The organism is Arsenicibacter rosenii (genome assembly GCF_001870735.1).
In the GTDB taxonomy this organism is placed as follows: Bacteria; Bacteroidota; Bacteroidia; order Cytophagales; family Spirosomataceae; genus Arsenicibacter; species Arsenicibacter rosenii.
Genome location: NZ_MORL01000014.1, coordinates 57,672 through 115,342, shown reverse-complemented (window position 1 = coordinate 115,342; position 57,671 = coordinate 57,672). Strand labels below are relative to the sequence as shown.

Annotated in this window: 43 protein-coding genes (2 of these 43 cut by a window edge); 16 read left to right on the top strand and 27 right to left on the bottom strand. The window is 52.2% G+C overall.

Annotated elements, in window-relative coordinates:
• Both BLX24_RS21040 and BLX24_RS21035 read left to right on the top strand, forming a co-directional pair.
• Positions 1 to 200: the 3' portion of a sugar transferase gene (locus BLX24_RS21040; RefSeq protein ID WP_071505167.1), read on the top strand. It extends 1,180 nt beyond the left edge of the window; the window shows 200 of its 1,380 coding nt (coding positions 1,181-1,380); the start codon falls outside the window, past its left edge; it ends in the stop codon at positions 198 to 200.
• A 152-nt stretch (positions 201 to 352) separates the two neighbouring features.
• Positions 353 to 1,555, top strand: coding sequence for a serine hydrolase domain-containing protein (locus BLX24_RS21035; protein ID WP_510185431.1), 1,203 nt, complete (start codon positions 353 to 355; stop codon positions 1,553 to 1,555).
• Between the two features lie 33 nt (positions 1,556 to 1,588).
• Here BLX24_RS21035 and odhB read toward each other — a convergent pair whose 3' ends face one another.
• Entirely contained in the window at positions 1,589 to 3,166 is a 1,578-nt protein-coding gene (odhB, locus tag BLX24_RS21030; protein WP_071505198.1) for a 2-oxoglutarate dehydrogenase complex dihydrolipoyllysine-residue succinyltransferase, read from the bottom strand.
• A gap of 76 nt (positions 3,167 to 3,242) precedes the next feature.
• Positions 3,243 to 6,032 carry a 2-oxoglutarate dehydrogenase E1 component gene (locus tag BLX24_RS21025; RefSeq protein WP_071505165.1) on the bottom strand — a complete coding sequence of 930 codons (2,790 nt, stop codon included), beginning with the start codon at positions 6,030 to 6,032 and terminating at the stop codon, positions 3,243 to 3,245.
• A 292-nt stretch (positions 6,033 to 6,324) separates the two neighbouring features.
• Here BLX24_RS21025 and BLX24_RS21020 point away from each other — a divergent pair, with 292 nt between their 5' ends.
• Positions 6,325 to 7,716: a cystathionine beta-synthase gene (locus BLX24_RS21020; RefSeq protein ID WP_071505164.1), complete on the top strand. Its 1,392-nt coding sequence runs from the start codon at positions 6,325 to 6,327 to the stop codon at positions 7,714 to 7,716.
• A 59-nt stretch (positions 7,717 to 7,775) separates the two neighbouring features.
• Here BLX24_RS21020 and BLX24_RS21015 read toward each other — a convergent pair whose 3' ends face one another.
• The 3 genes from BLX24_RS21015 to BLX24_RS21005 all read right to left on the bottom strand — a co-directional run bounded on the left by BLX24_RS21015 (position 7,776) and on the right by BLX24_RS21005 (position 12,982).
• Positions 7,776 to 9,269, bottom strand: a complete 1,494-nt coding sequence (locus BLX24_RS21015) for an APC family permease (RefSeq protein WP_177225885.1) — start codon at positions 9,267 to 9,269, stop codon at positions 7,776 to 7,778.
• 187 nt (positions 9,270 to 9,456) lie between these two features.
• A complete protein-coding gene (gene secDF, locus BLX24_RS21010; RefSeq protein WP_083422095.1) occupies positions 9,457 to 12,477 on the bottom strand; it encodes a protein translocase subunit SecDF in 3,021 nt (1,006 codons plus the stop codon).
• 127 nt (positions 12,478 to 12,604) lie between these two features.
• Positions 12,605 to 12,982 carry a hypothetical protein gene (locus BLX24_RS21005; RefSeq protein ID WP_071505163.1) on the bottom strand — a complete coding sequence of 126 codons (378 nt, stop codon included), beginning with the start codon at positions 12,980 to 12,982 and terminating at the stop codon, positions 12,605 to 12,607.
• Between the two features lie 122 nt (positions 12,983 to 13,104).
• Here BLX24_RS21005 and BLX24_RS21000 point away from each other — a divergent pair, with 122 nt between their 5' ends.
• Positions 13,105 to 14,172, top strand: coding sequence for an NHL repeat-containing protein (locus tag BLX24_RS21000; RefSeq protein WP_071505196.1), 1,068 nt, complete (start codon positions 13,105 to 13,107; stop codon positions 14,170 to 14,172).
• 42 nt (positions 14,173 to 14,214) lie between these two features.
• Complete coding sequence (locus BLX24_RS20995) at positions 14,215 to 15,729, top strand: c-type cytochrome domain-containing protein (RefSeq protein ID WP_071505162.1); 1,515 nt, start codon at positions 14,215 to 14,217, stop codon at positions 15,727 to 15,729.
• Between the two features lie 56 nt (positions 15,730 to 15,785).
• On the opposite strand, the gene BLX24_RS20990 is transcribed toward BLX24_RS20995, so the two are convergent.
• Complete coding sequence (locus tag BLX24_RS20990; RefSeq protein ID WP_071505161.1) at positions 15,786 to 16,436, bottom strand: AlbA family DNA-binding domain-containing protein; 651 nt, start codon at positions 16,434 to 16,436, stop codon at positions 15,786 to 15,788.
• A 239-nt stretch (positions 16,437 to 16,675) separates the two neighbouring features.
• Between BLX24_RS20990 and BLX24_RS20985 the strand changes: the two genes are divergently transcribed.
• Both BLX24_RS20985 and BLX24_RS20980 read left to right on the top strand, forming a co-directional pair.
• Positions 16,676 to 17,152, top strand: coding sequence for a sterol desaturase family protein (locus BLX24_RS20985; protein ID WP_071505195.1), 477 nt, complete (start codon positions 16,676 to 16,678; stop codon positions 17,150 to 17,152).
• Entirely contained in the window at positions 17,152 to 18,822 is a 1,671-nt protein-coding gene (locus tag BLX24_RS20980; protein WP_071505160.1) for a glycerol-3-phosphate dehydrogenase/oxidase, read from the top strand. Before BLX24_RS20985 ends, BLX24_RS20980 begins: the two co-directional genes overlap by 1 nt.
• A gap of 38 nt (positions 18,823 to 18,860) precedes the next feature.
• Here the strand turns inward: BLX24_RS20980 and BLX24_RS20975 are convergent, their stop codons facing one another.
• The 3 genes from BLX24_RS20975 to BLX24_RS20965 all read right to left on the bottom strand — a co-directional run bounded on the left by BLX24_RS20975 (position 18,861) and on the right by BLX24_RS20965 (position 20,988).
• Complete coding sequence (locus BLX24_RS20975) at positions 18,861 to 19,082, bottom strand: DUF2795 domain-containing protein (protein WP_009284883.1); 222 nt, start codon at positions 19,080 to 19,082, stop codon at positions 18,861 to 18,863.
• 221 nt (positions 19,083 to 19,303) lie between these two features.
• Positions 19,304 to 19,630, bottom strand: coding sequence for a nucleotide pyrophosphohydrolase (locus BLX24_RS20970; RefSeq protein ID WP_071505159.1), 327 nt, complete (start codon positions 19,628 to 19,630; stop codon positions 19,304 to 19,306).
• An 80-nt stretch (positions 19,631 to 19,710) separates the two neighbouring features.
• Positions 19,711 to 20,988: a DUF349 domain-containing protein gene (locus BLX24_RS20965; protein ID WP_071505158.1), complete on the bottom strand. Its 1,278-nt coding sequence runs from the start codon at positions 20,986 to 20,988 to the stop codon at positions 19,711 to 19,713.
• 73 nt (positions 20,989 to 21,061) lie between these two features.
• Here BLX24_RS20965 and ettA point away from each other — a divergent pair, with 73 nt between their 5' ends.
• The 7 genes from ettA to hisF all read left to right on the top strand — a co-directional run bounded on the left by ettA (position 21,062) and on the right by hisF (position 27,589).
• Positions 21,062 to 22,729, top strand: a complete 1,668-nt coding sequence (gene ettA / locus BLX24_RS20960; RefSeq protein WP_071505157.1) for an energy-dependent translational throttle protein EttA — start codon at positions 21,062 to 21,064, stop codon at positions 22,727 to 22,729.
• 12 nt (positions 22,730 to 22,741) lie between these two features.
• Positions 22,742 to 23,878, top strand: coding sequence for a PAS domain-containing sensor histidine kinase (locus BLX24_RS20955; protein WP_083422094.1), 1,137 nt, complete (start codon positions 22,742 to 22,744; stop codon positions 23,876 to 23,878).
• Between the two features lie 72 nt (positions 23,879 to 23,950).
• Positions 23,951 to 24,775, top strand: a complete 825-nt coding sequence (locus tag BLX24_RS20950) for an aminotransferase class IV (protein WP_071505156.1) — start codon at positions 23,951 to 23,953, stop codon at positions 24,773 to 24,775.
• A gap of 192 nt (positions 24,776 to 24,967) precedes the next feature.
• Positions 24,968 to 25,555 (top strand): imidazole glycerol phosphate synthase subunit HisH, encoded by a 588-nt coding sequence (hisH, locus tag BLX24_RS20945; RefSeq protein ID WP_071505155.1) that lies wholly within the window; start codon positions 24,968 to 24,970, stop codon positions 25,553 to 25,555.
• A 33-nt stretch (positions 25,556 to 25,588) separates the two neighbouring features.
• Positions 25,589 to 26,311 (top strand): 1-(5-phosphoribosyl)-5-[(5-phosphoribosylamino)methylideneamino]imidazole-4-carboxamide isomerase, encoded by a 723-nt coding sequence (gene hisA, locus BLX24_RS20940; RefSeq protein ID WP_071505154.1) that lies wholly within the window; start codon positions 25,589 to 25,591, stop codon positions 26,309 to 26,311.
• A gap of 11 nt (positions 26,312 to 26,322) precedes the next feature.
• The gene (locus BLX24_RS20935) at positions 26,323 to 26,745 is read left to right on the top strand and encodes a GNAT family N-acetyltransferase (protein ID WP_071505153.1); all 423 of its coding nucleotides are present in this window, start codon (positions 26,323 to 26,325) and stop codon (positions 26,743 to 26,745) included.
• A gap of 4 nt (positions 26,746 to 26,749) precedes the next feature.
• Complete coding sequence (gene hisF, locus BLX24_RS20930; RefSeq protein WP_071505152.1) at positions 26,750 to 27,589, top strand: imidazole glycerol phosphate synthase subunit HisF; 840 nt, start codon at positions 26,750 to 26,752, stop codon at positions 27,587 to 27,589.
• Here hisF and BLX24_RS20925 read toward each other — a convergent pair.
• Together BLX24_RS20925 and BLX24_RS32775 are read right to left on the bottom strand one after the other, a co-directional pair.
• Positions 27,584 to 27,871, bottom strand: a complete 288-nt coding sequence (locus BLX24_RS20925; RefSeq protein WP_083422093.1) for a hypothetical protein — start codon at positions 27,869 to 27,871, stop codon at positions 27,584 to 27,586. The two genes, hisF and BLX24_RS20925, sit on opposite strands and share 6 nt — an antisense overlap.
• A gap of 26 nt (positions 27,872 to 27,897) precedes the next feature.
• Complete coding sequence (locus BLX24_RS32775; protein ID WP_177225884.1) at positions 27,898 to 28,071, bottom strand: hypothetical protein; 174 nt, start codon at positions 28,069 to 28,071, stop codon at positions 27,898 to 27,900.
• Positions 28,072 to 28,277: 206 nt separating this feature from the next.
• Between BLX24_RS32775 and glpK the strand changes: the two genes are divergently transcribed.
• The gene (glpK, locus tag BLX24_RS20915; protein WP_071505150.1) at positions 28,278 to 29,780 is read left to right on the top strand and encodes a glycerol kinase GlpK; all 1,503 of its coding nucleotides are present in this window, start codon (positions 28,278 to 28,280) and stop codon (positions 29,778 to 29,780) included.
• A 56-nt stretch (positions 29,781 to 29,836) separates the two neighbouring features.
• Here glpK and BLX24_RS20910 read toward each other — a convergent pair whose 3' ends face one another.
• The 14 genes from BLX24_RS20910 to BLX24_RS20845 all read right to left on the bottom strand — a co-directional run bounded on the left by BLX24_RS20910 (position 29,837) and on the right by BLX24_RS20845 (position 55,253).
• On the bottom strand, positions 29,837 to 31,456 hold the full coding sequence (locus tag BLX24_RS20910) for a hypothetical protein (protein ID WP_071505149.1): 1,620 nt from the start codon (positions 31,454 to 31,456) through the stop codon (positions 29,837 to 29,839).
• A gap of 58 nt (positions 31,457 to 31,514) precedes the next feature.
• On the bottom strand, positions 31,515 to 33,731 hold the full coding sequence (locus BLX24_RS20905; RefSeq protein ID WP_071505148.1) for a DUF4175 family protein: 2,217 nt from the start codon (positions 33,729 to 33,731) through the stop codon (positions 31,515 to 31,517).
• On the bottom strand, positions 33,728 to 34,918 hold the full coding sequence (locus BLX24_RS20900) for a BatA domain-containing protein (RefSeq protein WP_071505147.1): 1,191 nt from the start codon (positions 34,916 to 34,918) through the stop codon (positions 33,728 to 33,730). The genes BLX24_RS20905 and BLX24_RS20900 overlap by 4 nt, the downstream gene beginning before the upstream one ends.
• A 99-nt stretch (positions 34,919 to 35,017) precedes the next feature.
• Positions 35,018 to 35,872, bottom strand: a complete 855-nt coding sequence (locus tag BLX24_RS20895) for a DUF58 domain-containing protein (protein ID WP_071505146.1) — start codon at positions 35,870 to 35,872, stop codon at positions 35,018 to 35,020.
• 57 nt (positions 35,873 to 35,929) lie between these two features.
• Positions 35,930 to 36,910, bottom strand: coding sequence for an AAA family ATPase (locus BLX24_RS20890; protein ID WP_071505145.1), 981 nt, complete (start codon positions 36,908 to 36,910; stop codon positions 35,930 to 35,932).
• Positions 36,911 to 36,951: 41 nt separating this feature from the next.
• Entirely contained in the window at positions 36,952 to 37,569 is a 618-nt protein-coding gene (locus BLX24_RS20885) for a DUF4159 domain-containing protein (RefSeq protein WP_071505192.1), read from the bottom strand.
• A gap of 148 nt (positions 37,570 to 37,717) precedes the next feature.
• Complete coding sequence (locus BLX24_RS20880; RefSeq protein ID WP_071505144.1) at positions 37,718 to 39,085, bottom strand: TldD/PmbA family protein; 1,368 nt, start codon at positions 39,083 to 39,085, stop codon at positions 37,718 to 37,720.
• Positions 39,086 to 39,118: 33 nt separating this feature from the next.
• Positions 39,119 to 40,774, bottom strand: coding sequence for a TldD/PmbA family protein (locus tag BLX24_RS20875; RefSeq protein ID WP_071505143.1), 1,656 nt, complete (start codon positions 40,772 to 40,774; stop codon positions 39,119 to 39,121).
• 313 nt (positions 40,775 to 41,087) lie between these two features.
• Positions 41,088 to 42,434: a TldD/PmbA family protein gene (locus BLX24_RS20870; protein ID WP_071505142.1), complete on the bottom strand. Its 1,347-nt coding sequence runs from the start codon at positions 42,432 to 42,434 to the stop codon at positions 41,088 to 41,090.
• A gap of 13 nt (positions 42,435 to 42,447) precedes the next feature.
• Positions 42,448 to 44,088: a TldD/PmbA family protein gene (locus BLX24_RS20865; protein ID WP_071505141.1), complete on the bottom strand. Its 1,641-nt coding sequence runs from the start codon at positions 44,086 to 44,088 to the stop codon at positions 42,448 to 42,450.
• Between the two features lie 375 nt (positions 44,089 to 44,463).
• Positions 44,464 to 45,780 carry a TldD/PmbA family protein gene (locus BLX24_RS20860; protein ID WP_071505140.1) on the bottom strand — a complete coding sequence of 439 codons (1,317 nt, stop codon included), beginning with the start codon at positions 45,778 to 45,780 and terminating at the stop codon, positions 44,464 to 44,466.
• 119 nt (positions 45,781 to 45,899) lie between these two features.
• Positions 45,900 to 47,543 (bottom strand): TldD/PmbA family protein, encoded by a 1,644-nt coding sequence (locus BLX24_RS20855; protein ID WP_071505139.1) that lies wholly within the window; start codon positions 47,541 to 47,543, stop codon positions 45,900 to 45,902.
• Positions 47,544 to 47,716: 173 nt separating this feature from the next.
• Positions 47,717 to 48,403 carry a hypothetical protein gene (locus BLX24_RS20850; protein WP_071505138.1) on the bottom strand — a complete coding sequence of 229 codons (687 nt, stop codon included), beginning with the start codon at positions 48,401 to 48,403 and terminating at the stop codon, positions 47,717 to 47,719.
• Positions 48,404 to 48,830: 427 nt separating this feature from the next.
• A complete protein-coding gene (locus tag BLX24_RS20845; RefSeq protein ID WP_071505137.1) occupies positions 48,831 to 55,253 on the bottom strand; it encodes an alpha-2-macroglobulin family protein in 6,423 nt (2,140 codons plus the stop codon).
• A 170-nt stretch (positions 55,254 to 55,423) separates the two neighbouring features.
• Here BLX24_RS20845 and BLX24_RS20840 point away from each other — a divergent pair, with 170 nt between their 5' ends.
• Positions 55,424 to 56,920 carry a hypothetical protein gene (locus tag BLX24_RS20840; RefSeq protein WP_071505191.1) on the top strand — a complete coding sequence of 499 codons (1,497 nt, stop codon included), beginning with the start codon at positions 55,424 to 55,426 and terminating at the stop codon, positions 56,918 to 56,920.
• A gap of 115 nt (positions 56,921 to 57,035) precedes the next feature.
• Here the strand turns inward: BLX24_RS20840 and BLX24_RS20835 are convergent, their stop codons facing one another.
• Together BLX24_RS20835 and BLX24_RS20830 are read right to left on the bottom strand one after the other, a co-directional pair.
• On the bottom strand, positions 57,036 to 57,446 hold the full coding sequence (locus BLX24_RS20835; RefSeq protein ID WP_071505136.1) for a DUF3244 domain-containing protein: 411 nt from the start codon (positions 57,444 to 57,446) through the stop codon (positions 57,036 to 57,038).
• Positions 57,447 to 57,663: 217 nt separating this feature from the next.
• Positions 57,664 to 57,671, bottom strand: partial view of a molybdopterin-binding domain-containing protein gene (locus BLX24_RS20830; protein ID WP_071505135.1) — the end only. 490 nt of this gene lie beyond the right edge of the window; the window shows 8 of its 498 coding nt (coding positions 491-498); the start codon falls outside the window, past its right edge; its stop codon occupies positions 57,664 to 57,666.

Here is a 57,671-nt window from a genome sequence, read left to right as displayed (position 1 = left end):
CTGAGTACAAAAACCTGCTTAAGGTAAAACCTGGCATTACCTCCATCGGGCAAATCAAATTCGGCTATGCCGGCAATGTGCAGGAAATGGTGAAGCGCCTGCGTTACGATGTCCTTTATCCGGAGCGCCGCTCGTTCTGGTTCGATGCCTGGATTATTCTGCAAACCGTCCGCGTCATGATGCAGGGCAGGGGCCGTTAAGCTTCTTTTCTGTTTACAGGCCTCATTTTTCGCTTGCGTTCGTGTCCTAAATCAATATTTTTGTAAATAGTTAGTTTTAGTCTATTTAATTAATAGTGAAGGGACGGATTGTGTTGAGAACACTCATTCATCATTGGGTTACGTTTACCGGTATTATTCTTACCAGCATTGCCTGTAACCAAAGCGGGCAGAATCAGTTGAATCGGTCAGCTCAGGCCATGAACAATTGTGCTGATGGCCAGAAACTGAGTTCAACCGAAGAAGCCTCCATCCGCCAGTCCATCCAGGCAGATGATAAAATCCGGAAAATTGATGAAATCATTCAGCAGAAGGTAAGAGGGGGGTTTAACGGCAACGTACTGATTGCCCAGAAAGGCGTTGTTCTCTACCAGAAATGCTTTGGTTTCGGCCACTTCGAGAAGAGCTGCCGCGATTCGTTGATTCCCGATTCTAAATTCCAGCTGGCTTCATTATCAAAAACCTTCACGGCTGTTGGTGTCTTAAAACTGATCGAAGCCAAAAAGCTCTCGCTGGAGGATACTATCCAGAAATTCTACCCGGATTTTCCTTACCATGGCATTACCATCCGCGATTTGCTGAGCCACCGGAGCGGCCTGCCCAATTATGCCTACGCGTTTGACGACAGCATGAAGGTTAACTTTTATAAGAAAGAAAAGCCTTATCCAACCAATGCGACCATTATGCATTGGTTTGCAACGGTCCAACCAACGCCAAAGCCTTACAACGTTCCCGGCCGTAATTTCAGCTATTCCAACACAAACTACATGGTGTTGGCTTCTATCGTTGAAAAAGCCACCGGACAACCGTTCGAGACCTTCATCCGGAAAAACATATTTGAACCGCTCGGCATGCGCAATACCTTTGTTGCCACTACCCAAAACGATTCGATTAATCGCTACCGGACCGCAGGGTATCAATGGAACCGGCGCATACCCAAAGACTATTACGACGACGTTGTAGGCGACAAAGGCGTTTATTCGACCATTAGCGACCTTTTCCGCTGGTATCGGGCGTTAAACGGAGATTGTGTGCTTACACGCAAAACACTCGCTGAAGCCTTTATTCCGCGCAGTTTTGAGAAGAAGGGAGCCAAAAACTACGGCTACGGCTTCCGGATGCAGCTAAATGACCTGAATGAGCCGGAATTTATCTACCATACAGGCTGGTGGAAAGGCTACAATACGATGTTCTGGTTTAGCCCTAAAGACGAATACGTCATTATTATGCTGGGCAACAAATACAACAAAAGCGTATACCGCGTGAAAGAACTGGTTGATGTGCTTCACGGAAGTCCTCACGGTGTCAATGAGGAAGACGGTGAAGTAGAGTTATAAAAAAGGCCCCTTGCGGGGCCTTTTCCGTATTTATTACATGTCGAATAACAACCGGGAAGGATCTTCAAGGATTTGTTTTACACGCACCAGGAAGCCTACCGATTCTTTACCGTCGATAATGCGGTGGTCGTAAGACAGGGCCACGTACATGATCGGACGAACAACGATTTCACCGTTTACGACAACCGGACGTTCTACAATATTGTGCATACCCAGAATCGCCGACTGCGGAGCGTTGATGATTGGTGTCGACAGCATTGAGCCGAAGATACCACCGTTCGTGATCGTGAACGTACCACCCTGCATCTGATCGATTGTCAGTTTGTTGTCACGTGCCAGACCGGCCAGACGGATGATTTCTTTTTCGATCTGAGCAAAGCTCATTTGGTCGGCATTCCGCACAACCGGCACCACCAGACCACGTTCTGTAGATACCGCAATCGAAATATCGCAGTAGTCGTTGAATACAATCTGATCGCCATCGATCATCGCATTTACGGCCGGGAAGTCCCGCAGGGCAATACAAACCGCTTTCGTAAAGAACGACATAAAGCCTAAGCCTACGCCATGTTTCTCCTTGAACTTGTCTTTAAACTTGTTGCGGAGATCCATTACCGGCTTCATATCTACCTCATTGAAGGTAGTCAGCATTGCCGTTTCGTTTTTCACCGCTACCAGACGACGGGCGATTGTTTTCCGCAGTGACGTCATTTTCTCCCGACGCTGTCCACGTGCACCGGCAACCGGCGCAGCAGCAGGTGCTGGCGCAGGAGTCGCTGCAGGTTTGGCAGGAGCGGGGGCAGCGGCAGGCTGTAGCGCAGGGGCAGCTTTAGCGTTGGCCGCGTCTTCTTTCGTGATACGTCCGCCAACACCTGAACCCTGAACCTGCTGCGGATCAATGCCTTTTTCAGACAGAATCTTGGCAGCGGCCGGAGACGGATGGTTAGCCGCATAACCTGCCTGACCGTTTGTTGGAGCTACTGCCGCCGGTGCAGCAGCTGGTGCAGGAGCCGCAGCTGGCTGTGAGGCAGCCGCACCGACTTCAATCCGTGCGATAACCGCGCCAATCGGCAGGGTGGCACCGGCTTCCGCAACGATACGCAGGGTACCGGCCGCTTCGGCAGGCAGTTCAAACGTAGCCTTATCAGACTCCAGTTCACACAGCACTTCGTCAAGTGCTACCTGATCGCCATCTTTCTTATTCCATGAAGCGATGGTAACTTCTGTGATTGACTCACCAACCGCAGGTACCTTCATATCGACTACCTGAGCGGTCGCCGCAGCGGCAGCCGGGGCAGGGGCCGCAGCTGCCGCCGGAGCGGCGGCGGGTTCAGCCGCAGGAGCCGGGGCTGCCGGAGCTGCAGATGGCGTTGAACCACTTGGTTCGATGGTACAAACAACAGCTCCGATTGGCAATACATCGCCTTCCTGAGCCAGAATGTGTAAAGTCCCTTCTGCTTCGGCAGGTAGTTCAAAGGTGGCCTTATCGGATTCAAGGTCGCAAACGACCTCGTCCACTTTTACATAATCGCCTTCTTTTTTACGCCAGGCGCCGACAGTAACTTCCGTAATTGATTCCCCTACCGAGGGGACTTTTATTTCAACGGCCATATTGTTTAGTGGTTCGTGGTCCAGAAAACGGGCCGTCGACATTTGTTAACAGCCCGCTTTCATTACTCACTTACATTTATTCAAACGCTTTATTAACTAATTCAGCTTGTTCTTTGGCATGCATTTTTGAGTAGCCCGTTGCTGGCGACGCTGCGGCATGGCGTGAGACTACCCGCAGTTTCAGATCGGATGCAACACGCATCAGGTATGTCCAGTAGCCCATGTTTTCCGGCTCTTCCTGAACCCACACCAGATCGGCTTTTTTGTACTGACCCAACACGGCTTCCAGTTGCTTTTTCGGCAGGGGAGCCAATTGTTCCAGACGAACGATAGCCACGTCGTCGCGCTTGTCGGCCGTACGTTTTTCGTTCAGTTCGTAGTACACTTTACCGGTACACAGCAATACCCGTTTTACCTTTTTCGGGTCTACTGTTGTATCACCGATTACTTCCTGGAAGCTGCCTTTAGTCAGGTCTTCCAGCGGCGATACAACCTGCGGATGGCGCAGCAATGACTTCGGCGACATAACAACCAGCGGCTTCCGGAACGTCCATGTGAGCTGACGACGCATCATATGGAACAGGTTTGCCGGTGTGGTTACGTTGGCGACAATCATATTGTTCTCGGCACACAGCTGCAGATACCGCTCAGGGCGGGCATTTGAGTGCTCAGGCCCCTGTCCTTCGTAACCATGCGGCAATAACAGTACCAGACCATTCATGCGGTTCCACTTGGTTTCACAACACGAAATAAACTGGTCGATCATAACCTGAGCGCCGTTTGAGAAATCCCCGAACTGCGCTTCCCAGATGACCAGGGCATTCGGGTTTGCCAGGGCATAACCGAATTCAAACCCTAATACACCATATTCAGAAAGCAGCGAGTTATAGACATTGAAGCTCTCCTGATCCTGCTGGATGTAGTTCAGGCTGTTGTATGATTCGTTGGTTTCAACATCGTGCAGAACGGCATGACGGTGCGAGAAAGTCCCCCGCTGAACGTCCTGGCCGCTTAGCCGCACAACCTTACCTTCGGTCAGAATCGAGCCATACGCAAGCAGTTCAGCAGTTCCCCAGTTAACTTGTTTCGTTTCGAACAACATAGTCTGGCGGTCTTTCAGCAGCTTTTCAATCTGCTTCAGCGGTTTGAAGCCTTCCGGTACTTTCACCAGTGCCTGACCGATTTTTTCCAGCTGCTCAAGCGCAACGCCCGTTTCCGGCGACTGGTCAAAGTCGGCCGGCGTTGCCCGTTGCAGGCTCCGCCATTCCTGTTCCATTTTCGGATACTTGTATGGCAGGGCTTTCTGCTTCACCAGATCCAGCCGATCCTGCAGCATAGCCTTAAACTCCGCATCCATTTTACCGGCCAGTTCCGCATCCACTTCACCGCGCTCAATCAACTGCTTGTTGTAAAGCTCGCGTGGGTTCTGATGTTTACCGATCAGGTTATACAACGTCGGCTGCGTAAATTTAGGCTCGTCTGACTCGTTGTGTCCGTGACGGCGGTAGCACACCATATCGACGAAAATATCGCGGTTGAACTGCTCACGGAACTCCACGGCCAGTTTCATACAGAAAACAACCGCCTCAGGATCGTCACCGTTTACGTGTAGTACCGGCGCGTCGATGATTTTGGCAACGTCCGAACAATAAATCGACGAACGGGCGTCTTCCCAGTCTGTTGTAAAACCGACCTGGTTGTTGATCACAAAATGGAAGGTACCACCCGTGTGATAACCGTTCAGTTTCGACATCTGGGTTACTTCGTATACGATACCCTGACCGGCAAAGGCGGCATCACCATGGATCAGTACCGGCATTACCTTATCGTAATCGCTGCCGAAATGTCCGTCGGCACGGGCCCGCACAAAGCCTTCGACTACCGGATTAACGGCTTCGAGATGCGACGGGTTTGGTGCCAGTTTCAGGTTAATGGTTTTACCGTTCGGCGTTGTTTGCTGGCTTGAGTACCCGATGTGGTATTTAACGTCACCATCACCGTATACTTCTTCCGGCAGGTTTCCTTCGAATTCGTTGAAGATCGCGTCGTAGGTTTTACCAAGGGTATTTGCCAGCACGTTCAGACGACCGCGGTGGGCCATACCGATCATGATTTCTTCCACACCCATATCCGCCGCCTGCGTAATCATCGCGTCAAGGGCGGCAATGGTTGTTTCGCCGCCTTCCAGCGAGAAACGCTTCTGGCCAAGATATTTGGTATGCAGGAAGTTTTCGAAAACGACTGCTTCGTTCAGTTTTGTCAGAATACGCGTTTTCTCATTGATAGATGGCTTGTAGGTAGGCCATTCTTTCTCAATCTTATTTTTAAACCACTCCAATACGGCCGGTTCCCGAATGTACATGTATTCGAAGCCGATCGGACCGGTATAAACAGTCTTTAAGGTATCAAGGATTACCCGCAGCGTCGACGGGCCGATGCCGGTCCGTAATTGAGTTGCTGCTTCAAATGTAGTATCCAGATCGGCTTCTGTCAGGCCAAAATCGCTTAAATCAAGCAGCGGCTGACGATCTTTCCGTTCGCGGATCGGGTTTGTTTTCGAAAGGAGGTGACCACGGGAGCGGTAACCAAGAATCAGGTTACGAACTTTCAGTTCTTTCTCTACGTGTGCTTTATCAACTGTACCAGAGGCTGTTGCAGTGCCATTAGCAGCAACCGCAGCCTTACCATTGCCATTTCCGTTTGTGAGCCCTGACGGGGCGTTTTCCCCGTAGGTAAGCGAAAATTCAAATCCTTCAAAAAATTTCTGCCAGCTTTCATCGACCGAGGTCGGGTTCTGCTTATACGCCTGATACAACTGATCGACGTAAGCAGCTTCTGAGTTAGCTATATACGAAAATTTATCCATAAAAAACAACGCGTCAGTATTCAACTCGCAAAGTTACGGTATACGTCCGAAGTAGTTCGCAAAAATTTTGCCTTTTTATGCAAATAAACTATAGACGAATCCATTGCTTCTCAGGCACAACAAAAGTTTTGGCGGATAAGTTGTTTTACATAAAGTAAGCTCCTGAGGGCGACCATCAGGAGTTAAGGTAAAAATCCGTACACTTGCACCATACAGACTCCGTTACCCGTATGCTGAAGCTGAAGCGCGTTGGTAACGGAATACACTTCATTCAACAAAACCAGCAGGAACCATGAATTACCATGCGTCAATCGTTGACACCATCGGCAATACGCCGTTAGTCAAGCTAAATAAAGTTACCCGCGGCATTCAGGGTACGATTCTGGCTAAAGTCGAGTACTTTAACCCTGGCAACTCAGTCAAAGACCGCATCGCCATCCGGATGATCGAAGACGCCGAAGCCCGTGGCATCATTAAACCCGGCGGCACCATCATCGAAGGTACGAGCGGCAATACCGGCATGGGCCTCGCTCTGGCAGCCATCGGCAAAGGCTATAAGTGCATCTTTACCATGGCCGACAAACAGTCGAAGGAAAAAATCGACATCCTGCGGGCAGTCGGAGCGGAGGTCATCGTGTGCCCGACCAACGTTTCTCCCGATGATCCGCGTTCGTACTATTCTGTGGCCAAACGCCTTAACCGCGAAATTCCCAACTCGCTGTACCCGAATCAATACGATAACCTATCGAATGCTGCCGCGCACTACGATACGACAGGCCCCGAGATCTGGCGCGATACCGACGGGCGCATTACCCATCTGGCCGCGGGTGTCGGCACCGGCGGTACACTCTGCGGCACAGCTAAGTTTCTGAAAGAAAAAAATCCGGATGTCGTTTCTGTCGGGATTGATACGTACGGCTCCGTCTTCAAGAAATATAAGGAAACCGGCGTTTTCGACGAAGGGGAGATTTATCCGTATCTGACCGAAGGCATCGGCGAAGACATTCTGCCGCAAAACGTTGATTTCAGCCTGATCGACCAGTTCGTGAAGGTGACCGATAAAGACGCGGCGATTATGGCCCGCCGGTTATCGCGCGAAGAAGGGTTGTTTGTCGGTTGGTCGTGCGGCTCGGCCGTGCACGGCGCGCTCGAATGGGCCCGCGATCACCTGACCGCCGACGATGTGATGGTCATTATCCTGCCCGACCACGGGACCCGCTACCTGGCCAAAATTTACAATGATGTCTGGATGAAGGACCACGGCTTTCTGGAAGACCGGACCTTTAAGACGGCCCGTGATATCATCCACAGTAAATCGCATCGCGGCGGTGAGCAGCCCTCCATGCTGACGACCCTTGGCAAAAGCGTTACCATCGCCCAGGCCATTCAGGTTCTCAACCGCCACAGCATTTCGCAATTGCCGGTTGTCGACGAAAACGATCACATTGTGGGTAGCCTGACCGACTCTACCATTCTCAACAAGCTGATTGAAGACCCGAGTATTAAAGACCGGACCGTCGAAGAAGTTATGGACAAACCCTTTAAGTTTGTGGGGCTTGATAACACCGTCGATGTGCTGTCGTCACTGATCGACCGTGAGAACAAGGCTCTGCTTGTCCGCGACGAAAAAGAGCAGGTGCATATCATCACACAGGCCGATTTGCTCGCTGCCATGACCGTCTAAAACGCAAACGGACGACAGTTTTAAGGCTGCCGTCCGTTTGCTTTATTATGCTCTTTTTTTTAGTCCTTATTCAAATTGCTGTGTCTACGGCCGTAGAGGAAGTAAACGATCAGCCCTAGTGAACCCCAAACCACAAACGCGATTTTTGTATCTACGCGCAGGTTCCACATCAGGTACAGGTTTGCCAGGATACCCAGTGTAGCGACAACCGGCAGGGCTGGTGTTCTGTACGGACGCTCCAGATTCGGCTCCCGCACGCGCAGCAACCATACCGCACCGCAAATCATGGCAAAGGCAAGCAGCGTTCCTGATGAACAAAGCTCAGATACCTTGTCAATCGGTGTCAACGCAGCGACAACCGACACGATACCACCTACCAGGATAGTGCTTTTCCACGGCGTTTTGAACGTTGGGTGCACGGCGCTGAAGAATTTAGGCAGCAGACCATCTTTGGCCATACCTAAGAAGATACGCGTCTGGCCCAGCATCATCACGAGCATTACCGATGTCAGACCGGCAATAGCGGCAATCGTAATCAGGTAAACGGCCCACGTCAGACCGGCATCGGCAAAGGCCTGCGCTACCGGTGCTTTCAGGTCAAGGTTTGTGTATTTCACCATGCCCGTCAGAACCAGTGAAACCAGGATGTACAACAGCGTACAGATAATCAGGGAAGCAATGATCGCAAACGGAACGTCTTTCTTCGGGTTAATGGCTTCACCGGCCTGCGTTGATACCGCATCGAAACCGATGTAAGCAAAAAACACGATACTGGCTGCCGTTACAATCCCATTAAAGCCATAGTGAATCTGGCCGGTCTCGTCGGTTACCGGCGCAGGGATGAATGGTGTCCAGTTGGCGGTGTCTATGTAGAAAGCACCAACAACAATAACAAAGATAACGGTGGCCACTTTGACAATAACAATCAGGTTGTTTGTGCTGGCCGCTTCTTTAATTCCTTTTACCAGAATATAGGTTACCACCCAAACGATCAGGAGCGCAGGCAGGTTAATTGCGAAAGCAAAATCGGGAACAGCCTCACCGGCAGCCCGCAGCTTTTCGGCTTTTTCCCGCGCGGTAATCGGGTCATTCATCAACCAGATCGGCAGGTCGGCATGGAACAGGTGCAGCAGTTTTTCAAAATACCCCGACCAGCTTACCGCTACCGTGGTGGCTCCCATCATGTATTCCAGAATAAGGTTCCAGCCAATAAACCAGGCAAAAATCTCACCAACTGTACCGTAGGAGTAAGCATAGGCAGACCCTTCTACCGGCAGAATTGAAGCAAATTCGGCGTAGCAAAGGGCAGCAAACGTACACGCAATCCCGGCAAGGACAAACGCCAGCGCAAGGGCCGGGCCAGCCCAATCGTGAGCCGCAATCCCCGTCAATACGAAGATACCACCACCGATTACGGCACCGATCCCCAGCGAGGTTAATCCCCAACGGGTTAATACGCGCTTCAGCTCACTCTTTTTCATGTCAGCCTCGTAGGCCTCAAGCGGTTTTTTCCGCCAAACACTCATGTCTTTGGGTTTCAATCGGGTTTCCATATAAGGGAAAGATAGTTAGGCTTTTTGCTTAGTCAATGAAATTATTAATTGATTTTACCAGACAAGGTACGTAATTATTTCGGACAAACATAAATAGGGCAATCAGGGGATTGAGAAGAAAGTAAAATCGTACAGTACTTTCTTCTCATTAACCTAATTACCCTATTTATTTACTCTCACGCACAAATTATGCTTGTGACGGACGAATTTTTGGTTTCGGAACCTTCACCGCCGGCTCGCCCTCAGCAACCGCCAGTGGGTCTGGTGTCACTTTAGGACCTGTACCGGCTGCCGGTGTCGATGGCTTGTCCTGATCCTGCGTCAGTGAGTCAACCACGATTGGCGTCGCCACGAACAGAGATGAGTATGTACCAACGATAACCCCGATCAACATCGCGAACGAGAACCCACGGATGGTGGCGCCACCGAAGATGAACAGGATGATCAGTACCAGCATAGTCGAAAGACCCGTTACGGCCGTACGGCTCAGGGTGCTGTTCAAGGCATTGTTGATCACGGCAGCCATGCTTTCCTTCTTCCCTTTGTTCTCGGCCAGGTATTCACGGACACGGTCAAAGACAACGACGGTATCGTTCATTGAGTAACCCATGATCGTCAGCAAGGCACCGACAAACGCCTGGTCAACATCAAGCGAGAACGGCAGCCAGCCATTGAAGATCGAGAATACCGCCAGAATTACCAATACGTCGTGGAAGAGAGCAACCACCGCACCGTAACCGAAGGCCAGTTTCTTAAACCGGATCAGGATGAAGACGAATACGACCGCAACCGCCAGCAGGATTGACCACAGGGCCGAGTAAATCAGGTCTTTCGCAATGGTAGGACCTACTTTCTGCGAGCTCTCGATTTTCGCCTTGTTTCCGCTGATCTTCGTTAAGCCTTTGTTCATCGCTGCCTCTACCTGCTTATCGGCATTGGCATCGTCGTTATCAATCATGTAGTCAGTCGTAACCTTCATCTGGTTCGAGTTAACGCCTGTACCACCATATGTTTTTACTTCCGGAGCATCGCCACCCAGCGCATCTGTCAGGGCACTGCGGACATCTTCCGTACCGATCGGCTGCTCAAAACGAACCACGTATGAACGACCACCTTTGAAGTCTACACCCAGACCGAAGCCTTTGAAAATAACCGAAATAATACCCAGACCGATGATCACCGATGAAATGGTGTAATACAGTTTCCGGCGCGATACGAAGTCGAAGTCAGAATCCTTGAACAGGTTCTTCGTCCACGGTGCTGAGAAGCTAACCGTCTTGCCGTCTTTTGTATAGGCTTCCAGAATCAGACGGGTAATCAGAATAGCGGCGAAAAGCGATGTGAAGATACCAATCACCAGCGTTACGGCGAAACCACGGATCAGACCAGTACCGAACAACAACAGGATGAAACCAGTCAGTAAGGTAGTGATGTTCGAGTCGAAGATCGACGAGTACGCGTTTTTGAAACCATCGGCGACCGCTACTTTAAAGCCTTTTCCGAGCGCAAGTTCTTCTTTAATCCGTTCGAAGATCAGTACGTTGGCATCGACCGCCATACCGATTGACAGTACCATACCGGCAATACCCGGCATTGTCAGTACCGTACCCGGTACCGCTGCCATTACGCCTAACAGGAAGAACGTGTTCACTAACAGAGCGGCATCAGCAATCACACCGGCACGGTTGTAATAGAAAATCACAAACGCCAGGATGACAAACAAACCGGCCACTGACGAAAGCAGACCATCCTGAATCGCTTCAGAACCCAAGGTTGACCCAACGATGCTTTCTTCAACAATCGTTGTAGGCGCAGGCAGTTTACCGGCTTTCAGTACGTTGGCTAAGTCTTTTGTCTCTTCAACCGTAAAGCTACCTGAGATGCTTGAACGGCCGTTAGGGATTTCATTCTGTACGTTTGGTGCTGTATACACCAGGTTATCCAGCAAGATCGCTACCTGACGGTTTACGTTAGCAGCCGTCAGTGAACGCCATTTGCGGGCACCTTCGGCATTCATGCTCATGGTAACTTCCGGCTGACCGCGGTCATCGTAGTCGTTAGCGGCATCTGTGATAACATCACCTTCCAGCGGAGCCACGTTACCAGCCTTTTTCAGGAAGTAAATCGGCAGAATTTCCTTGTTGTCGGTAGTCGGGAACGACTTACGGTCCCACGCATATACCATGTCACCAGGAAACATCGCCTTCACCTGCGGATCGTTCAGAGTCGCGTTTGCACGGGCCGTATCCTTCAGGTAAACACCCAGCTGGTTTTGTGAGATCGGTACAAACAGCTGTGTCAGCGCCTGGCCAGCAGCTGCTGTATCTTTTTTCGCAGAATCTGCTTTGCTCGACAGCTGAGACGCCAGGTTACCGGCAGTTCCGGAAGCCGGCGCAGTCGGCGATGCTTTGGCCGCAGCTTTACGGGCCGCTTCCTGCTCCAGTAAGAAGGCACCCAGGCCTTCCAGACCCGTTGAGATTTCACCCAACTGATATACTTCGCAGAATTCCAGTTTCGCAGCTCCCGTTAACAGGCGGCGAACACGCTCAGGGTTATCCACACCTGGTAATTCGATCAATACGCGGCCAGAGTTCGGCAGACGCTGGATGTTGGCGTTCGACACACCGAATTTATCCACACGAGCCTGAATGATCTTAAACGCACGGCCAATCGCGCCTTCAACTTCTTCGTTCAGCAAACGGCGAACTTCCGTATCTGTCGACTGGTAGTTAATTTTACCACGGTTGGCGCTTGTTGCAAACAGGCTGGCCAGACGGGCGTTAGGAACCAGATCCTTGTAGGCATCGATGAACAGGTCAACGAAGCTTGACCGGCTCGTTTTCTGTGCCTCAGCAGCGGCTTTCAGCGCCTGGTTGAATTTCGGATCACGGGTGTTACCGGCCATTCCTTTCAGGATGTCGGCAGGAGCCACCTCCAGTACAACGTGCATACCGCCCTGTAAGTCAAGACCTAAGCCTAACTCACGCTCCGTTACTTCCTGCAAGGTGTTACCCAGATACACCGGTTCTTTCCAGAGCGAATCCAGATACCGTTGTTTTTTTGTCAGGTTAACAACACCCTGCTTATTCGTTGCATACGCCGTTGCATCGTCCTTAATGCTGCGTGAAACGAACGTAAACGACAGATAATAAATGCTCAGGAGCGCAATTATCCCTGTCAGAATCAAAATACCGTTACGATTTTGCATAACAATGGTTTTCGGCCGAACCCGTACTCAACGGTTCAGACGGATTGAAAAAGTAAACGATTGGTAATAAAGACTGGTAGTAAGAAAAATGGAGAGATTGGAAAACCTGCGTTTCCGGAGAAAGGCGTTAGGGCGCGTTGGGGGCAATGAAATGACCGAAAACGTGCCTGAAATAACTAAAATAGAAATAAGGTATTGTAAAAATGCGAAGGAGGGAAGCCGCAACCAGCAATAAAAAGACAAATACCGGCGCGGGTAACAGATAAATGGCCTGTGTAAAGTCAAACGATGAGGCCGGCGTTACCACGGCTTCGAACGAAGCTGCCTGGATCTTTGCTTCGGCTGGTGCGCCTGCTTTCTTCCCGGTTTGCGGCTGCGTTGTTGCTTTTCTGGCATTTCCCGACGCGGGCAACGGCAGTTCGTGGCTCCATCCAGCCAGGAACAACATCAGGCTTGCCAGAAGCAGGCTTGACCAACGAACCAGTATGTTGCGCGAACTTTTCATGGAAATACAAAAGGGATGACAAATTTCGTACCATTTTTGCAGTAATGCAAGTGCTTTTTTTAGCCTGTGGTCAGGCAGTAAGCGAGGTGGTTCTGATTCTTTTAGAACAAATACGCTACGTCATGAAACTGCCGAATGTTAATCGCCGGGAATTTGCCCGCCAGACTACCTTAGCCGTTGGAGCCGCACTCGCAGCACCCGGTACCCTTTTCAGTAAAAACCGCACTGCCGAACCAACGGTCGTTGGTCATAATTCGCACAAATACCGTGTTGTGCCGAACTGGGGGGTGTTGGATGCCGGTAAAAACCCCGTTAATGACTGCCACGAAATGGTGCAGGATGCGAAAGGGCGTATTTTTCTGTTGACGAACGAAACACGCAACAACATCCTGATCTATGACAAATCAGGTAAACTGCTGGATGCCTGGGGAACGACCTATCCGGGCGCACACGGCCTGACACTGTCTAACGAAGGCGGTGAGCAGTTCCTGTTTATCTGCGACCCGAACCGGCATCAGGTCATTAAAACCGACCTCAAAGGCAAGGAACTGTTTAAAATCGACTACCCCAAAGAAACCGGTGTCTATGACCATCCGGCCCAGTTTTTACCCACCGAAACCGCCGTTAACCCGGTCAACGGCGATATTTATGTAGCCGACGGATATGGGGCCAACTACATTACCCAATACGACGCCAAAGGCCGCTACATCCGTCACTGGGGTGGAAAAGGGGCCGAGAACGGTCAGTTTGACTGCTGCCACGGCATTGTCGTAGATACGCGCAACAAAACGAACCCGACCTTGCTGATTACCGACCGCCGGCATAACTGCCTGAAGCGATTTACGCTCGACGGTAAGTACCTGTCTACCATTGCGGTACCGGGGACCTATATCTGCCGGCCGGTTCTGCACGGCGACTATATATTTGCAGCGGCCTTCCGGAGTACGTCTGACGCCTATCCGGACTCAGGGTATGTACAGATTTTCGATAAAAACGATAAGGTAATTTCGACGCCCGGCGGCACAGAACCGGTCTACCAGAACGGACAGTTACAGGAACAGCGCAAAGACCGGACCTTCTCTGCCTTTCTGCATCCGCATGATGTGCTGGTGGACGGCGACGAGAGCCTGTATGTAGCTCAGTGGGCTTCCCGAAAAACGTATCCGATCAAGTTAGAGCGCGTCGGATAATTGCGGATCCAGGCGGGATAACTCTTATTTTACTCAATTGCTATGCTTTTATTACAGGCATCAACTACCCCTCAGGTTTCTGACTGGGTACTTTTCTTTGGTCACTTTCACCCGCTGATTGTTCACCTGCCGATTGGCTTTTTACTGATTGCCGGTATTCTGGAAATCGGTCGCCGGCTGGGCAACGTCAATATTTCTGATAGCGGCATTGCCGGTATTCTGTTCTGGTCGGCCATCAGTGCTACCTTTGCCTGCGTCTTCGGCTACATGCTGTCGCTGGGTGGCGGATATGAGGCCGACACGCTGTCAGCACATCAGTGGCAGGGCATCGGCGTCGCCGTTTTCGCGTGGCTGGCGTGGCTGGCCAAATCCAGTCGTTTCGGCGAAAAAATACCATTTGGCTCACTCGTTTATAGTCTTTCTCTGCTGGCGGGGATTGGGCTGCTTATGTCGGCAGGTCACCTTGGCGGGTCCTTAACCCATGGTTCCGACTATCTGACGCAATATACGCCGGAGCCAATCCGTACGCTGGCGGGGATTCCGCCACGCGAGCAGGAGGTAGCGATTAAACCGATTGCCGATGTCAACCAGGCACTCGTTTACGATCAGATTGTGAATCCGATTCTGAAAAGCCGCTGTGTTCAGTGCCATAACCCCGAAAAGTCAAAAGGTGATCTCCGGCTGGATACCCCTGATATGGTGCGGAAAGGCGGAGAAGATGGTCCTGTTTTCGTTGCTGGTAAAGGGGGAGAAAGCGAGCTGGTAAAACGGTGTCTGCTGCCTTTGGAAGATGATCACCACATGCCGCCCAAAGGCAAAACCCAGCTCACCGACAGCCAGGTAGCCATTCTGACCTGGTGGATCGACCAGGGCGCCCCGTTTGACAAAAAGGTTGCGGACCTGACCGTAACAGATGCCGTTAAGCCCGCTTTAGCGTCACTGGGTTCGGGAGGCAGCCCGTCAGCCAATCCGGCCGCTAAGCCATCGCTTCCGGAATCGCCGGTGCTGAGCATGAAACTGGCACCGGCCGATGCCTCAGCCCTGAACGAGCTGAAGACGCAGGGTTTACTGGTGATGCCCTTGTCGAAAGAGCAGAATCAGCTGGAAGTCAGCGCCGTCAATAACCGGAATTTCAGTGACCAGCAGGCAGCCAGACTGACGAAAGCGGCCGGGCAGATTGTCTGGCTGAAACTGGGAGACACCAAAATCACCGATGCCGCCCTTGCGCAGGTAGCCCAACTGAAAAACCTGCAAAAATTACATTTGGAGCAAACGGCCGTAACGGATGCTGGTCTGAAACAATTGACGGCATTACCTTATCTGGAGTACCTGAACCTTTACGGCACCAAAATCACCGATGCCGGCCTGAAACAGCTGGCAGGCATTAAAAGCCTGCGTACCGTTTACATCTGGCAAACCGGCATAACCGAAAAAGGGCTGGCCGAAGCCAGACAGGCAATGCCGGGTGTTGAGTTTATCGGCGGCCTCACCGAAGCCCGCATCGCTGAGTTTACGCAGACTACGGCCGTGGCAGAAGGCAAAACAGAAAAGAAATAAATGTTCCGGGTTACGGTGTCCAGTACCTCTGATCGCCGTAACCCGGAACGAAATGGTTACGCCGCCCGGCTCGTGAAGTAGTCCATTACTTCATTGGGGTGCACCTCAAGCACGTTGGCCAACACCAGCAGGACCAGAGTCCGGGAAGCAATCTTTCGTGAAATACCGGCAACGGAAGCAAACAGGTCCACCGTTATCCGGTCGTGCTCCCCCAGATGTTTCATCAACATGCGCTCCTTATCGCCGTAGCTGAACCGGATGTTGCGCGCATCCCGCTCCCCTTTCAGGATTTCGCGTACCTCTTTGCTGGCCTGCACTGATTTGTCAGCGACACGCACATACGCTTTTTTTTCTTCCGGTTTCTGAGGGTCAGGCACGATGTAGTGAGGGCGTGACGGGCTTCGCGGCACCCGAAACATCAGGACCTCCCGTTCGCCCGGAATACTGATCCGCTCCAGAGTATATGAGATGGCAGGAAAGCAAAACTTTTCGAGCGCCCGCACAAGCAGGTATTCGTCTTCATCGGCGTATTTAAGGCCCTGCACCGACTTATCATCTCCTACGCCAATCAGCAAAATACCACCTTCGGTATTGGCAAAGGCGACCATTTCGCGAATAATTTTTTCGGGGTGGTTGGATTTGAGTTTAAACTCCAACTGGCTGCCTTCCCCGTGTCTAACCAAATCCTTGAGTGCCCGGTAGTCCATAGATGGCTTACAAAATAGTGTGAGCACTGATTAATGATCAATAAGCTACAGCCTATTAACGCTATAGCCAAATAAAGGTTGTACGACGTAATTGTCAAGGCATAAAACCAGAAAAAAGAGCATTCGCTAACTTTTCCGTAACACAATTAGTTATCAGGATGTCGGTGTCTGCTATTTCTCGGCTGCCCGAATCAGTATCAACCCAAATCGTTGTACTTTTATACAATAATAACACAAAAATGCTGCTAAACGTTGCCCTCGTTATTGGTACATTTCTGTTCATGGAAGGTGTCGCCTGGTTTACACATAAGTACATCATGCATGGCTGGCTCTGGAGCTGGCACCAGGATCATCATAACCACCACAAAGGTTTTTTTGAGTGGAATGACTTATTTGCGGTCGTTTTCAGTGCCGTTGCCATTACCTTAATTGTGGTTGGTATTGAAGTAGCTTCGCTGAATTACCTGACCTGGATAGGGGCCGGTGTGACACTCTATGGGGCCTTCTATTTTGTTTTTCATGACGTTATTGTTCATCAACGCGTTAAATTCAAGCACAAATTCCAAAGCCGGTATATGAAGCGGATTATCCGGGCACATTACATTCATCATAAAGTGCATACCAAAGAAGGCGCTCAGGCGTTCGGTTTTTTATATGCACCCAAGCAATATGATGTGCCGGTGAAAACGGCAAAGACCGACCAATCCTTATCCTGATGAACCGCGTAAAGCACCTTAACCGTCTTCGTTCTGAATCTTTCGACATTTGTATAATCGGTGCCGGGGCAACGGGTGCAGGCTGTGCACTCGATGCTGCCTCCCGCGGCCTGAAAACGGCCCTGATTGATCAGGGTGATTTTTGTTCGGTAACCTCGGGCACCTCGACAAAGCTTGTCCATGGCGGAGTCCGCTATCTGGAACAGGCTTTTAAAAAATTAGACCCCAAACAGTTATCCCTGGTGCGGAAGGCCCTTCACGAGCGCATGACGCTGCTGAAAATTGCCCCGCATCTGGCTCATCCGCTGGCACTGCTGACTCCCTGCAAAAGCTGGTTCGATGGTATGTATTACTCCGTCGGCCTCAAACTATATGATCTGCTGGCCGGTAACCGTCAGTTAAAGCCCAGCCAGTGGCTGTCGAAAAAAGAAGCCCTTGCTCATTTCCCGGCGTTTAATCCGGATAAGCTTCATAGTGCTGTATTATACTACGATGGTCAGTTCGACGATACACGCCTGAACCTTGCCCTTGTGCAGACAGCCGCACAGAAAGGCGCTGCCGTTGCCAATTACCTGAAAGCCGTTCATTTCCGGAAAAATGAAACCGGCAAACTGACCGCTATCGAGGTAGAGGATACCTTGACCGGGGAAACGTTTACCATCCGGGCAACGGTGTTTGTGAATGCTACCGGCACCCTTGCCGATCAGATGCGGCAGGATGCCAGCCCCGGAAAAAGCCAGCGCATGCGAGCCAGTAAAGGCTCGCACGTGGTAATGCCTATGGCAGCCGTTGGCAAAGCACAGGCTGCTTTACTGGTACCTTCTACATCTGACGGACGTGTGCTGTTTGCCATTCCCTGGCGTGGTCATTATCTGATTGGTACAACGGATACCGAAGCCCACCCCAACGATGTACCACATCTGGTGCCGGAAGAAGCCGCCTATCTGACTGAACACGTTAACCAATATCTGGCCAATCCGCTGTCGACAAGCCAGATTACCGGAGGTTTTGCCGGTCTGCGCCCATTACTCCAGCCCGATCATGACAATGCCGCCACGGAAAGCCGGAGCGTGGTCCGGGATCACGAAGTAGAAGTAGATCAGACATCAGGGCTGGTGAGTATTATGGGTGGCAAATGGACAACCTACCGCCTTATGGCAGAAGAGACCATTGACCGGTGTTGCCAGTTGTCAGGGCATACGGTAAAAAGTAACACCGAAACACTGGCGGTTGCGGGCGGGGATGGTTTTACCGGCAGCTTTCAGAGCGAATTCCGTAAGGCATTTTCCCATTTGCCGGCTGATACGGTTGAGCACCTGCTCTTTACGTACGGCACCAACGCAGCAAAAATTGCCGGACTGGCTCGTGAACAGGCCAGTTATGGGCAACTGCTCGTTGAAGGGCATCCGTTTATACGAGCGGAAGTGATTTACGCCCTGACTGAAGAAATGGCACAAACGATGGACGATGTGCTCATGCGCCGGATCCGGCTGGGCCTTGTCGACTGGGAGGCCGCGCTGGCAGCCAGTCGGCCGACCGGCGAAATAATGGGGCATTTTCTGAATTGGTCAGCGGAACAAACCCAGCAGGCAGTACAGGCCTTTACCCAAACCATTCAATTACTGGCCGGGCAGGCAGGCGTTTGGTTACGGACAAAAGAAAAGGCATAGCCGGTTAGACTATGCCTTTCATACTACCTGAGACCAGATCAGTACTCATCTTCGTTGAAGAAGAAGTCGTCTTTCGTCGGATAATCAGGCCAAATCTCTTCAATGCTTTCGTAAGGTTGTCCGTCGTCTTCGAGTTCCTGCAGGTTTTCAACAACTTCGAGTGGGGCACCTGAGCGGATAGAATAATCGATCAGCTCGTCTTTTGTTGCCGGCCACGGTGCGTCTTCCAAGTACGATGCTAGTTCAAGAGTCCAGTACATAGTAATTGTTCGTTTAGTCTCTAAATTTATAAGGCTGCAAAAGTAAAAAAAATTACATATCCAAGTTCTTTTTTCAAAAAATCTTGCATGATGCAATCAAACTATTTTTAACGCCATTAACAAGGCTATACCTGAATTGTTTGACTACTTTTTTTCTGATGTTAGTTTATTACTCCTGAGCCCTGCATACCCTGATTGCTAACCAGCTGAGAATACTATACTTATTGTAATTTAGGGTTATCCAGATGGCGGGTTTTATCCCGGATGTTTTTCTTGTCCAGGTTTTTCGAAAACGCTTCTGTTAAATCCACCCCGGTTTGATTGGCCAGACAGATCAGCACCCATAACACATCGGCCATTTCGTCGCCCAGATCGCGGTTTTTATCCGATTCCTTTTCGGATTGCTCCCCATAGCGGCGGGCCATAATCCGGGCTAATTCTCCGACTTCTTCGGTCAGAATAGCCATATTCGTCAGCTCGTTAAAATAGCGGACACCGACTGTTTTTATCCAGTTATCTACAACGTCCTGTGATTCGCGGATTGTCATGTCTAAATGATGATCTAGCGTAAATAAAGACAGGCGGCTTTTCCGGAGAAACAGCCGCCTGACCAATAAAAACCGGCTAATTAATAGCCCATATCTGTTAATTCTTTCTGAAACTCTATCAGGATGGTTTCTTTCATTGCAATTTTACGTTTCTGCGTATTTATCTTGTTCAGAATCTGCTTGTCTTCAAGCTTATTCGGGTCAAGATGTTCGGCATCCTGTAAGGCAAATTGCAGGTCACTTTTTTCACGGCGAACGAGGTACTCCATTTCACGGATTTTTGTCCGAAGCTGTTCTGCAACACTTTTCAGGGAGAAGGCAGGATACTTCCGTGACAGTACACGCCCTAAATAACTCAGCTCAAAAATCTTATCACACGCCGACCGGAACCGCTCGTTTAACTGACGATCCTGATTTTTAGGCGGAATTTTGATTTCTTTCCAGCTGTTAAGTAAGACTTTTGCCCGTTCTGCAGCAGCAAATATATCGCTTGATTTTGCAAGACGCTCGGCTTCTTCCACCATGCGTGTCTGTGCTTCGATCCGCGGATCAACCCGTTTCTGGATAACGATGCCTTTGGCATCATTGTAGCGGGTATATACCAGCGTTGTCGCTTTTTTAAACTGTTTGTACAGTTTACCGCTTTTTTTAATCGGCACCTCACCAATCAGCTTCCACGCATTCTGCAGTTGCCGGACCTCACGGTAGGCAGCATCGACATCCGGATTCCGGTTTGCCCGGAAAGCCAGCCGGATCAGATGGTCATACTGATCCAGACGTTCCTGAATAATCTTGTTCTGCTCGTTGAAGAACTCGCGGCGACGCTGGAAGAAGTTATCGAGCAACTCCTGGAAACGACCTTCTACCTCAGCATCCAGTTCTTTGTCGACCGGGCCGGTTTTGATCCATTTCTGCTTGATGTCCTGCAACTTATCAGCCGTATCTTTCCAGTCGTCGCTGGCTGCCAGGGGTTCAGTTTCGCCCAGCAACGCCCGCTTGATCTCAAGATTCTTGAGCTGATTTGTCCGGATGAGTTCCGTCAGATACGTCTCCTGCGCATCGAGCCGCTCGAGCAGCGGCACAAAGTCACCGATGGCGTCAAAGCCAATCAGCTTTTTCCGAAGTTGCACCAACTTAGTCAGGTAAGAGCCTTTGTTCTGAGCCTCTTCGATCTCCTGTTCTAATTGGTTAACCTTGTTTTGAGCAATAATGAAGCGGTTCTTAAAGTAATCGAGCGCTTCCTGCTCTGTTCGTTTCACTTCGCCAATCTGGCGGTCTGGATAGTCGAGGTAGCCCTTTAAAAATACCTTTCCGTCTTTGACGTAACCGTATTCGTCTACCAATGAAGCGGTTTCCATTATTTAACCTCAGTTAAGGCTGAGCATTGGGTTTATTTATAGATATTTGCCACCACAAAATTACATACAAATAATGAGCCAAGAAACCATTATATTTTCGATGGCGGGTGTCAGTAAAATTATTCCGCCCAACCGACAAATCCTAAAGAATATATACCTTTCCTTCTTTTACGGCGCAAAAATTGGCGTTTTGGGCCTGAATGGCTCCGGAAAGTCCACCTTGCTCCGCATTATCGCCGGTGTCGACAAGAACTACAACGGAGAAGTAGTTTTCTCTCCCGGATACTCTGTTGGTTTACTGGAACAAGAGCCCCAGCTCGATCCGGCCAAAACCGTAAAGGAGGTCGTTGAAGAAGGGGTACAGCAAATTGTTGACCTTTTAAAAGAATTCGATCAGATCAACGAAGCTTTCGGCGACCCGGATGCTGATTTCGACAAACTGATTGCCCGCCAGTCGGAGGTACAGGAAAAACTGGACCACTACAATGCGTGGGAGCTTGACACACGGCTCGAACGCGCGATGGACGCCCTGCGTACCCCGCCGTCGGATGCCCTGATCGCAAACCTTTCCGGTGGTGAAAAACGCCGCGTAGCCCTGTGCCGCCTGCTGTTGCAGGAGCCCGACGTGCTGCTGCTCGACGAACCGACCAACCACCTCGATGCCGAATCGGTATTGTGGCTGGAAGAACACCTGCGTCAATATAAAGGAACCGTTATCGCCGTTACCCACGACCGTTATTTCCTCGATAACGTTGCCGGCTGGATTCTGGAACTCGACCGGGGCGAAGGTATCCCGTGGAAAGGTAATTACTCTTCATGGCTGGAGCAGAAACAAAACCGGCTGGCAAAAGAGGAGAAATCGGAATCGAAACGCCAGAAAACCTTACAGCGCGAGCTGGAGTGGGTCCGGATGGCCCCGAAAGCGCGTCAGGCTAAATCGAAAGCCCGTCTGGGTGCCTACGAAAAACTGATGAGCGAAGAAACGCGTCAGAAAGAAGAAAAGCTCGAAATCTTTATTCCGGCCGGGCCGCGCCTGGGTACCAAAGTCATCGAAGCCCATGGCGTGTCGAAAGCCTTCGGCGACCGGATTCTGTTTGAAAACCTTGAGTTTGCGCTGCCGCAGGGTGGTATTGTGGGCATCATCGGACCCAACGGTGCGGGTAAAACAACGTTATTCCGCCTCATTACCGGCCAGGAAAAGCCGGATTCGGGTACATTCGACGTTGGAGAAACCGTGCAGTGGGCCTACGTTGATCAAAGCCACGATAACCTCGATTCGGCAAAATCGGTGTATGAGACCATATCGGGCGGCAACGACTGGATTATGCTCGGCGGTAAACAAGCCAATGCCCGTGCGTATGTCAGCCGCTTCAACTTTGCCGGTGCCGACCAGGAGAAGAAAATCGGAACCCTGTCAGGCGGAGAACGCAACCGGGTACACCTGGCCATGACCCTGAAAGAAGGCGCTAACCTGCTGCTGCTTGATGAACCGACCAACGACCTCGACGTAAACACGTTGCGGGCCCTTGAAGAAGGTCTGGAAAACTTTGCCGGTTGTGCGGTAGTTATCTCTCACGACCGTTGGTTCCTCGACCGGATTGCCACGCATATTCTGGCCTTCGAGGGCGATTCGCAGGTATACTGGTTTGAAGGCAACTTCTCGGAATACGAAGAAAACCGCCGGAAACGGCTTGGTTCGGACGCAACCCCGAAACGCATCAAATACAAAAAACTCGGTTAGCCGGGCTGTACCATGGTTATGAACGACGTCGATTTTCATCTGTTAATTGCCAGTGTGAAGGATTACGGCATTTTTATGCTGGATCCGACAGGGCATATTTCAAGCTGGAATGAAGGCGCACGCCGTATCAAAGGCTACGAAGAAGCAGAAATTCTGGGAAAGCACTTTTCCGTTTTTTATACTCCGGAAGACCTTGATGCCGGTAAACCACCCTTTGAACTGGAACATGCGGTCCGGACCGGAAAGTATGAAGAAGAAGGGTGGCGGCTTCGTAAGGATGGTACACGATTCTGGGCCAATGTAGTCATCACGGCCCTGTTCGATCAGCAAAACCGGCACGTCGGCTTCGCCAAAGTCACCCGTGATCTGACGGAGCGCCGGCGGGCCGAACAAGCCCTCCGGGAAAGTGAGGAACGGTATCGGCAGCAGTCAATTCAGTTGACGGCTGCCAATGCCGAACTCAGGCAAATCAATCAGGAACTGGAGTCGTTTGCCTACATTGCCTCGCACGACCTGCAGGAACCACTCCGCAAAATTCAGGCATTCGGCGACCTGCTGAAAGCGCAGCAAGCCGACTTGCTGAACGATTCCGGCAAAGATTTGATTGACCGCATGCAGGCAGCAACCGGCCGGATGCAGACACTCATCAGAGACCTGCTTACCTATTCACAGGTCAATAACGCCCGGCAACCCTTTGACCTTGTCAGCCTGAACGACGTTCTGACTACTGTACTAAACGACCTGGACGAGAGCATCCAGGAAAAAAAGGCACAGTTACTCATTGAACCCCTACCAGATTTGCGGGGCAGCCGTTTTCAGCTTCAGCAACTTTTTCAGAACCTGCTGTCGAACGCCCTTAAGTTTCAGGCAACCGACAACTTCCCCGTCATCCGGATAACGGTCAGGACCGCCCCCGACGGCCACACCATTCAGGTAGCTGACAACGGCATTGGCTTCGAAAGCCAGTATAAAGACCAGATCTTTAAAATGTTTCAGCGGCTCAATTCGGCAAGCCAGTATAAAGGAACCGGTATCGGTCTGGCCATTTGTAAGCGGGTTGTCGAAAACCACGGCGGTACCATCGCCGTCGACAGTATACCGGGCCAGGGGACTACATTTACCCTCTTTTTCCCGACACCTCACGAATAGTTCGCTCAGAATCCCGCCTGTCTCTTCGCTCAAGGCATTATCTTTGTGCCAGACAACCTGACGATCTGAGTAATGACACATTTTGGTTATTTCAATGGCACGGTGCTCCCCGCCGATCAAATTGGTGTTGGGGTAACCGATCTGAGCCTGCTGCGCGGCTACGGCTTATTCGACTATTTTCTGACCTATAACGGCCGGCCGTTTCAATGGGACTGGTACTGGGAACGCTTTGCCAATTCTGCCATGTGCATGCATCTGCCTTTGCCCATTACAAAGGAAGAAGGCTATCAGATTGTTATGGACCTGATCGAACGCAGTGGTCAGCCCGATGTAGCGCTCCGGTTTGTGATGACCGGCGGCTATGCTCCCGACAGCATCACCATCCGGAAACCGAACCTGCTGATTATGTCGGAAGACATTCATCCGACGGCCCCGCAGCAATATGCGGATGGTATCCGGGTGATTCTGGATGAGTATGTCCGCGAAATGGCCGAAGTAAAAAGCACCGATTACAAGCGGCTGATTTTACTGGCCGATGAAATTCGGGCGGCCGGTGCACAGGATGTACTTTTCTGCAAAGACGGTGAGATCAGTGAGCTGAGTCGTAGTAACTTCTTTATTGTTAAAGGCGAAAAGCTCATCACACCCGACCGCCATATCCTGCGGGGTATTACCCGCCGGACGGTTATCCAGCTGGCCCGTACTGATTTTGAGGTTGAAGAGCGCCCCGTACTGCTGTCGGAATTATATGATGCCGACGAGGCCTTTACGACCAGCTCGACCAAGAAGGTGCTACCGATTGTTCAAGTGGGTGACCTGACGATAGCCGACAGCAAGCCCGGCCCGAAATCAGCCTGGCTGCTGAGCCAGTTCAACGAGCTGGTGACCAGGTGGTAATTTGGCTTTTTAATTCGTTATCTATACTTTTGTTCTATGTTTATCAGCAAAAAAATCCGTCATCATCGTCATGTCGCATACTAATGCAGGCAGGACGGATTGTTTTTGTCGTTAACCGAAGATGTAACTACGAACACGACACGATATAACACGACGCCCGATTCTGCCGAAGAGTCGGGCGTTTGCTTTTTCATGAAAACCGTTATCATTAAGTACAATGCGGGCAATGTGCAGTCGGTGATGTATGCCCTCGACCGGATCGGGGCCAGCTACCTGCTCACCGACGATGAGGCCGAAATCCGCTCGGCGGATAAAGTCATCTTTCCCGGCGTCGGGGAGGCCAGTACGGCCATGGCATATTTACGGGCAAGGGGCCTGGATAAGCTCATCCCGTCCCTGAAACAGCCCGTGCTCGGTACATGCATCGGCATGCAGCTGCTCTGCCGGTATTCGGAAGAAAACGATACAACCTGTATGGGAGTGTTCGATGTGGATATCCGCCGCTTTCCGGGCGACCTTGGGCTGAAAGTACCGCATGTCGGCTGGAACAACATCAATGACCTGAAAGGGCCGCTTACGAAAGGCCTGCCCGAAAACGCGTTTATGTATTTCGTGCACAGCTACTGCGCTGACGTCTGCGATTACACGGTGGCCACCTGCGACTATGGCCGGCCATTCAGCGCCATGCTCCAGAAAGATAATTTTTACGCCGCCCAGTTTCACGCCGAAATCAGCGGCAACGTTGGTCAACGTATTTTAGAGAACTTCCTGACATTATAACCTTGTCCGGAACCCCGTTCCGGCCTACCGATTATGTACATTATTCCGGCTATCGACCTGATCGAAGGCAAAGCCGTCCGGCTGACGCAGGGCGACTACAACCAGAAAAAAGAATACAATGCCCGCCCGCTCGAAGTGGCTCAACAGTTTGAAGATGCCGGTCTGACCCGACTGCACCTGGTCGACCTTGACGGGGCAAAAGAAAAGCGGGTAATCAACTGGAAGGTGCTCGAAACCATTGCGACAAAAACAAAGCTTCACATTGATTTCGGCGGCGGTGTTCAGTCTGACGACGACCTGCGGATTGTGTTTAACAGCGGGGCGAAACAGGTCACCGGCGGCAGTATCGCCGTTAAAAAGCCCGACTTGTTTGAACAGTGGCTGAAAGAATACGGCGCCGAAGCCATCATTCTGGGTGCCGATGCCCGCAACGAAAAAATCGCCGTCAGCGGCTGGGAAGAAGCAACCGAAGTCTGGGTTTACGACTTTGTGGAGCAGTGGATGGAAAAAGGTGCCCGTTACGTGATCAGTACCGATGTTGCCAAGGACGGGTTATTGCAGGGGCCGTCATTCGACCTGTACAAGAATTTGCAGGAGCGGGGCGAAGCCCTCCACATCATTGCCAGCGGTGGTGTCAGCAACATGGACGATATCGAAAAACTGGCCGAAATGAACCTCTTTGGTGTCATTGTCGGTAAAGCAATTTACGAGGGCCGCGTGACGCTGAAACAACTGATGCAGTTTTCTAACCCCTGAGCTGCCGGACAATGGAAAACGCGTATACAATCAGCACCGATAAGTCGCGGCTGAACCGCACCCTGATTCACCGGTTTCTGAGCCAGGATTCATATTGGGCGCAAAATATCCCGATGGACATTGTCGAACGCGCTATTCAAGGCGCACTGTGTTTCGGCGTGTATCACGGCGAAGAGCAGGTTGGCTATGCCCGCGTGATTACGGACGAAGCTACATTTGCCTATCTATCTGATGTATTCATCGTGGCCGAACACCGTGGTAAAGGGCTATCGAAGTACCTGATGGAAACCATTTCCGGCTGGCCGACCCTTCAGGGCCTGCGCCGGTGGGTACTGGCCACGCGCGACGCCCATACGCTGTATGCGCAGTTTGGCTTTACCGAATTAGATCACCCCGAATGGTTTATGCAACGTAAACTGATCGAGAAATATTAATCTCATGCTGACGAAACGAATCATTCCCTGCCTGGATATAAAGGACGGCCGCACCGTTAAAGGCACCAATTTCGTAAACCTCCGCGACGCCGGTGACCCCGTTGAACTAGGAGCCATCTACGCGCAGGAAGGGGCCGATGAGCTGGTTTTTCTGGACATTACCGCTACCGTCGATGAGCGGAAGACACTGATTGATCTGGTCCGGAAAGTGGCCCATGCGGTGAATATTCCCTTTACGGTTGGCGGTGGCATTTCGTCGGTCGCCGACGTATCGGCGCTGCTGAACGCCGGTGCTGACAAAGTGTCGATCAACTCATCCGCCGTTCGCAACCCTGATCTGATCAACGAACTGGCGCTCGAATTCGGCAGTCAGTGTATTGTTGTCGCTATTGATACCCGGTATATCCGTGTAGAGCCGGGAGCTGAGGGCTTAGGGCAAGGTGAAACCGATCTTAACGCTACGCCCTCTGCTCTTAACTCTCAGCTCTTTGACCACATCGTGCACACGCATGGCGGACGGAAGCCAACCGCTTTACGGACCATTACGTGGGCCAAAGAAGTGGAAGAGCGCGGGGCCGGCGAAATTCTGCTGACATCAATGGATACCGACGGGACCAAGGCCGGTTTCGCCCTTGACCTGACCGCCCGTATCTCGGCAGCGGCCAATATTCCGGTTATTGCCTCGGGCGGAGCCGGTTCGATGGACCATTTTGTGGATGTCTTTACGACCGGTAAGGCTGATGCCGGACTGGCAGCCAGCATCTTCCACTTCAAAGAAATTGATATTCCGGAGCTGAAAGGGTATCTCCACCAGCAAGGCATTCCGATGCGCCTGACGCTATAGCGTCTCCGATGGATATGGGACCGCTTTGATTAATTTCAGATCATTCAGCTCAGGAATTTCGATAATGTTTTGAGCAGGAATTATTCCCCTGCTGATCCAGTTGCTGACAATGTTTGTACTTTTTAAATCAAATCGGCGGGCATACTCCTTGATGGTAATCCATTCATCAAGCGAGTATGCTGTTCCATTATGCTGTAAATAGTTTTCAGCCTGTGCGATTAGCTCATTGCCCTTAGCCAGCAACCGGGCGACTTCAGGAGATACTGTTCTTTGCGTTTCCATAAAACAAGTCAAGTATTTTGGCAGGATTATTCATCCTCCCGGTTTGGTTCTTCAAGTTTTCTGAGTATGTCTGTTAGCCTGATAATCTGATCTAGTATCAGGTTTGTTTCGTCATCAGTAAGGGTTTCTGCCATATCGCGTAACCACTGACGGAGAGCCGCCAGTTGCATACGGATTTGCAGAATTAGTTGTTCGTTCATATCAGGCATCGGTGGTAACGCCGTAAAGATAAAAACCGTTACGTTACGTAACAAGAACACGGGATATGTCTCATTGGAAAAGGAAGTCATTCGCTTCGTGCCGGCCGGATCGTTGGCCGGCACAAAGATTTCCTATTTTTATCCTACCAAACAGCGATTAATTTCTATATTGAGCCAGTTTTAGCATTAACCCTTTTCCGGTAAACATGGCTTCTTATATCGCTGCGATTGACCAGGGAACAACCAGTACCCGCTGCATTATTTTTGACCGGCAGGGTAATATTGTTTCGGTCGGCCAAAAAGAGCATAAACAAATCTATCCGCAGCCAGGCTGGGTGGAACACGACCCCGACGAAATCTGGCAGAATACCCTCGAAGTTGTTGCCCTCTCCCGCATTAACGCCCGCATTCAAACCAGTGATATTGCCGCCATCGGCATCACCAACCAGCGCGAAACCACCGTTGTCTGGAACCGGCGGACGGGCAAACCCTATTACAATGCCCTGGTCTGGCAGGATACCCGGACCGGCGATCTGGTCAACCAGTTTGCACAGCATGAACTGGGGCAGGATCGTTTCCGCGAAAAAACCGGCCTGCCGCTGGCGACCTATTTCAGCAGCCTGAAACTGAAATGGCTGCTGGATAATGTGCCCGAACTACGCGAAGATGCCGAACGCGGTTATGCCCTTTTCGGTACCATGGACACCTTTGTGATGTGGCACCTGACCGGTGGACGCTACAATGGCCAGCACCTGACCGATGTAACAAATGCCAGCCGTACGCAGCTGATGAACCTGAAAACCCTTGACTGGGACGACGAACTACTCGAAGCGTTTGATATTCCCCGTGCGATGCTGCCGAAAATCCGGCCCAGTAGTGAGGTCTACGGTACGGTTGCGTCAGAGGTAATGCCGGGTGTACCGGTGGCCGGTATTCTGGGCGATCAGCAGGCGGCACTCGTCGGACAGACATGCTTTGAACCAGGGCAAGCCAAAAATACGTACGGTACCGGTTGTTTTCTGCTCATGAATACCGGCACAACACTCCGGAAATCGACCTGCGGCCTGCTGACTACAGTGGCGTATCAGTTTGGTAACCAGCCGGTCAATTATGCATTGGAAGGCAGCGTGGCCATTACCGGTGCATTGGTCCAATGGCTCCGCGACAACCTCGGTATCATCGAAAAGAGTTCAGATATCGAATCACTGGCACTGACGGTTGAGGACAACGGCGGGGCCTACTTCGTACCGGCGTTCTCGGGCCTGTATGCTCCGTACTGGAAAGCCGATGCCCGCGGGGTGGTGGCTGGTCTGACGCGTTTTGTCAACAAAGGGCATATTGCCCGGGCCGTACTGGAAGCAACCGCCTACCAGACGCTGGATGTGGTGAAAGCGATGGAACAGGACGCCGATATTCAGTTGAGTTCACTGCGTGTTGACGGCGGCATGACGATCAATGAGCTCTTGATGCAGTTTCAGGCCAACATGCTTAATACGCCCGTCGTACGTCCGAAAGTGACCGAAACAACGGCCCTTGGCGCCGCGTACGCGGCTGGTTTAGCCGTTGGTTACTGGAGCAGTTTCGACGATTTACGCCAGAACTGGGGAATCGACCATACGTTCGAACCGCAACTCGGCGAAGAAGACCGCAACCGATTGTATCGCGGCTGGCAGAAAGCCGTTGAGCGCTCTTTCGGCTGGGAGTCATAGCAGCCATTCAGTGGTGGCACGACTGAGAGTCGTGCCACCACTATATATATCAATAATCAGCCTAACTTCGGCTCCAGCCACAGCGCTGTCAGGCATCCCAGAAACAGGAGCAGCCATACCCACATTGGCACACGGACTTCGCGCCAGTGGGTAGTATCACCGACACCGGTTGTCAGCTGATTAGCCGTCTGTGCCAGCGCGTAGGCATGGACCTGCTGCGTTTGCTGCCATGCGCCTTTGCCTTCCACGTACACATCAACCGAGTCCTGCACTGAAGTCCAGCCTGCTTTGCTGAACACATACGACGCCTCACCCGACAGCGGGTTAATCGGCGAATACCGGACCCGTGCCGTATCTCCGGCAACCCGCAGCGTAGCAGGTTTCACAGTCCAGTTATTGAGCTGAATCCGGTTTACGATGCCGCTTATCACCGGTCCGTCTACCAGAATACTGTTTTTATCGGCAGGCTGCAGCGGGGCCAGAATCGCGGTCCAGAGCTTGCTGTAGGCCACGCTATCACCACTTAGCTTTAGCGGAAACGTTTCGGCTATCAGGCTAACGGCCACATTTGTCTGTCCGTATTGCACGGCCACCGGAACGCCCGCCACCGGCTGCTGGTGCAGCGCATCGGCAAACGAAAACGGCAGCGCGTTCAGCCCCGACGCCACCACGACGTGATCTTCGTTGGAAATCCGGCGCAGCGACCAGTTGCTGCCCGTCGCCTGATTAATCGCCCGGATATCAGTATCGGGGTTTGCCAGATTCAGAAACAAGACCGGCTTTCCCTGGCTGACGGCTTTCTTCACCACGGCATGCTGCCCGTTATCGGCGTCGGTGATAATAATATCCGGTACGGCACCACTTTTTTTGTTGATGGCTACGCTGGTTTGTAAATCCTTAGACACCGTACTGGTCAGCAATACGGAATTCCCTTGCTGGCCCAGCCAGTCGGCGAGGGTTTTGGTTTCGAAATCAGGGCTTCCGAGCACAAACTGATAGGTCAGTTTTTTGGCTGGCCGGGTAAAATAACGGAGCGTATCCAGCGCCTCTCCGTTCAGCACCAACACCGCTTCTGAGCGACCGGCCGCAAACGCCGGAAACCGGAGCCGGAAGGCATTCGTACCCGCCGTTACCGCTACACTATCCAGTACCTGCGCCCCGAATACCAGTTTCAGCCAGCCTTTTTCCGTAGCCTGCAAACGGCCGGTTACCTGCTGTAACTCACCGCGCCGGACAACTTCTTTCCACTGAATGGACTGAATCACATCCGGCTGAAAGTACGGAATCCATTGTACAAAGGTAGCGCTCAGCTGACTCAGCAAACTGGCCGGAACCTGCTGACCAACCAGCGTAACGGTTTCAAACTGGCCTTTAAAATCATCAGCGTGAAAGCTTTCAGCTATTCTCAGGCTGTCTTTCAGGCGGTTAATATAGTCGCGGGGGACGTTCCCGGCGGCAACAATGGCTTGCTTACTATCAACCGTTACCCGCCAGCGGGGTTGCCAGATATAGCCTGCAACAATAAGCCAGAGCAGGATATTCAGAGACAGCCGGACCAGTTTCCGGCCGGTCGTCAGGGTAGTATTGCGGAGGAGTAAACCAACCTGTATGCCCAATAGCATCAGCAGCAAACCGCCGATTATCCATGAGGTTGGTTCTGACCAGTTAAGGTTCATGACAAAGCGTTATTTGAGGGCCGGACTGATAGCAGCACCGGCCCCCGACTGAGATTTCTTAGCGGAGTCGTTTCCGGAATGCCTGTTGCAACCTGCGTTCACTGGTATACGACGTGGTGGTTTGTACGGAGGCACCCGTAAGCTTATAGAGCTTTGTTTGCAGTTGAGCCTTTTCGGTATCCGACAGCCCTTTACCGCTTGCCAGTTTCTGGAGCGATGTCAGAACCGACCAGTTGGACAGGCCGCTGTTGACAACCTGTAGTGACAAGGCCGAACCCAGTTGCTGCACCGTGCCCCGTTGCCCAGCCGACAGCGCCGGCAGGTCCAGATAGCCCAGCACAACCGAAACCAGCTGTTCAATCCGCTGCTGACTGAACGAGCGCTCCTGCGACGGTGTCGTATTCACGTTCTTGAGCTCGCCTGTCAGGCGCATTTCCTTTTCCTTGATCGGCGGCGGGTCGTAGCCGCTTTTTTTAACGAACGTACGGGCTTTCTGCTGGGCTGCTTTCAGGTATTCAAGGGCTTTCTGCTCAAACGGAATGGCTTTTTCCGGCTCATACATCCGCAGATGCAGCTCCGACTGCCACATTTGTTCCAGCGCCATTTTCAGCAGGCTCCGCGTTGATTGCTCATAAAACGTATTGGCCTCGCCATCGTCGTGGGAGTGTACATACTGCTCCATGAGCGCGGCCAGCGGATCGCTGTTTTCAGTCGCAGCCCCGTGGCCATGATCGTGTCCGTGCTCATGCTCGTGTTCATGTTCCTCGTGTTCCTTGCCGTGCGTTTCGTGCTCGCCCTCGCCGGAGTCGTGTTTGTGCATAAAACCATCCAGCACGTTGCCGCCTTCGGCATCATCCGGAATCCCGCCACCGGCACCGATATTGGTTTCAAACTCTTCGCCCAGATACTGCCCGTAGCGTAACCGTAACAGCTTCTGATCGTAGCCGATTTCATTCGACTGGCTGTTAAATGCTTTCTTATCCAGCTTTTTACGTTTCGCCAGCAGTTTTTCGGTATCAATAATAATCTGTCGCTGACTCCGGAAATACTCCGGCATGATGTTCACTGCCATCGTCGCCAGCTCCGACTCTTCAACCTTAGTCGTATCCTTGTAAACCAGAAAATACGTGTCCGACTTCGAAAAGTTCGGTTCGGGCTGCCTGTTGTCAAAGGCTGCCCAGTAATAGTATAGTTCGTCACCCGGCGCGAAGTTCAGGCCTTTCAGGTCGATCACTTTCGACAGATGAGACTCCTTGAAATTGCTTTGCCCCAGCGGTATTTTCACCTCCCGGAACTTTACATTTTCGCCAGCCCCTCTGGCTACGGTGGCGACAATAAACGCCTGACTTACGCTGAAATCGTCGGAAATTTTTGCTGAAACGGTCAGTTTTTTCGGGTCTTTCAGGTAATGAAACTGATAGAGTTCCCTGGAGTCAGGCTGGATTTTCGGCGCCATATCCGGTTTGGCTTCCAGCCGGTAAAAATCAGACTGATAGATCAGGGAATCTTTACTGCCCAGCTTCCAGTAAGCCTTGATTGCATAGAGGCCGGAGCTCATCAGCTTATCGGTATGGACAAAACCGCCTTTTTCCCGCGTAAATGCCAGTTCATTGCCCCGGCTGTTGACCAATCGCACCGACACGTTCTGCTGATCCGACAGGTTCACTGTCCAGCGCAGGGTTGACCCACTCACTGCTATGGCATTCAGGTCTGTGGTTTCGGTGACCGGCAGGCGGGTGTACGCCGGTGGCTGAATGGTCAGTTCCGCCGACTCAAATTCGGGCACCACGATTTTCTCACCGGTAACGGCGGCAATGTAGCGGGCCGCCTTATGGCGCTCCGGCGAATCGGGCTGAAGCATCGGATAGGTATAGGCAAACCCCAGCGCAACGGCCAGCACACTGACGTACAGACCAATATTGGTAAACGCCACGACCGGCACCCGCACCCCCTGAACCCGTTCGTTCAGGCGGTCAATCTGTAATTGCTCTGCGATGTTTAAGGCAGGTTTATCGAACAGGTCAAGGCTGTACTCGGTATCGCCCACGGCCTGATGCAGCAGGTGAATTGCCTGCGTTTTTTTGGGCTCATACAACCGGTTAATCCATGCACCCACCCCGAAACCGACCAATGCAATCACTGACATCAGTAGGGTAGAGGCATCAGCCGCACGCGCAAAAATGCCGCAGGAAACGCCCAGCAACAGGCTGTTTACCCACGCATTGGCATGCAGCTGGTAAATAACAGACGATATGGTTCGTTTTAGTTCGTTCATGCGTTTTTCGTTAAAGCCACCCAACGTTCAAGGCCAACCAGTACCACAAAGCCGATCAGGAGCCAGGGTGAGGTACGCGCTTCATGATGGCCGTCGCCTGGTGTTGCCGGTTTGAACAGAGCGTTCAGTTCAGTTTTGCTCAGCGGCAAAGTGGCCGGATTCAGGTTATAGTGCGCAATCAGTTGCTCTCCCAGCCATTCGGGCAACCGGCCCATCTGAATGAGGTCATCCGGCTCCGGCATATACACTACATTTGGTGTCGTGGCTGGCGCTATGGTACCGGACACGATGTATACCGTTTGGGGCAACAACGTAGCCGGCTTCTGATCCGTTATAACCCAATCAACGGATTTACCGGCATCAGCGTTTCCGTTTACCGAAACCTGAATGTCGTATATATCCGACAAAGCCTGTACGGCGGCAATCATCGTTTTTTGCATTGCCTTGTCCTGATAAGCGACTGAGACCGTCAGTGGCCGGTCAACAACAGGCGCCTGTTTAAATGACTTGCCGGCTTCGAGTGCGGGCTGTGACACCAATGTATTTGCCTGATTGACAAATAGTTTTTTACCCTCAGCGGCCAGGTAAGCGGCCGCCGTTTTCTGATCCGGGTTTACCGGCGCATGCAGGCTGAATGCGGTTGGCGTATAAATATGCGGAATGGCCGCCAGATGCCGGTCGTTCACTACATAGACATGCAGTTCGGTTTGCTGCGGATCACCGGCGTTCTGCATCACCCGGTTGATGGCCGCCTGCACCTGCAACGGGCTCGTTACCGTCACCGGCGGCAGGTCGCTGACCGACTCCACAGCATCGGTTTGGGGCGACATCCAGTATACCCGTTCACCTTTTTTCTGCGCCTCTTCCAGTTCAAACCGGAAATTCTGCGTCAGAAAGGCGTCCGGCTGAATCAGGTGAATCCGCTGCCGGGTTTCTGTTCCGGCCATGTGTCTCCAGACCGGCTGACTCAGCAGAAAGGCGACCAACAGCAGCAGCAGACAGCGGATGATCAGCAACGGTACATTATCGAGCTGTATGCCCCGGTTTTGTTGCTGATTTTTTTCGCTGAGCCATTGCATGGCCGCCCAGACCATTACCTTTCCCTTTTTCTGATGCCAGAAATGGATCAGAACCGGGATGGCAACCGCCAGCGCGCTCCATAAAAAATAAGGTTTTAGTAACTCCATTTATGTAATCGGGTGAGGCTAATCACCCCTATCCATGAGGCTTCGGTACGTAACTAGTATACAAAAACGGAACAGCATCACTGTGTGATCCGGCCCGCCTTACATCAAAAATGATTTCAGAACCATGGCAATGGGATCGCTGAGCCGGACCCTGACCAGCCGGACGTGCGGAATACGCAGTGCTTCTTCCAGCCGGGTCATGTACTGCGCCGACGCCTGCCGGACGGTTTCGCGGATCGCATCCGCATCCAGTTCCACCTCCCTGCCCGACTCAAGGTCCTTGAACCGGTAAAAGCCCCGCAGGTCGAAGTTCAGCTCCTGATCGCCCAGAATCTGAAAAATGACGATTTCGCGGCGCGGGTTGGCGGCGTGTTTGATCAGCGTCAGCCACTCATCGCCGACCTGCAGAAAATCGGACGCCATGATCAGCATCTCTTTCTGTTTCTGCATAAACTCCGGAAACCGGGGATCGCTGTTCGACCAGTCGCCGTTGGCTTCGGCAATCTGGAGCGCGGCCAGAATTTTCTGAAACGATTGTTTTCCGGAGGGAGCCAGCGTCTGGAGCACACCCGCCTGCAACCCGTACAGGCTCATTTGGTCGCCCTGCCGATAACCCAGATAAGCCAGTGAGGCCAGCAGGATTTTCGCATAATCCAGCCGCCGGACGGCTCCTTCGCCGTAATTCATCGAACCCGACAGATCAATCAGGAAACGGACGTGCAGATTACTTTCCGTCGCCGACTCGCGGACGAGGTGCTTACCGGTCCGTGCAAACAGTTTCCAGTCGATGCGTTTGGGGTCATCGCCCGGCTCGTAATGCCGGTATTGTTCAAACTCCGTTCCGATGCCTGACCGTTTACTGCCGTGAATCCCCAGCAACAGCTCATCGCTTACCAGCTTGCCGGCCAGTTGCAGGTTGTTGAGTTTGATAAGGTCGGTTGCTAATTGCGCCATTGATTTTCTCCGCTATGCCTGCCCGCCGGACCCGGATTACCGGCCACGGGCCGGCAATTATTTTGCCTTCAACAGCTCTGCAATCACCTTATCGGTTGTAATGCCTTCGGCCTCTGCCCTGAAGTTGAGCGCCATCCGGTGACGCAGAATCGGAAAGGCCAGTGCCTGGATATCGTCCGGAATGACCGAGAAACGTCCGTTCAGCACGGCGCGGCCTTTGGCACACAGCACCAATGCCTGACCAGCCCGCGGCCCCGCGCCCCAGTCGCACCACTGTTTGACATACTCAGACGATGTACTGTCCGGCCGCGTCGACCGCACCAGCTTGTTGATGTAGCTGATCAGTTCGTCGCTGATGTGCACCTGACGGGTTAGCTTCTGGAGTTCAATAATGTCCTGGTCGCTTAGAATAGCGTTCAGCTCCGGACGGCCGGTTCCGGTGGTGCTTTTCAGGACGTTCAGTTCTTCCTGCTCCGACGGATAGCTGAGTTTGATGTACAGCAAAAAGCGGTCGAGCTGCGCTTCGGGCAGAGGATAGGTACCGGCCTGTTCAATCGGGTTTTGCGTGGCAATGATCAGAAACGGCTTTGGCAGGGGGTAATCGTTACCGGCATAGGTCACTTTATACTCCTGCATGGCCTCCAGCAGGGCCGCCTGCGTTTTAGGCGGTGTCCGGTTGATCTCATCGGCCAGCACGACGTTGGCGAAAATGGGGCCACGGTTAAATTTAAAGAACTTTTTACCGGTCTCGTGGTCTTCTTCCAGAATTTCGGTTCCGACAATATCGCCCGGCATCAGGTCAGGCGTGAACTGCACCCGTTTAAAGCTCATGTCCAGCGCTTCCGACATGGTTTTGACCATCAGTGTTTTCGCCAGTCCCGGAACGCCCTCCAGCAGACAATGGCCACCGGCCAGCAGCGAAATCAGGATTTCGTCGATGGCTTCCTGCTGTCCGACAATGATTTTACCAATCTCCTTTTTCAGATCCGGGAGCTTGGCCACTAACGCTTTATAGTGTGTTAATGATTGTGTTTCCAAGTTGTAATAGTTGTCAATGTCCGTTTATCGAATGTGTCGGGTCAGGCGGTCAGGGCATACATGACGATGTTGACGCCAAACTTCGTGTTGTCCTCGGCCAGAAAACGCTTGTTGCGGAAGTCGTAATCCCATTCGCAGCCGTAATCCTTATTGCTGTAGAGTACGCCGATGCGGCCGTTTACCATAACAGCCTTCAGATAATCGTGTACCAGGTCGTCGCCCCAGCCGTTGAGTTCGAAGGAAGTCGTTGGCGGCCCTTCCTCAAATTTAAAAAACGAGGTGTAGAGCGAGTGGTTGTTCGGGATTTTCTGCAAGGCCTTCGGGCCGAACGTCCGGCCCATTTCCTGCTCAAACGATTTGGCAAACAGCCCGTCGATGTCATGGTTGCAGTCATCGACAAACACAAAGCCGCCGTTATCCACATAGCGCCGGAACACATCCCGCTCCTGACTCGAAAATTCGACCAGTTTATGCCCGCTCAGGTAGCAGAACGGGCTTCTGAAAATATCGTTACTCCCCAGCTTGACCACTTTTTCCTTCTCATCAACCGGCACAGTCGTATACTCAACCAGCGAGTGAAGCAGATTAGAAGGCATCCGCTGGTCAGTATCCCAGTCGCCGGAAGCGTATTGTAATCGGGTAAAAAAAAATGGTTTCATCATAAAATATCCCCGTACGGGCGACCCCACGTGGCCGCCCTACATAAAATCACCCCGCGTACGGGCGACCCCATGTGGTCGCCCTACATAAAATCACCCCCGTACGGGCGACCCCACGTGGTCGCCCAACATAAACCCGAAAACGGTGTTACACCGCGTCGGATAAGGAGGTAAAGGTGAAATCCCGGATTTTCATCGGCGGAATCAGGTGACCGCTCACGCGCATGGGTTTGCCCATGGCCTCCAGATTATTCAGCATGATTACCGGGCTTTCATTAAAACGAAAATTCTTAACCGGGAATTTGATCTGGCCGTTTTCGATATAGAACGTTCCGTCGCGGGTCAGGCCGGTATAAAGCTGCGTTTGCGGGTCAACGGCGCGGATGTACCAGAACCGCGTCACCAGAATACCTTTTTCTGTGCTTTTGATCAGGTCGGCAAGCGACTGCGAACCGCCCTGGATGATAATTCCTGACGGCGGCGGAATGGCTTTTACGCCTTTTTTCTCCGCCCAATAGCGCGAATAGCTCAGGTTTTTAACCACACCGTTTTCTACCCAGACGGTCTTTTCCTGCGGACGACCATCGGGGCCGCCACCACCACCGCCCGGGCCGCCGCCGCCAAAACGACCACCACCGCCCGCAAACGGCGAGCTCGGAATTTCGGCATTCGTCGGATCGGAAATGATATTAACGCGTTCATCAAAGAACTTTTCACCGATACGGGTCCCGCCGCCTTTTTTGCTCATAAACGAGCGACCTTCGTCGGCCGAGCGGGCGTCGAGGTTGAACAGCATGGGCTGAATCAGGTTGCCGGCCGCGGTCGGTTCCAGAATCACGGTGTATTTGCCGGGTTCCAGCGCGCGGGCATTGGTCGAAGCCAGGGCTTTCTGGATCGCAATGTTTGTGGCGTCTTTAGTACTCAGCTTCGCGGTATCCGTAAAGTCCCGCGCTACGTATCCTGAGCCGGTGCCGTCGGCTGTACGGGCCGTAATGGAGAAATCAACGCTTGTCGAACGGTTATAGCCGAACAGGCCTTTACTGTTACCGATGGCCGAAAATCCGGTTGTATCTTCCAGATAGCCGGCTGCGGTCAGCTTCTTTTTTTCGCAGGGGTCGATGCTGTCAAAAGCCGCCTGCGCGCGGTAAAGCGGGTCGATTTTAGCCGTACTTTCGGCAAAGGTCGGTGTATCGAGGTATTTCTGCGGACCGAGCATCGGCACATATTCCGGACTTTCCGGTGCTAACCGTGCCAGCTCTTCGGCCCGGCGTACCGCCTTTTCCAGTGAGGCGTTATCGAATTCGTTAATGGTCGTGGTGCCGGTCCGTTTCCCCATAACGGCAGTCACGATGAGCGACAGATTTTCGGCCTCGCCGCTGGTCGAGACCGTATTGCGGGCATACCGGATGTTGCCTGTCCGTTCGCCGGTGAGATTCACACTCAGTTCATCGGCTTTCGAATAGCTCAACACCTTATCAATGATCTTTTTTGCTTCTTCTTTGGTTAAGATGGCCATGTTTATTTACTATCTTGATGATGAAGTTCTCTGTCAAATCTTCCGTGCGGTATTGATTACGTTGACACCGTTGAAACGGGCGGTGGAGCTGCCGTGCGATACGGCGCTCGACTGCGAAGGCTGGCCTTTGCCGTCAAAGAACGAGCCGCCCATCCGGTAATCATTCTGATCGCAGACCTGCACACAAGAATTCCAGAACTCCTGGGTGTTCGACTGGTAGGCCACATCTTTCAGCATACCGGCAATCTGACCATCTTTAATTTCATAGAACAGCTGACCGCCAAACTGGAAGTTATAACGCTGCTGGTCAATCGAGAACGAACCATCACCGATGATGTAAATCCCTTTCTTCACATCTTTGATCATCTCCTGCACCGACAGCGGTGTTTTGCCCGCCAGTAGTGACACGTTGGCCATGCGCTGAAACTGTACCGAATCCCAGCTATCGGCGTAGCAGCAGCCCTGCGACTCTTTTTCGCCGATGATGTGCACCTGATCGCGGATCGCCTGATAGTTGACCAGCGTACCGTCTTTGACCAGATCCCACTGTTTGGTTTTCACCCCTTCATCGTCCCAGCCGACAGCACCCAATGAACCGACCTGCGTTTTATCAGCGATGAAGTTTACTTTATTGCTACCGTAATTAAAGTTTTTTGACTGCCACTTGTCCAGGGTTGCAAAGCTCGTACCGGCAAAGTTGGCTTCATAACCCAGCACGCGGTCAAGCTCCAGCGGGTGACCGACCGACTCGTGGATGGTCAGCCAGAGGTGCGACGGATCGAGCACCAGATCGTACTTACCAGCTTCAACCGATTTGGCGGTAATTTTCTGTTTTGCCTGCTTTGCCGCCGCTACAACGTCTTCGAGCATGTCGTAGCCCATTTTGTAGCGCGTCGTCACGCCGTCTACCTTGTCCGACGGGTTGGTTTGCAGGTATTCGTAGCTCATGCCTACCGGCGCGCTTAACGAGTTGCGGGTCTGGAATTTACCGGACGCCGGATCAACGGCGGTGACGGTAAAGTTCGGCCAGATCCGGTGCACATCCTGGTCGATATATGAGCCGTCGGTGGAAGCGAAGTACTTCTGCTCGTTTACCATAAAAAGGACCGAATTGACGAAGTTTGCCCCGTTTTTCATCGCCGCGTCGTTGACCGACAGCAGCAGATCAACCTTCTCCTTGATGGGTACTTCGAAGGCGTTTTTCGTAATCGGTGCTTTCCAGCTTACCTCACCAAAGCCCTTTTGCGGTGCCAGCTGAACGGGTTCTTTTACAAGCCGCGCATTCGCCTTCGCAATCGCGACGGCTTTATCGGCCGCTTTAGCAATGTCGGCTTCGCTCTGTGTATCACCAATGGCCGCAAAACCCCAGCACCCGTTGACAATCACACGGATACCCACGCCATACGACTCGGTATTGACGATATTCTGGACTTTGTTTTCACGGGTAATCACAAACTGGTTGAGGTAGCGCCCGATCCGGACATCGGCATAACTCGCCCCTTTTGCCTTAGCCGTGTTAAGGGCAGCATCTGCCAGCCGCTTTTTCAACGCTACGTCCATTCCGGACGACAAAAACGCTTCGGGAGGTACTGACCGCCCTTGCAGGGGAATCCCCGCAGCGGACAGATGGGGCAGCATAAGCCCCCCCATCCCCATACCTGTTAACTGAAGAAAATCACGACGATTCACTGTATATGCGTATGTTTAGGTTAAACGCTAACTGATTAAAACGGCACAAAAAGCCTCTGCTGGCACCTGCTCAGGCGTCTGATAAAGGGGTGTTCATAAATAAGATCAGATCGTTTGCGGGCTTCCTGGATATGGGGGATATGCTAATTTTCAGAATAATAAACTAATAAACAAATCATTGTCAACCTATTATTCTGCCTTATTAGCAAAAACAAACTCTTTGTTTGCTAAGTACTAATCTGAGGTATTAACCACGTGGCCAAATAACAGGGCGACCACGTGGGGTCGCCCATACATGTGCCATGCCGGATAATTAAACGGCGTCGGACAATGACGAGAAGGTGAATTCCCGGATTTTCATTGGCGGCAACAGATAATTCTGGTTTGATTCGGTGCTGACGACCCGCTCCGGTTTGCCCAGGGCATCCAGGTTATTCAACATAATGATCGGGCTTTCGTTGAACCGGAAGTTTTTGATCGGATGCTTGATCTTGCCGTTTTCGATGTAGAACGTTCCGTCGCGGGTCAGGCCGGTAAGGAGCAGGGTTTGCGGATCCACATCACGGATATACCACAACTTGGTTACCAGAATACCGCGCTGGGTGCTTTTGATCATGTCTTCAAGCGACATGGTGCCGCCGTTCATGATCACGTTGTTCGGGCCGGGCAAGGGCTTTTTGCCTTGCTTTTGCGCCCAGTACCGTGAATACGACAGATTTTTTACCACGCCTTTTTCGATCCAGTTGACCTTGCCTTGCGGTTGCCCATCACCCGACCACGGAGAGGCCGGCAGTTCAGGGTGCGTCGGATCGGAGTAGATCGTAACGCGCTCATCCACAATCTTCTCGCCCAGCTTGGTTTTACCGCCCGGCTTACTCATAAATGACCGTCCTTCATCGGCCGAACGGGCATCCATGTCGAAGAAAACGCGTTCCAGCAACACCGCTACCGCCGTCGGTTCCAGAATAACGGTGTATTTCCCCGGTTCGAGCGCCTTAGCGCCTACTGAGCCAATGCACTTCTGAATCGCAATGCGGGTCGAGGCCGCCGGATCAAACTTAGCGAAGTCGCTATAGCCACGGATTACGTAGCCTGAGCCCTTGCCGTCTTCGGTCCGGACGGTCAGGGAAAAGTTAATGTTTGTGCTTGGGTAGTAGGCAAACAGCCCTTTCGAGTTCATCATGGCCGAATAGCCTTTGTAGTCCTCTTCGAAGCCCGCTGCGGTCAGTTTTGCCTGGCTGATACCACGGCACATTTCGAGGCTTTTACCCACCGCCTCAGCGCGTTTAGCCGGTGTAATGCTGGCCGTTGATTCAAAATAGCCGTTTGCTTTCAGATAGGTCTGCGGACCCAGTAAGCCCACGTATTCAGGGTTTTCAGGTGCCAGCCGTGCCAGTTCCTCTGACCGCCGCACTACTTTTTCCAGTGAGGCATCGTCAAATTCGTCAATGGTTGCAATACCCACTTTTTTGCCAAATGCCGACTGTACCTGCAAATTCTGATTAATCAGTGAGCCGCTGGTCGATACTTCGTTCCGGGCATACCGGATATTTCCACGCTCATCACCCGACAGGTTTGCCTCGCACTCGTCGGCTTTCGAATAGCTTAACACCTTTTTCAGTAAGGCTTTCGCTTCTGCTTCTGTTAGTATGGTTGACATGATCGGTTCAGGATTAGATTTTACGGGCTGTATTAATGACGTTGACACCATTGAAACGGGCCGTGGCACTACCGTGCGATACCGCACTTACCTGCATCGGCTGTCCTTTACCGTCAAAGAACGATCCCCCCAGACGGTAATCGCGCTGGTCGCAGACCTGTGCGCAAGAATTCCAGAACTCCTGGGTGTTCGACTGGTAAGCCACATCTTTCAGCATTCCGGCAATTTTCCCGTCCTTAATCTCGTAGTACAACTGACCGCCAAACTGGAAGTTATAGCGCTGCTGGTCAATCGAGAACGAGCCGTCACCGATGATGTAAATCCCTTTCTTCACATCCTTAATCATCTCCTCAACCGAGAGTGGTGTATTGCCGGCTGCCAGCGACACGTTGGCCATGCGCTGAAACTGCACCGAGCTCCAGCTGTCGGCATAGCAGCAGCCCTGCGACTCTTTTTCACCGATGATGTGCACCTGATCGCGGATTGCCTGATAGTTGACCAGCGTACCGTCTTTGACCAGATCCCACTGTTTGGTTTGCACGCCTTCATCGTCCCAGCCGACGGCACCCAGTGAGCCAACCTGTGTTTTGTCGGCAAACAGGTTCACCTGCTTACTGCCGTAATTAAAGTTCTTCGACTGCCATTTGTCCAGGGTCGCAAAGCTGGTACCGGCAAAGTTGGCTTCGTAACCCAGTACACGGTCGAGCTCCAGCGGGTGACCGACCGATTCGTGAATGGTCAGCCAGAGGTGCGACGGATCGAGCACCAGATCGTACTTACCCGCTTCAACCGACTTAGCCGTCAGTTTTTCTTTAGCCTGCTTTGCCCCGGCAATGGCGTCTTCGAGCATGTCGTAGCCTTTGTTGTAACGCGTCGTCACGCCCGTAACCTTGTCCGACGGATTGGCCTGGAGGTATTCATAGCCCATGCCCATCGGTGCGCTCAGCGCCTGCCGCGTTTCAAATTTGCCCGATTTCGGATCAATACACGTAACGCCGAATGTCGGCCAGATCCGGTGGATATCCTGATCTACGTACGAACCGTCGGTGGAGGCGAAATACTTCTGCTCGTTCACCATGAACAGGACCGAGTTCACGTAATTCGCGCCGTTTTTCATCGCTGCGTCGTTGACCGACAACAGCAGATCGACCTTCTCCTTGATGGGTACCTCAAAGGCATTTTTGGTGATCGGTGCCTTCCAGCTTACCTCACCAAAGCCTTTTTGTGGTGCCAGCTGCACCGGCTGCGTCATCAGTTTGGCGTTCGCCTTTGCGATGGCCACCGCTTCTTCGGCGGCGCGGGCTGTTTGTGCCTCGTTTTTGGCATCCACCACAGCGGCAAAGCCCCAGCATCCGTTGACAATCACCCGTACGCCCACACCATACGACTCCGTATTGACAATGTTCTGAACTTTGTCTTCGCGGGTAACCACGTACTGGTTCAGGTAGCGGCCGATCCGGATATCGGCATACGTTGCGCCTTTTGCCTTGGCAGCATTCAGGGCAGCATCCGCCAGCCGCTTTTTTACAGCGACATCAAGGCCGGTTTCCAGCAGCGCTTCCGGCGCCACAGGCCGGCCGGAGACAGGAATACCCGGCAGCATAATGCCCCCGATACCCATCCCGGACAATTGGATGAAATTACGACGGTTCATAAGTAGGGACGACCCCATGTGGTCGCCTGTTTTGTTGGTTTGAAAAATGATACAGGAACGGTCGCCTGTTTTGTTGGTTTAATGATTAGAAAGAAGGGCGACGGATTTTGAAAAAAGGGCGACCACGTGGGGTCGCCCGTACGGGTACAGGCATCTCGTAGGGGCGACCCCACGTGGTCGCCCAAAACGTGTGCAATCGCCCAAAACATGTGCAATCGCCCAAAACATGTGCAATCGCCCAAAACATGTGCAATCGCCCAAAACGTGTGCAATCGCCCAAAACATGTGCAATCGCCCAAAACATGTGCAATCGCCCAAAACCACGTGGTCGCCCAAAACGTGTGCACACGCCCAACCTGGATATCCGCATCCCGATTACACCGCGTCCGAAAGCGACGTAAACGTAAAGTCGCGGATTTTCATCGGCGGAATCAGGTTGCCGTCGGCGCGGACAGGCTTGCCCATCGCTTCGACATTATTCAGCATGATGACCGGACTTTCGTTGAAGCGGAAGTTTTTAACCGGGTATTTAATCTGGCCGTTTTCGATGTAGAACGTCCCGTCGCGGGTCAGGCCGGTATAGAGTAAGGTTTGCGGATCAACGGCGCGGATATACCAGAACCGCGTCACCAGAATGCCCTTCTCTGTACTCTTGATCAGGTCAGCGAGCGATTGGGTGCCGCCTTCCAGGATAAACCGTGAGGGAGGTGGGGTAGCCGCTACGCCTTTTTTCTCGGCCCAATAGCGCGAATAGCCCATGTTTTTAACAACCCCTTTTTCAATCCAGGTCGTTTTCTGCTGCGGACGACCATCACCGGTATAGGGCGAACCCGGAATTTCAGGGTTCCACGGATCAGAGTAGATGGTAATGCGCTCGTCGAACAGTTTTTCGCCAAGACGCGTACCACCGCCTTTTTTGCTCAGAAAACTGCGGCCTTCGTCGGCGTTACGGGCATCGAAGCTGCGCATCATGTTCTGCAGCAGTTCGGCCGACGCGGTTGGCTCCAGAATAACGGTATATTTCCCCGGTTCCAGGGCCCGTGCGTTGCTTGAAGCAAGTGCCTTTTGTACCGCGATGTTGGTTGCTTCGCGGGCGTTCAGCTTGGTCGTATCGTTATAGTCGCGGGTAACGTAGCCCGAGCCGGTGCCGTCGGCTGTGCGGACCGTTACGGAAAAGTCAACGCTGGTAGCGCGGTTATACCCGAACAGCCCCTTGCTGTTGCCAATGGCTGAGAACCCGGCTGAATCTTCCAGATAACCGGCAGCGGTCAGGTTTTTCTTCGCGCAGGCATCGATGCTGTCGAAGGCAACTTTCGCGCGGTACTCAGGGTCGATTTTCGCCGTCGAATCGACAAAGCCTTTGGTATCCTGATAGTTTTGTGGGCCGAGCGCCGCTACGAACTCAGGGTTTTCCGGCGCCAGCCGGGCGATTTCTTCGGCCCGGCGAACGGTTTTCTCCAGCGACTTATCGTCGAATTCGTTGATGGTTGCGGTGCCTGAACGTTTGCCAAATACCGCTGTAACGGCTAGTGACAGGTTATTTGACTCACCGCTGGTTGATACGGTATTCCGTGCATACCGAATGTTGCCTGTCCGGTCACCATTCAGGCCCACGGTCATTTCATCGGCCTTCGAATAGGCCAGTACCTTATCTATAATTTTTTTTGCTTCTTCTCTGCTTAGAATTGCCATGTTCGTTTGATGAGTTTGGGAAGACTTGATGACGGATGCTGGATACTTGATATTGGATTTTGTATCCAGCATCAAGTATCCAGCTTATCCGGCATCTTCAAAATCCAGTATTCAGATTATCAGATCTTCCGTCCGGTGTTGATTACGTTAACGCCGTTGAAACGTGTCGTCGGGCAACCATGCGAAACAGCGCTAACCTGCGAAGGCTGTCCCTTTCCGTCAAAAAACGACCCAAACGTCCGGTAATCGTCCTGGTCGCAGAGCTGGGCACACGAGTTCCAGAACTCCTGCGTGTTCGACTGGTAAGCCACATCTTCGAGCATACCGGCGATCTCACCGTTTTTGATTTCGTAGAACAACTGACCGCCAAACTGGAAGTTATAACGCTGCTGATCAATTGAATAGGAACCACGACCAATGATATAGATGCCTTTTTCGACACCTTTGATCATGTCGGTTACGCTGCGTTTTTCCGTACCCGGCTGTAGCGAGACGTTCGGCATCCGCTGGAACTGCACCGAATTCCAGTTATCGGCATAGCAGCAGCCATGCGATTCTTTTTCGCCCAGGATGCTCACCTGATCACGGATCGCCTGGTAGTTTACCAGCACACCGTCTTTAATCAGATCCCATTTTTTACAAGGCACGCCTTCATCATCGTACCCGACCGTACCGAGCGTATAAGGCTGCGTTTTGTCGGCTACGATATTAACCAGTTTACTGCCGTAGTTGAAGCTTTTGGTTTTCCACTTATCGAGGGTCGCGAAGCTTGTACCGGCGTAATTGGCCTCGTAGCCCAGTACACGATCAAGTTCCAGCGGGTGACCAACCGATTCGTGGATGGTCAGGCCAAGGTGGTTCGGGTCAAGTACGAGATCGTACTTACCGGCCTGCACACTTTTGGCGGTCATTTTTTCCTTTGCCTGCTTAGCAGCCAGAATAGCGTCCTCGACCATGTCGTAGGAATTCCGGTAGCCGACCAGCCCGTTCGGTGCCGGAATTTTTTCCGAAGCCAGGCCATCCAGATACTCGTAGCCCATGCCCATCGGTGAGCTCAGGGCGTCGCGGGTTTTGAATTTACCGGCCTGCCGGTCAACGGCCGTCACGGTAAACGTCGGCCAGATCCGGTGGATATCCTGATCAATATAGGACCCGTCGGTGGAGGCAAAATATTTCTGCTCGTTAACAAAGAAGAGGTTCGAGGTCACGAAGCCCGCCCCGTTTTTCATGGCCTCACCGTTGACGTTCATCAACAGGTTAATTTTTTCCTGAATCGGGATTTCGAAGGCGTTCTTTTTAATCGGTGTTTTCCAGCTTACCTCGCCAACGCCCTTTTGCGGGGCCAGCTGAACTGGTTCCTTCTGGATTTTAGCATTCGCTTTGGCGATGGCTACGGCCGTTTCCGCGGCTTTGGCGATGCCTTCTGTAGTCACATCGCTCGTTGACGCAAAACCCCAGGTCCCGTTAGCAATTACCCGTATACCGACACCATACGATTCGGCATTTACGATATTCTGCACGCGCGTTTCGCGGGTGAACAGGAATTGCTGCAGATAGCGGCCGATCCGGACATCGGTATAGGTAGCGCCTTTGCTTTTCGCAGCGTTCAGGGCGATGTCGGCCATCTTCTTTTTAAACGCTACATCAGCACCTGGCTCCAGCAGTTTTTCCAGCGAAACAGCATTGCCCAGTACAGGAACGGATGACGCCATTAAGGCTCCGAAACCCATACCCGACAAGTGCATAAAGTCTCTTCTCTTCATTGACTGTTGACGATTTGGTAAACTCAGTTAGTTTATTCAGTAGAAAATTTGGCAAAAAACGTCTTGAAATTGGCTCTTTTTGCACATATTCTCAATGAAATCGTCAAAAATGTTTAGAAGAACAACAAATAGCAAAACATTTGTGATGAACGGAAAGCGGTCACTTAAATATACTATTGCGCTGATAGTGTATCAATAAAGTCTGTTTTCCCTTTTAGTTCGGCCGCTTTCAGCTGGTTATAGCGGTCAATGAGCATAAGCTGTGCCATAGGCTCGCGCAAATTCAGCTGGTGGGCACGGGCAAATTCGTCAAGCGTCGGCTGATAATCGGCCATGAGGGGCTCAATGTCGCGGTAGAAATAGAACAGATTACGGAATGCCTTACCGTCGTACACAAAATAATCGAAGTGGTCGCGGTCACCGGCAAAATCCTGCTGGTTGGCAACGTTACCCGGCCGCTTCGGGCGGATATATAAAAAGCCGTGCTTTTTCTGCATACGCCGGAAAACCGGATAATGGCCGGTCAGATGGGTTTCCAGAAAAACCAGCCGGTCCGGATGTCGTGATTGATGGCCCAGCGCTTTTGCCGGTACCGGAAATGCGCCGAACACCCGCGCCGATTTCGTCGATGTGGCCCAGGTAAACGTCTGTACCTGAGCCGGTGAAAATGCCCGGATACGGCCGTCAGTCAGCCGTACCTGCACAACATCACCGTCCCAGTTAAAGCTGATCAGGCCAGCCAGCGTCTGATTCGATGCCAGCGTAATTTTTCCTTCGTACCATCCTTTGTCCTGTGCTCCGGTAATTGTTGCCAGTAAACACAGACCCAGTAAGATTCCATAAGTAAAGACATTTTTCATACGCTTCAGGTTGTTGATTTTTGTCTTTTTCCGGCACTTTATTGACACTAACCCATTGGTTAAAATACTATGACCGGTGTCAGAGCCGATAGTCAACAACCAAGATACTCCAAAGTCAATCACTTGGTTTGCAGCATATTAATAGCATACGCTTCAGTACAATTTTTATTTTGTAGGCATTTGGTGAGTTTGTATAACTTTTACTATAATGTCTTTTATTTTCTGGTACAAAACATATATCAAACGGACAAAATGCCAGGTCTGGACGGGTACTTATTTTTTTGTCGATTTTTGTAGATTCTTTGGATAATACAAAACGCCACAGGATATCCTGTGGCGTTTTGCGTATTGAACGATATAAATTAAACGTACTTGGGCTATAGACGTTTGATCCCTACGGGATCTCGTTTTGTGACGAGATGTAGGCTTACCGGACTTTTACGCGGCTGCCGGTTGAATGGGCCGTGAATTCAGGGGCATAAAAGCATTGTACGGTGGCTACCCCCGCCGAGAAATCACCGGTGATCGATACCCGCAGTTCGTACTCGAATACGTGTGTGCCTTTGTTGAGGTACGAGATAAAGAAATCGGTGCTGGCATCGCGCGGCGCTTCGTAATAGCCTAACCCGTTCTGGAAATTGTAGCCCGATAAGGCCGATACCGGCTCAAAACCGGCCGCACGGCTGTCTTTGAGATGCACATACTCCAGATCGCGGTCAGTAGCCAGTACTACCCGCACCTTAATCAGGTCGCCGGGCTTCAGGCTCGTGTTCGGATCGACCGGCGTAATAACCGGACCGGCCGGCGAATCGCGCTGGATATACAGTGTTTTCTGCACGCTCAGGCCGGTGCTGCCGGCTACCACTTTGTCGAGTGGCTCGAAGTGCTGCCAGTACATGGCGCCGAATGCCGGGCCGTTGCCTTTTTTCTGCACCTCAATCCGGCCCATAGCCGGTTGAATCTCGCCCGGGCCGAACGTGGCCTTCTGGTAGCCGGTCAGTGCTTCTGTTTTATCTGCCCGGCTAGCCAGTGCGATGCTGCCGACGTTTACAGCGACCGTATTCGACGGATTTGTCCAGTCGTCCGTGCGCAGCAGCAAGGCATAGACCGCCTCGGTCGTGGCCTTTGTCGATGGCCAGGCCTGGGTTTGCTTCTGGCGCAGTAACCACTTGCACAGGTTGTCGAGCTGCTTTTTATCCGCGCCCATATCGTCGAAGGCTTCGATCAGCAGTGCCTGCGTTTCGACAGGTGCCTGATACCAGCGGAGACCAGCCTTATTTTCGGCCCAGTACATGCCCATCTCCGGATCATTGGTCGCCCGCTCACGCAGCGACGCCATGATCGCCGCCGACGTTTTCTTATCGCCCAGCCGGTTAAGCGTAATCATCGACATCGCCTGACCTTGCAGGCTTTCGTTCAGCCATTTTTCGACCACTTTCGGCTTAAAATACGTCAACAGGTCAGCCGGAACCGGGTGTTGCAGGTAAAAACTGCGGGCATAGAGATATTGCAGCGCCGAATAGCCAATCCAGGCATTTTTTGCCTTCTCCCGGCTGACCCAGTCCTTCATCTGGGTATCGACATACTTAATGGCATTGTCCATCATGTTGTCAACTTTCGGTTGCAGATCGCCCGGGAAACGGACACCCAGTTTGGCCAGATGGCCGAAACCTGCCACAATATGCATCGTAATGGTCGGATTGGCTTCCATACCGCCAAACCAGCGGAAGCCACCTTCGGCCGTTTGCAGGGCGTTGAGCTTGTCAATAGCCTGTTGCTGTTCGTTAGCCAGGCGATTGACGTCGAAGAATTCGGCCAGACGTGCCTGCCGGTCTTTCTGACTTTTGGCATCCCGCAACCAGGGCGTATTTTCCAGTAACAGCGCTTTCAGTTCGGCATTGGCTTCGAGCGGATTGTTGACCGGATCCGTTTTCCAGCGTTCAATGGCCTGCCGGAATACCGGTTTCTGGTCCAGAATATACGCCGCCAGGCTGTTGGCATACAACCGGCTGAATAGCTGCTCCGAGCATTCATACGGGTACTCCATCAGGTACGGAATGCTTTGCAGCGCCGACCAGACCGGATTTGCCGAGACCTCGACTGTCAGACGTTCGTGCCGCACAGGCATTTCAGGATTCAGTTTGGCCAGGGCATCCAGCGTAAAGGTCCGCTTCTCATTACCATCCACCCAGAACGGCAGTGCATCGGTCACCAGCATCCGGTTCGGTAATACCGGAATCGTTTGCTCTTCGCCGTCGCTGAACGAGCCGGATTGTGCCGTCAGGCGATACGTAACAGCTTCAATGCCCGAAGGCACCACCAGTACCCAACCCAGTGCCGTACTTTGCTGCGGGGCCGTAGTAAAGGTCTGGGTAGTTTGTTTCAGCAACTTGTCGGTGATGATGTCGCCGGTCAGAGCGTTGATCAGGTCAAGGCGCGCCGTGCCCGACAGGCTTTTTTCGGTCAGGTTATTAATCCGCGCGGCCAGCCGCAAGGTATCGCCTTCGCGCAGGAAACGCGGTGAGTTGGCGGTGATCATCAGTTCCTTCTGCGTAACCACTTCTTTCTCCAGCGTCCCGACCAGCATGTCTTTCGTATGCGCAAACGCCAGTAACCGCCAGCGCGTCAGGGCTTCCGGCATCGTAAACTTCAGCAGAATCCGGCCTTCCTTGTCGGTCTGAAGCTGCGGGAAGAAAAACGCCGTTTCAGAGAAATTCCGGCGGATCGACGGCGTAACTGGCTTAGCAGCGCCGGTTCCTTCACCCGTCTCTTCCAGAGAAGATTTTCCCCGAATCCGGATAGGGCCCCCATCATTCACATCAGCACTCATAGCAGCTTCCGCAGCCGGAGCAGCAGCCATCCTTGCATTAACCGTTTGTACAGATCCGGTTATATCTCTTTTCTGCTTAACACCATAACCAAGGACCACGACTTCGTTGAGCGACTGTGCATCCGGCCGCATCGTCACTTTTTGGTGCGCTTTCGTGATGGTAACCGTCACCGGAACAAAGCCAACCATGCTGATCGATAGTTCAGGCTTTTTCACTGCTGTTTCAAGGCTGAATTCACCATCCTGATCAGTAACCGTGCCTTTTTGAGTGCCCTTCAGTACAATATTAATACCTGGCACCGGCTGTCCCTCACTGTCAAGCGCCCGGCCGGTGATCGTGTTCTTTTTACGGTCAATGGCAACCTGTACGCTACCGTTCGCAATAGTGCCTGCTTTTGTAAACGGCTGGTATTGGAACGGCCGCGAAAAACCACCGGTAAACACAAAATTACCCCAGGTCAGGAACGGGTAGTAATGCCGCGCTGTCGGAGGCCAGCTCTGGTTTTTCCAGAAGGGTACCCAGGCCATGTGTGTATCGAACGACTGCGAGTGCCAGCCCTGGCTGAAGTCATCGGTGCTGGCATAAAAAGACGCCGGCCAGTTCAGCGGCGCAAAGGCATCCAGCGAGGCATCGTAGAGGGTAGCCACCATTTCGGCGGCAATGCGGTCTTTCTGCGTACCACTCACCCGTAACGTCCATTCTTCCGGCTGCCCCGGTTTCAGCTTATCGCGGAAGGTCAGCGTTTCGATTTTCAGCTCTTTGTTATCGGCCGGTATCCGGATATTCTGCGTCCGGGTGTACAACCGGCCGAAACGAATAGTAGCAAAATGCACGACAAACCCACGGCGGTATTTGGCGGTCTGGTGGCGCGGCAGCACCGGCAGCTCAATGCGCTTCGGACTGTCGCCAATCTGTAGCCATTCTTCCCGCACTGTCTTGCCCTGCTCTTCAACCGTCATCAGTACCCAGCCGTTAGCGGGCTGACTGCCTATCCAGAACACGGCGTTCTGCCCGACCGGCACTTCTGCCTTCTCAACCTGCACAAAATTTTCGGTCCGGACCGACAAATCCGGTTTTTCCGGATTCAGTACTGAGAAATAAGCCGTTTTCGTGGCTTTTGCGCCGGTTTTGGCATCGGTAGCCAGCAGTTCGGCCCTGTATTCGCCCGGGGCATAGCCTTTGGCCAGCGTAACCGACCCCGGATTACTGATGTGGGCAACTTCCTGCTTCGGCCAGTTAACGATATCGTCTTCTTCGTCGTAGATATCGTGCGGAAACTGTCGCTCGTATTCAGCGCGGCTCAGCAGCTGGTAGTCCGGTTTTTCCCAGAGGCGCTTACGCAGGGAGCGCGCCGGCGGGGTTAGCCGGTAAATCACAAGCTCACTTTGCACCTGCACCGGCTTGTTAGCCGTGTTCGTAATCTTTACCTCAACCGGCTGTCCCGACCGGTTATCAATCTGAGCCGGTATCGGCAGCGTCAGTTCAAGGCCCGAGTAACTGACCCGTACCATTTGCGACGTGCTGCGGGTTTCGCCGTTCCGGTCGGTCACGTCGAAGGTTACGTCAAATTCAAACACCGGATTACTTTTCTCATCGACCGACAAGTCGGGGGCAGCCGTGAAGGTAATACTGGTTTCGCCTTTGGTATTCGTAGTCGCAACGCCACTGGCAATCTCGGCCGCATTGGCGACTACCGGCCGCGGCCGCCACCAGCCCCATTCCCACCACGGCTGATATAGCTTACGGGTAACCCGATACCGCACCGATGCACCGTCGAGCACGGCTCCGGCAAAGGTTTTGGCGTTGGCACTGACCGAAACAGGCTGCCCGAGCCGGAACGTACCTTCCACCGGTGGTGAGGTCACCTCAAAGGTCGGGCGTTTGTATTCCTCGACCCTAACCCGGGTTGAACCGATGTCGGTGCCGATGGTCATGATGCCGGTCAGCTTACCGGCTTTCGCGATAAAACTGCCCTGGAAAGTGCCGAATTCGTTTGTTTTCAGGGTCATTTTAGACACCTGCTCGCTGTTGGCATCCAGCAGGACCACCTCAACAGACTCATTCGGAACTACTTTGTAGGCGTTATTACCGCCTTCGAAATACAGCCCTTTAAAATAGATCGGTTGTCCCGGCCGGTAAATGGCCCGATCGGTAAACAGGCGGATTTCTTTAACGTTCCGGTCTTCCTGATTTTCGGCGGGCCGGTAGTTGTTGCTGTAGAACTGTTCGGTATTGAGGGTATCGTTTCCCTGAATCAGCCGGAAATAGTATTGGCCCACCGGCAGCGTTTTGCGAATGGCAATCCGGCCGCCGGCCTGATTCAGGCTGGCCGTATTGACTTTGTCGATTACCCATGCACCCTGCTGTAGCTGATGGTAGAGTACCGCCGTCACATCCTTTTGCGGCTCACCCGTCTGCCGGTGAACGACATATAGCTGATAGTCCTGGCGGTCATATTCGTTATCGGTTAAATAACTCAGATTAGAGACCACAAGGTCAGCAAACCGGATTTCATCAGTTTGGGCCGAGAACTTATCCGAAGAGCTTGCCACCATCCGGTAGTGCCCGACCGGCAGCGCTCCCAGCGGAATTTCGATGGTATGCCGCTGTAAATCGCCGTCGTCGGTCAAACTGGCCTGACCCTCCGCAACCGCTTTGGTTTTGGCCAGTGTAGCAATACGCTTTGCCAGTTCGGTTTCTGTGGAAGACTGCTGATTGTAGGTCGGCGACAAAACCGGTACACGGTAAATCCGGTAATAAAGCGTATTCACATTCTGATAGCCTACCAGCGCACGGAACGGCTTCAGGGGCTCCAAAACACCCTCAACAGTTATATCCAGCTGCTTGCTGCTCAGGCGGGCCAGCAGATTACGGGCATTCTGGCCGGGCACCGTTTCCGGATACTGCCGGATCAGCTCCCGGCAGATCTCAGCAGCCCGTTTTTTATCCCATTTACCTGATTTGTCGGCCGGAGCGTTGCTGTTCTCAACGCCGCGGCGTAACGGGCGCACCGGCGGATTAGCGTCGGCCAGCAGTTCGGCCAGCGCAAAGAGGTAGTCACCTTCGGCAGGTTTACCGGCATACCGCTTGCCTTCTGCCTGCAATACCTGCTTGTACCGTTCTTCTTTATCCGGCAGCACGCTGTACTGATGAACAAATTTCAGCCGCAACACATCAACATCCGCCAGCGCTGACGGATCGGCATCGTTCAGGTGAAAGCGGATTAGTTGCTGATACGTTTCCAGCGCCAGAAATCGCCCCGACAATGAATCCTGGCTTTGCAGGTTCAGCCGCGCAAACGTCTGCGGATCGCTCAGGTAGTTTGCCTGATCCAGGTCAAACCGGAACACCGGCCGCTGGATATCGGCTTCGGTATTCTGAAAAAAGGAGATCGCCCGGTGCGCCATTACATCAAACAACGTCGGCCGGAGCGGGGTAGAGGCCTTGTAGGGTTCCGCTTTTTCGTACGACAAAATCACTGCGCTGTACGAGGTTACCGGCGTCTGCTGCAACAGGCTTGCGTTCCGGATCGACGCCAGATAGGCCTGTGTGGTCGCCGCCACCAGTTGTCTGGCATCCCAGGTATCTACCGCCAGCTCAGCAGACTTGCCTGGCGCCACTGCCGTGCGGTTCATCAGTTTCCAGCGGTTCTGCTGATAGTACTGCCAATACACTTCGCCCAGCACCGACGACAGCACCGACCGTGCCGGTTCCGGCACCTCCTTTACATCGGCCTGTAACGAACTGATGAGGGAGAGATACGCCTTATTGCTGTCCAGAAATGAGTTATAGATACCCCGCTGCATGGCAGCTTTGATCAGCTCCGGGTAATTGGCATCGGCTTTTGCCTGTGCATAAATCCGGTTCGCAATGTCAAATGCTGAGCGGTATAAACCTTTGGCAGCCAGCGAGTCGGCCTGTTTCCAGTCGGTCTGATAGGGCGTTGTCATCTTCTTTTTTTGGGCCTGTGCGGATATACCGATCAGCAAAAGCCAACAGATGGTGAGTAGTTTATGCATAGTCTTAAGACGCGGTTTGCGTGCCGATGGTTGTAACAGAGATGCTATTTCCGGTTTGATTCCTCACTGCCATCGCCTCAACCTGGTAAGATTTGACTAAATTGACTACAAAACAGACAATTTCCCACCGGAAACGTTTAATAGATTACTTTACGCAAGCGTTAATTTTTATGAAATACATCCTGGTAGCCGCTGCACTGCTGGCCGGGTGGTTTACAGCCAATGCCCAGACCGGTCGGGATGATCTGTTATCGGTCAGCAGCCAGAACCCTCACTACTTCACCTACAAAGGAAAACCCACGCTGATCATCGGCTCCGGTGAACACTACGGTGCAGTCATCAACGCCGATTTCGATTATAAGACCTACCTCCGGACCCTCAGCCAGGACGGCCTGAACGTTACCCGGTTGTTTCCCGGCGCGTATTTTGAAGTACCCGGTGCGTTTGGTATCGAAAAAAATACGCTGGCTCCGAAACCGGAAAAACTCATGTTGCCCTGGGCCCGCTCCGATCAGCCGGGATATGTACTGGGTGGCATGAACGGGGCCGACCGCAAATTTGACCTGAGCAAGTGGAACGATGCCTATTTCGAGCGCCTGACCGATTTTATGCGGGAGGCTGAAAAACATAACGTCATCGTAGAAATCACGCTTTTCTCGTCGTACTACGGCGCGGGGTGGGCACACGCTCCGTTCAACCGGCAAAACAACATCAATGGTACCGAAAGTATCGAAGCGTTTAACGCCAATACACCATTCAACGGCAATATCCTGACGTTTCAGGAGCAGTATGTCCGCAAGCTGGTGCGCGAGCTGAACCGTTTTCCGAACCTGTATTTTGAAATTCAGAACGAGCCCTGGGCCGATCAGAAAGATACGGTGCTGGTCTTGAATGAGTACTTTCCGAAAAATGAAGTGAAGGATAATGCCTGGAAAGCTACCCTGGAAATCGTGGCTGAACGGTCTAACGACTGGCAGCGACGTGTGGCCGGATGGGTTAAAGATGAAGAATCGGCTCTGCCCAACCAGCACATTATTTCGCAGAATATCAGCAACTTTCATTATCCCATTGCCGATCCGGATCCAAATGTTTCGCTGTTTACATTCCATTATGCCTTTCCGCAGGCGGTGATGGAAAACTATCACCTGGGCAAACCCGTGGGCTTTAACGAAACAGGTTTTGCCGGTAGCCGCAATGACACTTACCGGCGGCAGGCGTGGCGGTTTATGCTGGCGGGCGGTGCCTTGTTCAACCACCTCGACTATTCATTTTCGGTGGGTGCCGAAACCGGTACTGATACCACCTATAAAGCTCCCGGCGGCGGCAGCGTAGCACTTAGGAAACAACTCGGCCTGCTGAAACAATACATGGAGCAGCTGGATCTGGTCCGGTTACGGCCGACACCGGCATGTGTCGTGGCCTCGCCGGGTGCGCAGGCATGGGGTATGCACAACGGCCGATCTCAGTGGGTAATTTACACTGAACCACTTGCCGTCCGGAAATCCGAGCTGGTGCTGGAGCTGCCACGGGGCAGCTACCGCGCCGACTGGACCGACGTAGAAACCGGTGAGCTGGTGAAAAGCGAGACCTTTTCCGTAGCAGGCCGGCAAAAGAAACTACAGAATGACGTCATGCGTGACCTGGTCATCAAGATCATTCGTCAATAACAAAGAAAGCCACTCCTCATGCCGGGAGTGGCTTTAAAAATCATTTTCTTAACCTAAACTAAAACCCTACTACATAAGAGCTCTATTGTCTTACCTGCCCCCGCAGGCCTATAGCTTAGAGCATCGAAATTTTGCGGGCAGTTTGTTGGGTAGCCGTTTTCAGCTCAACCTGTTTTTTAATGCTGCCGTCTTTCGATGCTACTTCCAGTTCGTATTTGCCGTCGGTCAGTTCGCTCATGTCAAACTGTACCGAGATCTTCATGTCTTTTTTGCTGATCTGTTTTGAGTACACAACCTGTTGCTGGTTGTCACGTACCGTCAGTGTCAGGGTTTCCGGCGTTGTTTTCTCAACCGCCATCCGGACTTTATTTTGTGTTGTTACATAGACGCTGGCGTCAAATGAAAGGGTTTTGGCAGGGATTGTCGTTCCGCCTTCGCCCAGCAGGCTGGCAGCGCTTAACATAATGCCGGTTACGATACCTTTTGATTTTGCAGCTAATCCGATTTGTGAGATGAAAGTTAACATAGTCGTTCGTCGTTTATTGTTGTTTACTTGTTTCTTAAAGTTGTTCAGTATTGTTGTTGTTCACTGTTGCTAATAGATATGCCAACAGCGTGCCAACATAATGGCACAATATACCAAACACTGACAATCAGCTAATTAAGTATTTTTAACATAGAACTACCTGTACGAAGCCGGACATTTTTTGTTCGTTTCCGAACAAACCGTACACATAACCGCACTAGCTCC

Excerpts from the sequence above, each read along its gene's own strand:
- odhB (WP_071505198.1), bottom strand. The coding sequence starts at position 3,166 with ATGGCCGTTGAAATAAAAGTCCCCTCGGTAGGGGAATCAATTACGGAA.
- BLX24_RS20860 (WP_071505140.1), bottom strand. The coding sequence starts at position 45,780 with ATGGCAATTCTAAGCAGAGAAGAAGCAAAAAAAATTATAGATAAGGTA.
- BLX24_RS20965 (WP_071505158.1), bottom strand. The coding sequence starts at position 20,988 with ATGGAAACCGCTTCATTGGTAGACGAATACGGTTACGTCAAAGACGGA.
- BLX24_RS20835 (WP_071505136.1), bottom strand. The coding sequence starts at position 57,446 with ATGTTAACTTTCATCTCACAAATCGGATTAGCTGCAAAATCAAAAGGT.
- BLX24_RS20855 (WP_071505139.1), bottom strand. The coding sequence starts at position 47,543 with ATGAAGAGAAGAGACTTTATGCACTTGTCGGGTATGGGTTTCGGAGCC.
- BLX24_RS20840 (WP_071505191.1), top strand. The coding sequence starts at position 55,424 with ATGAAATACATCCTGGTAGCCGCTGCACTGCTGGCCGGGTGGTTTACA.
- BLX24_RS20895 (WP_071505146.1), bottom strand. The coding sequence starts at position 35,872 with ATGGCGCAATTAGCAACCGACCTTATCAAACTCAACAACCTGCAACTG.
- BLX24_RS20925 (WP_083422093.1), bottom strand. The coding sequence starts at position 27,871 with ATGGAAACGCAAAGAACAGTATCTCCTGAAGTCGCCCGGTTGCTGGCT.
- BLX24_RS21015 (WP_177225885.1), bottom strand. The coding sequence starts at position 9,269 with ATGGAAACCCGATTGAAACCCAAAGACATGAGTGTTTGGCGGAAAAAA.
- BLX24_RS20950 (WP_071505156.1), top strand. The coding sequence starts at position 23,951 with ATGACACATTTTGGTTATTTCAATGGCACGGTGCTCCCCGCCGATCAA.
- BLX24_RS21005 (WP_071505163.1), bottom strand. The coding sequence starts at position 12,982 with ATGAAAAGTTCGCGCAACATACTGGTTCGTTGGTCAAGCCTGCTTCTG.
- BLX24_RS20970 (WP_071505159.1), bottom strand. The coding sequence starts at position 19,630 with ATGACAATCCGCGAATCACAGGACGTTGTAGATAACTGGATAAAAACA.
- glpK (WP_071505150.1), top strand. The coding sequence starts at position 28,278 with ATGGCTTCTTATATCGCTGCGATTGACCAGGGAACAACCAGTACCCGC.
- BLX24_RS20990 (WP_071505161.1), bottom strand. The coding sequence starts at position 16,436 with ATGGACTACCGGGCACTCAAGGATTTGGTTAGACACGGGGAAGGCAGC.
- BLX24_RS20900 (WP_071505147.1), bottom strand. The coding sequence starts at position 34,918 with ATGGAGTTACTAAAACCTTATTTTTTATGGAGCGCGCTGGCGGTTGCC.
- BLX24_RS20885 (WP_071505192.1), bottom strand. The coding sequence starts at position 37,569 with ATGAAACCATTTTTTTTTACCCGATTACAATACGCTTCCGGCGACTGG.
- BLX24_RS20980 (WP_071505160.1), top strand. The coding sequence starts at position 17,152 with ATGAACCGCGTAAAGCACCTTAACCGTCTTCGTTCTGAATCTTTCGAC.
- BLX24_RS20995 (WP_071505162.1), top strand. The coding sequence starts at position 14,215 with ATGCTTTTATTACAGGCATCAACTACCCCTCAGGTTTCTGACTGGGTA.
- BLX24_RS20870 (WP_071505142.1), bottom strand. The coding sequence starts at position 42,434 with ATGTCAACCATACTAACAGAAGCAGAAGCGAAAGCCTTACTGAAAAAG.
- BLX24_RS20975 (WP_009284883.1), bottom strand. The coding sequence starts at position 19,082 with ATGTACTGGACTCTTGAACTAGCATCGTACTTGGAAGACGCACCGTGG.
- BLX24_RS20985 (WP_071505195.1), top strand. The coding sequence starts at position 16,676 with ATGCTGCTAAACGTTGCCCTCGTTATTGGTACATTTCTGTTCATGGAA.
- BLX24_RS20845 (WP_071505137.1), bottom strand. The coding sequence starts at position 55,253 with ATGCATAAACTACTCACCATCTGTTGGCTTTTGCTGATCGGTATATCC.
- BLX24_RS20955 (WP_083422094.1), top strand. The coding sequence starts at position 22,742 with ATGGTTATGAACGACGTCGATTTTCATCTGTTAATTGCCAGTGTGAAG.
- BLX24_RS20935 (WP_071505153.1), top strand. The coding sequence starts at position 26,323 with ATGGAAAACGCGTATACAATCAGCACCGATAAGTCGCGGCTGAACCGC.
- BLX24_RS21000 (WP_071505196.1), top strand. The coding sequence starts at position 13,105 with ATGAAACTGCCGAATGTTAATCGCCGGGAATTTGCCCGCCAGACTACC.
- BLX24_RS21020 (WP_071505164.1), top strand. The coding sequence starts at position 6,325 with ATGAATTACCATGCGTCAATCGTTGACACCATCGGCAATACGCCGTTA.
- ettA (WP_071505157.1), top strand. The coding sequence starts at position 21,062 with ATGAGCCAAGAAACCATTATATTTTCGATGGCGGGTGTCAGTAAAATT.
- BLX24_RS20905 (WP_071505148.1), bottom strand. The coding sequence starts at position 33,731 with ATGAACGAACTAAAACGAACCATATCGTCTGTTATTTACCAGCTGCAT.
- BLX24_RS20880 (WP_071505144.1), bottom strand. The coding sequence starts at position 39,085 with ATGGCCATCTTAACCAAAGAAGAAGCAAAAAAGATCATTGATAAGGTG.
- hisF (WP_071505152.1), top strand. The coding sequence starts at position 26,750 with ATGCTGACGAAACGAATCATTCCCTGCCTGGATATAAAGGACGGCCGC.
- BLX24_RS20910 (WP_071505149.1), bottom strand. The coding sequence starts at position 31,456 with ATGAACCTTAACTGGTCAGAACCAACCTCATGGATAATCGGCGGTTTG.
- hisH (WP_071505155.1), top strand. The coding sequence starts at position 24,968 with ATGAAAACCGTTATCATTAAGTACAATGCGGGCAATGTGCAGTCGGTG.
- secDF (WP_083422095.1), bottom strand. The coding sequence starts at position 12,477 with ATGCAAAATCGTAACGGTATTTTGATTCTGACAGGGATAATTGCGCTC.
- BLX24_RS20850 (WP_071505138.1), bottom strand. The coding sequence starts at position 48,403 with ATGAAAAATGTCTTTACTTATGGAATCTTACTGGGTCTGTGTTTACTG.
- BLX24_RS32775 (WP_177225884.1), bottom strand. The coding sequence starts at position 28,071 with ATGAACGAACAACTAATTCTGCAAATCCGTATGCAACTGGCGGCTCTC.
- hisA (WP_071505154.1), top strand. The coding sequence starts at position 25,589 with ATGTACATTATTCCGGCTATCGACCTGATCGAAGGCAAAGCCGTCCGG.
- BLX24_RS20865 (WP_071505141.1), bottom strand. The coding sequence starts at position 44,088 with ATGAACCGTCGTAATTTCATCCAATTGTCCGGGATGGGTATCGGGGGC.
- BLX24_RS21025 (WP_071505165.1), bottom strand. The coding sequence starts at position 6,032 with ATGGATAAATTTTCGTATATAGCTAACTCAGAAGCTGCTTACGTCGAT.